This window comes from Duganella sp. OV510, assembly GCF_900100205.1.
In the GTDB taxonomy this organism is placed as follows: domain Bacteria; phylum Pseudomonadota; class Gammaproteobacteria; order Burkholderiales; family Burkholderiaceae_D; genus Rugamonas.
The window spans coordinates 568,318-620,045 of record NZ_FNEQ01000002.1 but is presented as its reverse complement, the minus strand read 5'-3'; the positions used below and the strand labels follow the sequence as shown (position 1 = coordinate 620,045).

Here is a 51,728-nt window from a genome sequence, read left to right as displayed (position 1 = left end):
TGCGCATACGGTGTCTTGCGTGAATCACCTGTCGGTGTGCCTGAATACGCCTGATTAGAGTATGTTCGCCATGGGGTTGGCTGTAACTGCTCCCTATCCAATGTCCGCTGCTGGCCGAGTGCTGTCAACCGGCCGGTTTGTCACCAATGTGCCATGACAACCCCGCAATCAGTCCGAGCCCCAAGAGCAGTAATGATGCCATGCCCTTGCTTAGGGCGAAGGCGATTATTTGAAATCCGACGCTGTTTGCATAGAGGTCTGAAGAGGGATTCACTCGTAGCGCTTCCATCGTGCGGTAGATATCCACGCATCCATAAATCAATACGCCGAGAAGCCAAGTACAGAACACTGTAAGTAATGTGTATTTTCGCTGCATTTCAAATCTTCTCGTGAATGCTAGTCCGGCTCTGGCCGTGAGCAGCGCAGTCTTACGATTATCAGTAGGGCTCACCTTCGTCTCCCAGAACATGGGCACCCAGCCTCGACGCTAGCTCCTTCATCTTCTCGATCGCACTCTCGCTGGGATTCTTGACCGAAATTTTGCCGCGCCAGTAATAGAAATAGTGTTTTTCGTTCGTCTTTGGATCAACCCACGACGCCATCAATGGATTACTGATTTGGATGATTTCGTGTGTTTGAGGATTTATAGCGATAGCAGTTGTATCCATTTGCAGCCGTCCATCAGCAGCAACTGCAGCCTTCCATTCAATCTCCGAAATTGGATTTGCAGAACTCTGTGACCACTCAGCCGCTTTTGAAATGTGTAGATCGTAACCCATAGCCATAATTGGAAAGGTAAAGGACAAGAGGCCTGTGAGCCGAACACAAAATCTCTTCATAATTTTAGTAAAAAAGCATTTTCCGGATTCCGACTGCTAATGGCCGGTCTCGTCATCATCTTCATCATGTCGTTAGCCATAACGGCGACCAAAGCATCGTGCCGTGACGTTAGATGATGATCATCTACTTCAGCAGGCCGGCCAGTTCGACGGCGGTTTTGACTTGCATCTTGTCGAAGATGTGGGCGCGGTGGACTTCGACGGTGCGCATGCTGATGCCCAGCTGGTCGGCCACTACCTTGTTCATTTTTCCGGCCAGGATCAGGTCCAGCACTTCGCGTTCGCGCGTTGACAGCGTCGCCAGGCGGGCGTGCACCGCTGCGGTTTCGCCGGCGCGGCGCGAGTTGGCCAGCGCTTCCTGCACGCGGTCCATCAGCTGGTTGTCGTTGAACGGTTTCTCGCAGAAGTCGAAAGCGCCGCGTTTCAGGGTGTCCACCGCCATTGGCACGTCGCCGTGGCCGGTCAGGAAGATTACCGGCATGCGCTGCGCCACGCCGCGCACCAGCAACTGGTCGAATACGGCGACGCCGTTCATGTCCGGCATGCGCACGTCCAGCAGCACGCAGTCGCCATCGGTGTCGAATTCGCCCTTGCCGACTTGTTGCAGGAAGGCGGTGCCTGATTCGTAGGCGCGTGCGGGGATGGCGCGGGATGTGGCCAGCCAGCTTAGTGCGTCGCGCACGACCGCTTCATCGTCGACGATATGCAGCATGTTATGAAGTCTCCTGTTCCGTGGCTGCCGGCAGCACGAAGGTAAATATGGTCCCGCCTTGCGGGTTGGCGCGGAATGTCAGCGCGCCACCATGGAATTCTATCGCAGTCCGGCAGATGTTGAGGCCCATGCCCATGCCTTCGGCCTTGGTCGAGAAAAATGGCGAGAACAAACGCGCCGCCACTTCCTCCGGTATGCCATGTCCCTGATCGATCACCGCCACACTGACCTGCGCCGTGACGGCGTCGTAGTCGGCCACCACTTTGAGGATGCGCCGCTGCGGCTGCACATGCTGCATCGCTTCGATGCCGTTGCGGGTCAGGTTCAGCAGCACCTGTTCGATCATCACCCGGTCGGCGCGCACCGGCGGCAGGTCGGGCGGGATCTCGGTGCGGTACGAAACGTAGCTCTGGCGTGCCTGCAATTCGATCAGCGCGCGGATGCCGTCCAGCAGCGAAGCGATCGCCACCGCCTGCCGCAGCGGCTCGCGCTTCTTGACGAATTCGTGCACGCTGCGGATGATCTGGCCGGCGCGCTGCGCCTGCGTGCTGGCCTGTTCCAGCGCCGGCTTCAGTATCGAGCGGTCGAGCGGGCCGTCGCGATCCAGCACATTCAGCGCGCCGGTGGTGTAGCTGGAAATCGCCGCCAGCGGCTGATTCAGTTCGTGCGCCAGCATCGACGCAATCTCGCCCATGGTGGCCAGGCGCGCCGAGGCTTGCAGCTTTTCCTGCTGCTGGCGATTGACTTCCTCGATGCGCTTGCGGTCGGAGATGTCGAGGATGGAGCCCATCCAGCCGGTCTGCTTGCCGTTGTTGTCGACCAGCGGCGCTTCGAACACCAGCACCGGCACCCGGTCGCCATTCGGCCGCTGGAAGAAGGTTTCGAACTGCGGTGTCACCTTGCCGGCCAATACCGAGGCAAAACGCGCCTCGTATTCCGACATCGCCTCGGTGGCCCAGTAGGGCATCGGCGGCAGCTTGCCGACGATTTCCTCGGCCGGATAGCCGACGATCTGGCAGAACGCCGGATTGACGTAGGTGATGCGGCCTTCAAGGTCGCGCGCGCGCAGGCCGGTCACCAGCGAGTTCTCCATCGCGGTGCGGAACAGCATCTGCTGGCGCAGCGCGCCTTCTGCTGCCAGGCGCTTGGAGATGTGGCCCCACAGCGCCAACAGGCTCCATAGCAGGCCGAGCGACAGCACGATCACCGAGCCGACCAGCAGGTTGGGCAGCAGCTTCGGTTCGCTCTTGACGCTGTCGGTCACCAGCATGACCGAGGCGCCGGGCAGGTCGAGCGCGCGCTTGTGGGTGTAGACGCCGTGGCCTGGACCGGCGGCGGCGCGGCGCGCCAGCACCTTGTCGTCGCGGTCGACCAGCGAGACCTGGTTGTCTTGCGCGAACCACCATGGCACCATTTCATCCAGCAGGGCGCTGGTCTGGAAGGTGGCCATCAGGTCGCCCAGGTATTCGTCGCCGCGGAACAGCGGCACGTGGTAATCCATCAGCACCGCTGACGGCGCGGCGTTGGCCACCTGCGTCTGCGCCTCCGGCTGGGTGTACATCGGGCGGTGCGTCTTGCGCGTGATGTCGGCGGTTTCGCGCGAGGCCGGCGACAGTTCGACCGGATTGGCCAGCGGATCGCTGGTGGCGGCCAGCTCGCCATTCGGCTTGAGCCACACCACGCGTACCAGCTCCTGGCCGTTCTTCAGCAGCCGCGCCATGCGTTCGTGCAGCTGCCGGGTATTCAGATTGCCGGCCGAGATTTCCACGCCCAGCGAACGCAGGCTCTCCTCGTCGCGCGCCATCTGGAAGCGGATGGTCTGTTCCACCCACAGCGTATCGGCAATCAGCTGTTCCTGACGCTCATTGCTCTCCATCTGGCGTGCCTGCCACGGCAGCCAGATCAAAATCGCGAGGAAAAACAACACCAGCATGATGGGCAGCAGCCAGCGCAGCGAGGTGTTCGACAGGGGGCGGCGGCGCGGCGCCGGGGCTTGGGTGGGTTCGGTCGTCATGGGCGCACAGGGTAGCCGGGCCGGGCGGGGACGGCATTGTGGTTATCCACAGTTGCCAGTGTTGCACCTCGGCCCAAGAATCGTTCAGAATAGAACAATAACCTAATTTACCCACCAGGAGACTCCATGAAACTGAAAGCCGCTTTGCTCGTCCTCAGCGCCGCCCTGAGCTTCAATGCCTTTGCCCAGGCGCCGATCGTCATCAAATTCAGCCACGTGGTGGCCACCGACACGCCGAAAGGCCAGGCGGCGGAGCGTTTCAAGCAGTTGGCCGAGAAGGCCACCAATGGCCGCGTCAAGGTCGAGGTCTATCCGAACAGCCAGCTGTACAAGGACAAGGAAGAGCTGGAAGCGCTGCAACTGGGCGCGGTGCAGATGCTGGCGCCATCGCTGGCCAAATTCGGCCCGCTGGGCGTCAAGGAGTTCGAGGTATTCGACCTGCCATACATTTTCCCGTCCAAGACTGCGCTGTATAACGTCACCGAAGGCGAAATCGGCAAATCGCTGCTGAAGAAGCTGGAGCCGAAGGGCATCACCGGCCTGGCTTACTGGGACAACGGCTTCAAGGTCATGTCGGCCAACAAGCCGCTGCGCAATCCGGCCGACTTCCGCGGCCTGAAGATGCGTATCCAGTCGTCCAAGGTGCTGGATGCGCAGATGCGTGCGCTGGGCGCCAATCCGCAGGTGCTGGCCTTCTCCGAGGTGTACCAGGCGCTGCAGACCGGCGTGGTCGACGGCACCGAGAATCCGCCATCGAATATGTACACGCAGAAGATGCATGAGGTGCAGAAGTATGTGAGCGTGTCCAACCACGGCTACCTGGGCTACGCCGTCATCGTCAACAAGAAGTTCTGGGATGGCCTGCCGGCCGACATCCGCACCGCGCTGGACAAGGCGATGAAAGAGGCCACCACCTTCGAGAAAGCCATCGCCCAGCGTGACAACGACCTGGCGCTGGAAGCGATCAGGAAAGCCGGCAAGACTGAAATCTACACGCTCAGCGTGCAGGAACAGGCGGCGTGGCGCAAGGCCATGCTGCCGGTGCAGCAGCAGATGGAAAGCCGTATCGGCGCCGGGCTGATCTCGGCCATCAATAAAGAAGCAGCAAAATAAGCTGACTGTGTAAGCTGGACACGGGGCGGCGCTAGATCGCCCCGTTACTTACAATCTGGAGACACACCATGAAATTCCTCGATCATCTCGAAGAATGGATCATTGCGTCCTTGATGGCCGCAGCGACCCTTCTTATCTTTGTCGCGGTGATCCACCGCTATCTGTCTGGATTGCCCATCCCCGGCCTGCAGGACTACCTGCTGCAAATGAACCTGAGCTGGGCGCAGGAAGCCTGCATTTATATGTTTGTGTGGATGGCCAAGTTTGGCGCGGCATATGGCGTGCGCACCGGCATCCACGTCGGCGTCGATGTGCTGATCAACCGCATGAATCCTTCGACACGCAACAAGTTTATCGTATTCGGCCTGCTGGCTGGCGCACTGTTCACCGGCATTGTCGGCACGCTGGGCGCCAGTTTCGTGTGGGAGATCGGTCATACCGAACAGACGTCGGCCGACCTGGAAATGCCGATGTGGATTGTCTACCTGGCGGTGCCGGCCGGCTCCTACCTGATGTGCTTCCGCTTCCTGCAGGTGATGGTGGGCTTCCTGCGCACCGGCCACCTGCCCAAGCATGACCATGCCCACGTTGAAGGCCTGGACGAGGAAGTCAATCAAGGAGTCAAAGCATGAACGCGCTGATTATCTTCGTGCTGCTGCTGGCATTGATGCTGACCGGGATGCCGATCTCGATCTCGCTTGGCCTGACGGTGCTGACCTTTTTGTTCACCATGACCACGGTGCCGATCGAATCGGTGGCGCTGAAGCTGTTCACCGGCATCGAGAAGTTCGAGATCATGGCGATTCCGTTCTTTATCCTGGCCGGTAACTTCCTCACCCACGGCGGCGTGGCGCGGCGCATGATCAACTTTGCCAGCTCGATGGTCGGCCACTGGCACGGCGGCCTGGCGCTGGCTGGCGTGATGGCGTGCGCGCTGTTTGCCGCAGTGTCAGGTTCGTCGCCGGCCACGGTGGTGGCGATTGGCTCCATCATCCTGCCGGCCATGGTGCGCCAGGGCTATCCGAAGCGTTTCGGCGCCGGCGTCATCACCACCTCCGGCGCGCTTGGCATCCTGATCCCGCCGTCGATTGTGATGGTGATGTATTCCGTGACCACCAACACCTCGGTCGGCAAGCTGTTCATGGCAGGCGTGGTGCCGGGCCTGATGCTGGCCTTCCTGCTCGGCCTGACCACCTGGTATCTGGCGCGCAAGCATGGCTATCCGCGCATGGCCAAGGCCAGCTGGGGCGAGCGCTGGAGCACCTTCCGCAAGAGCGCCTGGGGCCTGATCCTGATCGTCATCGTCATGGGCGGCATCTACACCGGTATGTTTACGCCGACCGAGGCGGCGGCGGTGTCGGCGGTGTATGCCTTCATCATCGCGGTGTTCGTCTACAAGGACCTGAAACTGAAACAGGTGGGCAAGGTGCTGCTGGATTCGGCGGCGATGTCGGCCATGCTGCTGTACATCATCACCAACGCCGTGCTGTTCTCGTTCCTGATGACCAGCGAGAATATCCCGCAGACGATGGCGGAGTGGATCACCGGCCAGGGCCTGGGCGTGATCAGCTTCCTGCTGGTGGTGAACATCCTGCTGCTGTTGGCGGGGAATGTGATGGAGCCGTCGTCGATCGTGCTGATCATGGCGCCGATCCTGTTCCCGGTGGCGATGAAACTGGGCATCGACCCCATCCACTTCGGCATCCTGATCGTGGTGAATATGGAAGTCGGCATGTGCCATCCGCCGGTCGGCCTGAACCTGTATGTCGCCTCCGGCATTACCAAGATGGGCATCACCGAACTGACCATCGCGGTGTGGCCGTGGCTGCTCACGATGCTGGCGTTTTTGGTGGCGGTGACCTACATACCACAAATTTCCTTGTGGTTGCCGAATTTGATTTACTCTTAAAGTAGTTGGGCGCGACGCCTGAAAAAAGTTGAGAAAAAGCTTAACGAATACGTTATGATGGCGTCGCTCTCAGGGAAACATGCATATCGATATGCGTCCCGGTTAGAAGCCAGAATTGTAGGTGGGGAGTGTGTATAGAAACGGTAATCAATACCGGCAATAGATCGAGGAGACACACGTTTTACAGAATGTCGCTGTTATAGGGTCTGCAGGCCGCCACAAGCGTGCTACGGAACCAGGCAAGTGACCGGGAACGTGAAGCAAGTTTGAAAACGCACCGTAGGGTGCGTTTTTTTTTGCCGAGGGCATTTACAATGCACTCGGCGTGGTTTTTTTGCTGTAGCAGCGACGCAACAAAATGGTGCGCATGGACAATGGAAACCCGGAAAAGGACCTTTTTTGGTGCAAGTAACTGTGATGAAAATACAACAAGGCAGCGAGCTGTTTTCCGCTGTGGGGGCTTTCCCGTTTGGTAATCTGGGCGTGCGCACGGCCCATGGCGTGATTACCGAGCTGTGCTATTTGCCGCCCCAATTTGAGGCGAAAGCGCCGCAGGACGCGGCGGCCGAACTGGCGATGTATCAGGTCGGCAAATACTGCGAGGATGCGGATTTCCAGTTCACGCTGCCGTTGAAGCGCGCCGGCACCGACTTCCAGCAGAAGGTCTGGGACGAACTGTGCGCGATTCCGCGCGGCAGCACGCGCACCTATGGCGAGCTGGCCAGGCATCTCGGCTCGGCGGCGCGCGCGGTCGGCCAGGCTTGCGGCGCCAACTGGTTCCCGGTGGTGGTGCCGTGTCACCGCGTCACCGCCGCCAGCGGCCTGGGCGGCTTCTCCAACAGTGACGATCCGAACGGCTATCTGCTGGGCATCAAGCGCTGGCTGCTGGCGCATGAAGGATCGAGCGAATACGCATGGCAGCAGACAACCTTGCTCTGATCGACGAGTTCTGCGACAGCCTGTGGCTGGAGGACGGACTGTCGAAGAACACGCTGGAAGCCTACCGGCGCGACATGCGCCTGTTCGCCACCTGGCTGGAGAAGATGCGCCCGGATGTGGCCGGCTTGCTGGCGGTGGCGGCGCATGACATCCACGGCTATATCGCCGCGCGCCACCAGGACAGCGGCAAAGCCACCTCGTCCAACCGGCGGCTGTCGGTCATCAAGCGCTTCTATCAGATGCTGTTGCGGCAGCGGCGCATCAGCGAAGATCCGAGCCTGAAGCTGGTGTCGGCCAAGCAGCCGCAGCGCTTCGTGCATACGCTGAGCGAAACGCAGGTGGAAGCCTTGCTGGCGGCGGCCGATGTCAATACCCCGTTAGGGTTGCGCGACCGCACCATGCTGGAACTGATGTACGCCAGCGGCCTGCGCGTGTCGGAACTGGTCGACCTGAAGATGCTGGAGCTGAGCCTGAACGATGGCGTGCTGCGCGTCACAGGCAAAGGTTCGAAGACGCGGCTGGTGCCGTTCGGCCAGCAGGCACGGCTGTGGATCGAGCGCTACGTCAAGGACGCGCGTGGCATCATACTGAATGGACAGCAGGACGACGCGCTGTTCGTCACCGGGCGCGGCTCCGCCATGACGCGCCAGATGTTCTGGGTCTTGATTAAAAAGCATGCATTAAAAGCTGGCATTACGGCGCCGCTGTCGCCGCACACCTTGCGGCATGCGTTTGCCACGCATTTGCTGAACCATGGCGCCGACTTGCGTGTTGTCCAATTACTATTGGGGCACTCGGATATTTCGACGACGCAAATCTACACCCATGTGGCGCGGGAGCGCCTGAAGCATTTGCATGCGCAACATCATCCTCGTGGTTGATGAACTTGGTACATAATGAAGCCTGCGCAGCGCAGCCCTTTAACTTGAAGAGGTAGCAAATGGCCAAGACGAACTTTGCGTACGAAAAACGGCAGCGTGAGTTGGAAAAGAAGAAAAAGCAGGAAGAGAAAGCCCGGCGCAAGGCCGAGCTGAAGAGTAACCCCGACCTGGGCGAGGAAAGCGAGGCCGACATCGCCGACGGCGAACCCTCCGGCCTCGCCCCCGACGACGAATAAAACCGGTGTCAGGTCTGACTTTGGTACATGAGCCCGTGTGCGATTGTCAGACCTGACACCGGAGTTTTTCAGGCGACTTCGCGCAGCGGGTGGGGTTCTTCGGCGTGCTTGCGTTTGAACCAGCGGGCGGCGCGCTTGCCCCAGCTGTCGAGGTAGGTGTAGGCGACTGGCACCACCACCAGCGTCAGCAGCGTGGAGGTGATGACGCCGCCGATCACCGCGCGGCCCATCGGCGCCTGCGTCTCGCCGCCTTCGCCCATGCCGATTGCCATCGGCAACATGCCGAACACCATCGCCAGCGTGGTCATCAGGATCGGGCGCAATCGCACCTGGCCGGCGTTCATAATGGCTTCCAGCTGGCCCTGGCCTTCCTTCTGCGCATGGTTGGTGAAGTCCACCAGCAGAATGGCGTTCTTGGTCACCAGGCCCATCAGCATGATGAAGCCGATCACCGAGAAGATGTTCAGCGTGCTGCCTGTGACCAGCAGCGCCACCAGCACGCCGATCAGCGACAGCGGCAAGGACATCATGATCGCCACCGGTTGCAGGAAGCTGCCGAACTGCGATGCCAGCACCAGGTAGATGAAAATCACCGCGATGCCCAGCGCGATCAGGGCCGAAGTCATCGACTCTTCCATCTCCTGCGCGTTGCCGCCGACGTCGAAGCGCACGCCGGCCGGCAGTTCGATTTCCTTCATGGCTTTCTTCACGTCGCTGTCGACGTCGCCGCCCGGACGGCCTTCGGTACTGGCGTACACCGCCACGCGGCGTTGCAGCGCCTGGCGCTTCAGTACCTGCGGGCTGAAGGCCGGCACGAATTCCACTACCTGGCGCAGCGGCACCATGATCGGGCGACCGTCAGGACCAAGCTTGCTGGACGCCAGCGACAGGTCGGCCAGATCGGTCACTTTCTGCCGGCCGGACTTCGGCAACTGCACGTTGACTTCGTAGTTCTGGCCATCGGCAGCCAGGAAGTGCGAGGTGGTGTCGCCGGCCACGAACGGCCGCAGCGCGCTGCCGATCTGCTGCGTGGTCAGGCCAAGGTCGCTGGCCAGCTCGTTGTTGATCTTGATGTTGGTCGACGGGTTGGCGCCTTCCTGGCTGTATTCCAGGTCGGCGATGCCCTTGATCTTGCGCATCTTGTCCATCAGCCGGTGCGCCACGTCATCCAGCTTGGCTTCGTCGGTGCCGAGGATGGCGATGAAGATCGGCTTCATGCCCATGGTCAGCGTGATGCCGGCGATCTTGTTCAGGCGCGCGCGGATCGCCGCTTCCATCTCTTGCTGCGTGCGGCGCTTGTGCAGCTTGCGGTCGATCAGCTTCATGTCCAGCTGCGCGGTGTTGCGGCCATCCCAGGTGCCGACCACGGTGATGACGCTGGCGATCTCCGGGAACTCCTTCAGCGCCGCTTCCACCTGGTGGATCTTGTTGTCGGTGTATTCGAGGCTGGAGCCGACTGGCGTCTTGATCAGGAAGTTGACCCAGCCGTTGTCCTGCTCCGGCATCATTTCGCCGCCGATTTTCGGCACCAGCAGGATGCTGCCGGCGAACAGCGCGAAGGCCAGCAGCAGCGTCATTTTCTTCCAGCGCAGCGCCAGTCCCAGCACCTTGCCATACACCACGTGCAGCCATTCGACGCCGCCTTCCAGCCAGTGCATCAATCGGCCCAGCCATGGCAGGTATTTGAAGCGGTCCTGTACCGGATCGGGCCATACCGACGACAGCATCGGGTCCAGCGTGAACGAGACGAACAGCGATACCAGCACCGCCACCGCCACGGTAATCCCGAACTGCAGGAAGAAGCGGCCGATGATGCCATCCATGAAGGCGACCGGGATGAACACTGCGACAATCGCGAAGGTGGTGGCCATCACCGCCAGGCCAATTTCGTTGGTGCCGTCTTCCGCCGCCTTGTGGTGGTTCTTGCCCATGCCGAGGTGGCGCACGATGTTCTCGCGCACCACGATCGCATCGTCAATCAGCAGGCCGATACATAGCGACAGCGCCATCAGGGTCAGGAAGTTCAGCGTGAAACCGAAAGCCTTCATGGCGATGAAGCTGGCCAGCACCGAAATCGGCAGCGTCAGGCCGGTGATGATGGTCGAGCGCCACGAGTGCAGGAACAGGAACACGATCACCATGGTCAGCACCGCGCCTTCGATGATGGTCTTCTTGACGTTGTCCAGCTGCGCCTGCACCTTGGTCGATTCGTCGTTCAGCACTTCGACCTTGATGTCGGCCGGCAGCGTTTTCTTCAGATCGGCGGCCACCTGCTGGATGCGGCGGCCCACTTCGACCACGTTGGCGTCCTGGATCTTGGTGATGTCCAGCGTGACCGAACGCACGCCGTCTATCCGCGAGATCGACAGTTCTTCCTGCGCGCCATCTTCCACCGTCGCCACCTGCTCCAGGTAGACCGGGCCATTGGCGCGGCGCGCGACGATGATCTTGTTGAAGTCGCGCGGGTCTTTCATCTTGCCTTCAACGCGCACCAGCCGTTCGCTGGCGCCGTAGCTGATGAAGCCGGCCGGCAGGTTGGTGTTGGTGTTCTGGATCGCGGCCAGCACTTCATCGACGCCAACCGCCTGCGCGGTCAGGTCGTTGGGACGCAGCTGGATCAGGATCTGGCGCGCCGCCATGCCGTTGATGCGCACCTGGCCGACGCCGGCCACGCCCTGGAAGCGCTTGGCGATGATCTGGTCGGCCATGGTCGACAGGTCGCGCAGCGAGTGCTCGCTGGCGGTCAGGCCGATGGTGGCGATCGGGCGCGCGTTCTCGCCCTCGAAGCGGATGATGAACGGGTCTTTGGCCTCGCGCGGGAAGCGCGGCCGCACCTGCGCCACCTTGTCGCGCAAGTCCTGCATGGCGCGGTCCATATCGGTCGACAGTTCGAAGTCGACGTAGACGCCGGCGCGGCCTTCCCACGAGTTGGCGCGCAGCGTCTTGATGCCGCTGACGGTGTTGACCGCTTCCTCGATCGGGCGGGTGATGTCGTTCTCCACCGCCTCGGGCGAAGCGCCCGGATATTGCACCTCGATGGCGGCGCCGGGAATGTCGACGTTGGGCATGGCTTCCAGGCCCAGGCCGCGATACGAGAACAGGCCCAGCACCATCAGCGCCACCATCACCATGGTGGCGAAGACCGGATTCTGGATGCTGACTTTAGTGATCCACATGGTCAGCCTTTCGCCGGTTCAGCTGCCTTGGCCTGCGCCGACGGCGGCAGCTTGACCAGCGCGCCGGGCTTCAGGCTGTCCAGCCGCGAGACGATGACGTGCGCGCCTTGCACCAGGCCTTCGTGGACTTCGGCATAGCCTTCCTCTTCATTGCGCAAGCCGATCTTGACCGGTTGCGACACCAGCTTGCCCTGGTCCACCTTGTAGACGATCTGCTTGCCTTCCTTGTCGGTGCGGATGGCTGCCAACGGCACGATGGGCGCCACTGCCGAACGGTCGGTGACGATGGTGCCCTTGGCGAACATGCCGGCGCGCAGTGCGCTGTCCTCGTTCTTCACCGTGATGTAGACCAGCATGGCGCGCGAGCCTGCTTCGGTCGATGGATTGATGCGCGCCACCTGGCCGTGGAAAGCGCGCTGGGCGAAACCGTCAACGCGGAACTTGACGTCCTGGCCGACTTTCACGCGCGGGATTTCCGAAGCCGGCACCTGCGCTTCCAGGATCAGCTCCGACAGGTTGACGATGCTGTACACCGGCATGTCCAGCGCCAGCTTTTCGCCGGCCTGTACGTGGCGCTTGCTGATGACGCCGTCAATCGGCGCCTTGATCACGCCGTCGTTGAGCGCGATCCGTGCCAGTTCCACCATGGCCGACGCTGACTTGACATTGGCGCGCGCCAGGTCGACCGTGTTCTGGGTCGCGTCGTAGGCATTCTGCGAGATGTATTTCTGTTGCAGCAGCGCCTGGCTATTGGTTTCGTTCTTGCTTGCCATGGCCAGCCTGGCCTGGGCTTCATCCAGCTGCGCCTGCTGTTGTTGCAAGCGTGCGCGCAGGTCGGCCTGGTCGATGCGCGCCAGCACCTGGCCGGCGTGTACCGCCATGCCTTCCTGCAAGGTGGTAGCCTCCACCACGCCCGAGACCTTGGACTTGATGGTGGCGGAACTCAGGGGCGCCAGCGAGCCCGACAGGGGCAAGCTGACCGCCAATGAACGGGCGTCGACAGCGGCGATGTCGCCGCTCGACAATTCGAAGATGTCTTTTTTCTCGGCCGCAGCAGCGGCGGGGGCGGCGGCAGGGGCAGGGGCGGGCTTGCTGCGCAGGACAGTCCAGCCGCCGCCAGCGATGGCGACCACCACCAGCGCGATAGCCGGCAAGCGCCAGTTGCGCGGACGCACGGTGGGTTGTGACATAGGGGGCAAAGTTTCCAGTTTCATATCGTTTTTCTAGCCTGAAGGGAGGTGCGCATGGTGACACTTTAGGTAGTTCCAAGCGTCACGGCCAGAAAAATGCGATAAGCGGTGCAAAACTGCACCTGAAATGCAGAAAACTTAGTACAAGCGCAGCGTCGCCAGCACCTGGCCGTGGTCGGAGGCGGCAGGTGTGGCGTCGATCAGGTGTTGGTTCAGGTATGTAACATCGACCACCTCGCCGATGGCGTGGTGTGAAGCGGGGTTGAATTCCTCCGACACCAGCACATGGTCGATGGTGGCGTGGCGGCCTTCGTGGGCGATGGTATAGCCGGCGTCGCGGCGGCGTTCGCGGCCGGACTGGATCTGGCGGCAGTCGAACAGCTGGCCGTGCAGTTCCTCGCCCGGCTCGCAGGCGGCGCCGGCGCCCATGACGATGTGGGTGGTGACTGCATCCACGGTATCGTTGAAATCGCCCAGCACGATGCGCGGGCGGCGGATTGCCTTGTCCATTGCGCTTAACAGCGCGCGCAGCGCCACCGCCTCGGTGCCACGGCGGATCAGCGAGCGCAGGTTGGCCTGGGCGTGCAGCATCGGCGCGTCGCCGCTGTCGCCTTGCTGATAGTCGGGACGCTTGGATTTCAGGTGCACCACGATGACATCGACAATGCGCTCGTCCGGCAGCACGATCTGCGCGTGCAGCGGCGCTCGGGCGAAGCGGTCGGCGTCGCGGCTGCCGTCGGGCAGCGCCACGCCATCGGGAAACATAATGTAGGCCTGGGCCGGCGCCGCCAGCGGCAGGCGCGAGATCAGCGCCAGCTCCGGCGTCACGCGCGGCAGGCCGGTGGCCGGATCGGCCGGCGGCTCGAAGCCGGCCAGCGTGGCGTGACGGTAGCGTTCGCTATGCGCCAGCACATCGCGCAGCGCGTCCAGCGAGAAGATTTCCTGCAGGCCGATGACGTCGGCGTTCAGCTGGTCCAGCTGTTGCGCCGTCCAGGCGACTTTCGCTGCATACTCGGCCTCGGTCAGCGGGGCCAGATTGTCGTACAATTTCGCCCCAGGCTGGGAAAGATTGCAAACATTGAAAGTGGCAAAGCGAATTTCCTGCTGCATAATGGACAACTCCGATCTCACCATGGCTAAAAAAGAGCATATCTCCGAAACCCCTGCCACCCAGATGCTGCGCAAGCACAAGGTGGCGTTCACCGAGCACCCGTATGACTACGAGGAGCACGGCGGCACCGGCGTGTCCTCGCGCGAGCTGGCCGTCGACGAGCATCACGTGGTCAAAACCCTGGTGATGCAGGACGAAGCCGCCAAACCTTTAATTGTGCTGATGCACGGCGATTGCAAGGTGTCGACCAAGAATCTGGCGCGCAACATCGGCTGCAAGTCCGTCGAACCGTGCAAGCCGGAAGTGGCGTCACGCCACAGCGGCTACATGATCGGCGGCACCTCGCCATTCGGCACCAGGAAGACCATGCCGGTGTATGTAGAGGATAGCATTCTTGCGCTGGAAACGATTTATATCAATGGCGGACGGCGCGGCTACCTGGTCGGCATCGCACCGCAGGTGCTGACCGAGCTGCTGAACGCCAGGGCCGTGCATTGCGCACTGGCCGAGTAAGGCTGTATATTCAGCGGCTGCCCTGATGGGCTTATGACAATAATTTGAGGAAAAGATGAATACAGTTTGGATGACCGTGGCCGCCTACCTGATCGGCTCGATCTCGTTTGCCGTTGTCAGCAGCAAGTTGTTCGGCCTGGCCGACCCGCGCACCTATGGCTCGAAAAACCCGGGTGCCACCAATGTGTTGCGCAGCGGCAACAAGGCTGCCGCCATCGTCACGCTGATCGGCGACGCTTTCAAAGGCTGGCTGGCAGTCTGGCTGGCGATCCACTTCCAGGACCGCTTGCAGGTTGGCGACGCCACCATCGCGCTGGTGGCGATCGCGGTCTTCCTCGGCCACCTGTGGCCGGTGTTTTTCCGTTTTGTCGGCGGCAAGGGTGTGGCCACTGCAGCGGGTGTGCTGCTGGGCTTGAATGTTTGGCTGGGCGTCGCCACCTTGGTGACCTGGGTGGTGGTGGCGTTCGCCTTCCGCTATTCGTCGCTGGCGGCGCTGGTGGCAGCGGTGTTCGCGCCGTTTTATTATGGTTTATTGTTTGGCGTGGAGCCGCAGCTGGCGGCGGTCTTCCTGATGAGCGTGCTGTTGGTATTCCGTCACAGCGGCAACATCGCCAAACTGATTGCGGGCAAGGAAAGCCGCATCGGCAGCAAATCGAAAGGCAAAAATGGCAACTCCTCTCAAAATTGATTTCGTTTCCGACGTCTCGTGCCCATGGTGCGCGATCGGCCTGAAGTCGCTGGACCAGGCGCTGGCCGCCATCGGCGACGAAGCCGACGTTGACATCCACTTCCAGCCGTTCGAGCTGAACGCGGCCATGCCGCCGGAAGGCCAGGACATCGGCGAGCATTTGACCGAGAAATACGGCTCGACCGCCGAGCAGCAGCAACAGGCGCGCGAGATGATACGCGCGCGCGGCGCCGCCGTCGGCTTCGATTTCGCGATGGACAAGCGCGGCCGCATCTACAACACCTTCGACGCCCACCGCCTGCTGCATTGGGCCGGGCTGGAAGGCAAGCAGAAAGTGCTGAAGGAAGCGCTGTTCAAGGCCTACTTCACGCAGGGGCTGGACCCAAGCGCGCACGAAGTGCTGATCTACGTCGCCGGTGAAGTCGGTCTGGACAAGGAGCGTGCGCGCCAGGTGCTGCACAGCGGTGAATACGCCGGCGACGTGCGCCAGGCGGAGGAATTCTTCCACCGTCACGGCATCAACTCGGTGCCGGCCGTCATCATCAACGAGCGTCACCTGGTGTCCGGCGGCCAACCGGCCGAGGTGTTTGAAAAAGTGCTGCGCGAGATTCTGGCCAAATCGGCATAAAAATTGCTGGCCCCGGCGGGAGGGATGCTCCCGCCGCTCTTGTTTTGCTATAAACTCTCCGGGTAAAAGTTGTCATTACTCAGGGAGGCCCATGCTGGCCGAAGAAAAAGTACACACGCTGATTACCGCCAATTCGCAGGCCGATAACTTCCGTCTGGCTGCGCTGCACCGCTATCACATCCTCGATACTCCCGCCTGCGAAGATTTCAGCTTCCTCACCGAGCTGGCGAGCAGAATCTGCGAGGTGCCTTACGCTTTCATATCGCTGGTGGACGCCGAGCGCGTCTGGATAAAGTCCTGCGCCGGCATGCACATGGGCGAGCTGCCGCGCGGCGAGAGCTACTGTTCGCTGGCCGTGCTGGGCGACGCGGCCACGGAAATTCCCGACCTGACGCAAGACCCGCGCACCGCCAACATGCGGCTGACCGTCAACGCGCCGCACATGCGCATGTACAGCAGCGTGGCGCTGACCTCGTCGGACGGCTTTGCCATCGGTACGCTGTGCGTGCTGGACACCAGGCCGGGCCGCCTGAGCGACGACAAGCGCGCCATGTTGGTCAAGCTGGCACGCCAGGTGATGGCGCTGATCGAGCTGCGCGCCAACGAGAAAACGCTGGAAGCGACGGTGCGCGAGCTGGAAATGCTGGCCACCACCGACGAGCTGACCGGTCTGCACAACCGCCGTTCGCTGCTGCACCGGCTGAAGTTCGAAGTGGCGCGTGCGCGGCGTTTCCGCTCGCCGCTGTCGGCGGTGATGATCGACCTCGATCACTTCAAAAAAATCAACGACGAACATGGCCATGCGGTCGGCGACCAGGTGCTGACCACGCTGGGCAAGCTGTTGCGCGAGAACGTGCGGGTGATCGATATTCCGGGCCGCTACGGCGGCGAGGAATTGTGCGTGATCCTGCCGAACACGCCGCTGGAAGGCGCCTGCAAATTTGCCGAAACGCTGCGCGCCAAGGTTGAAGCGCAGATTCATTACGCTGGCCAGCGGCCGTTGCACGTTACGGCCAGCATGGGCGTCGGCACTTTTAATCACATGGAAATCGACGATATCGAAAGCCTGCTGCGCCAGGCCGACGCCGCGCTGTACCGCGCCAAGCACGGCGGCCGTAACCGTGTCGAGTGCGGAACCTGACAGGAGACAGATCATGCCGAGCGCCAGCTGGAATGGCGTCGTCATCGCCGAGGCGAACGACGACGAAGTGCAAATTGTCGAAAACAACGTCTACTTCCCGCCATCGAGCGTGAAGCGGGAATACCTGCAACACAGCGATCACACCTCGCGCTGCCCATGGAAAGGCCTGGCCAGCTACTACACGCTGAACGTCAACGGCAAGACCAACGAAAACGCCGCCTGGTACTACCCGGAGCCGTCCGAGAAGGCGGCGCAGATCAAGGACCATGTGGCTTTCTGGCGCGGCGTCGAGGTGCAGCGCTAGTGCGCTTGCAGGCCAAGCCCTACCTGCAACGCATCACGGCGCTGTTCGGCGAGGACGTCGACTGGGACAGCCATCCCTACCGCGTACCGGCGGTGCGTGATTTGTCGACGCTGGATTTTCATCCGGACGTCACCTTCTTCATCGGCGAGAACGGCGCCGGCAAGTCCACCTTGCTGGAAGCGATCGCACTGGCGCTGGGCTTCAGCATGGATGGCGGCAGCCGCAATGTCAGCCAGCTGAATACGGCGCAGGAGAGCGCGCCGCTGTACCAGTCGCTGCGCCTGTCGAAAAGCTTCAAGACGCCGCGCGACCGCTACTTCTTCCGCGCCGAAAGCTTCCACAACGTCGCCACGCGCATGGACGAATATTACGACCGGACCGCGTCGCGTTCCGACTCGCTGCACGCGCGCTCGCACGGCGAAGCCTTCATGTCGGTGCTGCTGGAGACGTTTCGCGGCAACGGCCTGTATTTGCTGGACGAACCGGAGGCGGCGCTGTCGCCCAACCGCCAGTTGGCGGCGCTGAGCGTCATGCATCAGCTGGTGCAGCAGGATTCGCAATTCATCATCGCCACCCATTCGCCGATTTTGCTGGCCTACCCGAACGCCAAGATCCTGCTGTTCGACGGCAGCGGCATCACCGAAGTCGCGTATGAAGACACCGAACACTACGCCGTCACGCGCGATTTTCTCAACCACTACCCGAAGCGGCTGGCGCAGCTGCTAGACCCGGATGGATAACATCACGCACAGCATCATCGGCTTTGGCGTTGGCGAAGTCGTGCACCGCAGCTTGCCGGCCGAGGCAGAGCCGCAATCTCAGCGCGTGCGTCACCGGCTGCTGCTGGTGGCGTGCGCCTTGGCCAGCAATTTTCCTGACCTGGATCTATTCCTGACCAAGCTGCTGCCGGCGCCGCTGGGCTATCTGCTGCACCATCGCGGACACACGCATACAGCGCTGTGGGCGATACCGCAAGCCTTGCTGCTAGCCGGCCTGCTATGGCTGCTGTGGCCATCGGCGCGTGCGCTGTTAAAAGCCAGCCGCCCGGCGCGGTTAGGCCTGGCGCTGAGCATCGCGCTGGGCTTTGCGCTGCACCTGGCGATGGACTTTACCAATTCGTATGGCGTGCATCCCTGGTATCCGTTCGACGGACGCTGGTTCTATGGCGACATGATCTTCATCATCGAACCGCTGTTCTGGGTAGCGATCGGCGTGCCGATGGCGCTGATTATGCGCTGGCGTATCTTGCGCCTCGCCGGCCTCGTGGCGCTGTTTGCCGCGCTGGTCTTCTTTGCCGCGCGTGGCTACCTGGGCTGGCCATCGTTTGCCGCGCTGCTGCTGATCGCCCTGATCTGCGGCGCGGCGCAATGGCGCGCTGGCCCGCAAGGACGCGCCGGCCTGCTGCTGGCGCTGGGCATCAGCCTGGCGTTTATCGGCGTGCAGCATATGACGTCGCAAGCCGGCAGGGCGCAGATCACCGCGACGCTGGAAGCCGCGTCGCCCGGCACGCGCGTGCTGGACGTGGCAATGACCGCCTTCCCCTCGCAGCCGCTATGCTGGAGCTACGTCAGCATCGAAACCGATGGCGGGCAATACCGCCTGCAACGCGGCATCACCCGTCTGGCCGAAGTGACATGCCCGGCCGGCCTGACGGTAGAGCCGCAAACGCTGACCGGCAGCCTGCAAGAACTGCGCGCACTGAAAGCCAGCGACTGCAACGTCGACGCCTGGCTGCGTTTCGGCCGCATGCCGCTACTGCAAGACGGCGCACTGTCCGACTACCGTTTCGCCACCACACCACGCGGCAACTTCACCACCTTACACATCGCTCCCGCGCCATGTCCCGCCAACGTCCCCACTTGGACCTACCCCCGCGCCGACCTCTTCTAAAATCCGGGGTCAGTTCTGCCAAACGTACACGAGCTCATGTACATTTGGCAGAACTGACCCCGGAATATTAATCGTGGTCGGTGGAGAGGGCGAGGTCCAGCCATTCAGTCAGTTCTTTTTCGACGAACTGGTTTTTGGCGCGCACGCGCTGGACGGTGTCGGAGCCAAGTTGCAGGCGGATTGGCGGCTCGGCGCTGTCCGCCAGCTTCAGCAGGGCGTCGGCCAGCTTCAGCGGGTCACCGGGCTGGGCGTGGTTGGCGTCGGCGGCGAAGTCGCGCATCTTGCCGACCGTGGCGGCGTAGGCGTCTAGACGGTCGCGTGTGGTCACCAGCGAGTTGGTGTCGAGGAAGTCGGTGCGGAAGAAGCCTGGTTCCACCACCGTCACCCGGATGTTCAGCGGCTCCAGTTCCATCGCCAGCGCTTCGCTCAGGCCTTCGACCGCGAACTTGGTCGAGCCGTACACGCCCCAGCCGGCATAGCCGGAGTAGCCGCCGATCGAGGAGATGTTGATGACGTGGCCGCTGCCCTGGCGGCGCATCAGCGGCAGCACGGCGCGGGTGACGTTGAGCAGGCCGAAGACGTTGGTGTCGTACACGGCGCGCACTTCGTCGCCGCTGGATTCTTCCACCGCGCCCAGCAGGCCGTAGCCGGCGTTGTTGACCAGCACGTCGATGCGGCCGAAACGCGCCACCGCTTGCTGCGCGGCGGTGATCGCTTGCGCTTCCAGCTTGACGTCCAGCCGCAGCGCCAGCAAGTTGGGATGCTCGCCCAGCGCGGCAATCACCGTTTGCGGATCACGCGCGGTGGCCGCCACCAGGTCGCCGCGCGCCAGCGCTTTTTGTGCCGTCAGCAGGCCGAAACCACGCGATGCGCCAGTGATGAACCATACTTTTTGTGCAGTGCCAGTCATGATGTGTTTCCTTTCAAAGTTGAGTTGATGGAGACCAGTTTAGGCTGTCGCGATCTGCTACACTAGCCATAGGAAAGCTGTTTGATTTTCATCTACTGGTTGATAATATGGATAAAGCCCGAGTCATCAGTCTGTTCATCGGCGTGGTGCGCGCCAAGAGCTTCAGCCAGGCGGCAGTGGATGCCGGCCTGACGCCGCAGGCAGTCAGCAAGGCAGTGCGGCAGCTGGAGGATCATCTGGGTGTGCGTCTGTTCCATCGCACCACCCGCAGCCTCAGCCTGACCGACGAGGGCACGCGCTTGTTCGAGCTGGCCAATCCCGGCCTGCGCCTGCTGGATGAGGCGCTGGACCAGATCCAGAGCAGCCGGCTGGAAGTCGATGGCCTGATCCGCATCGCCGCGCCCACGTCGATCGGCAATGCGATCATCGTGCCGCTGCTGCAGGCATTCCAGCAGCGCTATCCCGGCGCCCACTTCGATATGCAGCTGGATGACCATTTCACCGATCTGGTGGAAAGCCGCATCGACGTCGGCTTCCGCGCCGGCAGCCCGCCCGAGCGCAACCTGATTTCCCGCAAGCTGGGCGAGATTACGCTGCTGACCTGCGCCGCGCCGTCCTACCTGGACCGTTACGGCACGCCGAAGAAGCTGGCCGACCTGGCCGCGCATCGCTGCACCGGTTTCCGCCAGCCGAATACCGGCCGCCTGCTGCCGTGGGAATTCCATGTCGACGGCGCCACCGTCTACCAGGACGTGCCGACCGTGGCCAGCTTCAATACGGTGGAGGGGGAGTTGATGGCGGTGCTGAATGGCATGGGCATCGGCCAGATGCCGGTGTTCATGATCGAGAAGGAACTGGCCAGCGGTGAGCTGGTGCCGCTGCTGACCACCACCATCACCGCCAACAATGGCGTATTCATGTCCTACCAGCAGCGCACGCAGATGCCGTTGCGGGTGCGCCATTTCATCGATTTTGTCTCCGAGCAGGCGCCGCCGCGTTTGCAGGCCCAGCGCCGGGCTGTCAATGCGGCGAAAGCAAGATAAGTTGATTGAGCGTGCGTGTGTGCACGGTTTCAGTGCCTGGCGCGTTGTATTGTGTGGCAACTTCACCACAAACGCGCCTAGAATCAAGCTGTATAGGCCAATTACTGCTTATTTGGTTGGCACAACAATTGCATTGCCCTCAAGAAAGGACGATGATCGATTTACATGGAGGCTGTTATGAATACCGTCACTGAAAAAGACAAGCAAACCGCTGTACACGAGTCGCCTGCCGATGAGCATCGCCTGCGCAGCGAGCGCATTGCCGCCCGTGGCGTGAGCCTGGGCCAGGGCAAGGCCAAGTTCTGGATTCCGCTGGTCGGCCTGGCTGTGCTGGCCGGCATGGCGTTCGCCTCGAATTAAATTACTTTCAACTCGTCAAGCGGCCAGCGTGGCCGCACGTTGAACGCGTAATCCTTTTTTGCCGCGTCCGGGTTGATCATCAAGCGCATCGCCCCGGCGAAGGCGATCATCGCGCCGTTATCGGTGCAAAACTCCAACTCCGGGTAGTAGACCTTGAAGCGCTTCTTGGCGGCTGCCGCGTTAAGCGATTCGCGCAGCTGCTGGTTGGCGCCCACGCCGCCGGCGATCACCAGCCGCTTCAGGCCGGTGTGCTTGATGGCGGATACGCACTTGGACGTCAGCACGTCGACAATCGCGTCGACAAAGCCGCGCGCGATGTTGGCCTTGTCCTGCTCGCAGATGTTGGCGATCACTTTCTCTTCGTGGTTCTTCACCACCGTCAGCACCGCCGTTTTCAGGCCGGAGAAGCTGAAGTTGAAATCCTTGGTGTGCTTCATCGGGCGCGGAAGCTGGTAGGCGTCCGGATCGCCGAATTCGGCCAGGCGCGAAATCGCCGGGCCGCCGGGATAGCCGAGGCCAAGCAGCTTGGCCGACTTGTCGAAGGCTTCGCCGGCCGCGTCGTCCAGCGTTTCGCCCAGCAGCGTATATTGGCCGACGCCGTCGACGCGCATCAGCTGCGTGTGGCCGCCCGATACCAGCAGCGCGATGAACGGGAACTCCGGCGGCTCGGACGCCAGCAACGGCGACAGCAGGTGGCCTTCCAGGTGGTGCACGCCCAGCACCGGCTTGTCCAGCGACAGGCCGAGGCTGCACGCCACCGACGAGCCGACCAGCAGCGCACCGGCCAGGCCGGGGCCTTGGGTGTAGGCGATGGCGTCGATATCGTCCGGCGTCTTGCCGGCTTTTGCCAGCGTCTGCTCCAGCAGCGGGATGGCGCGGCGGATGTGGTCGCGCGAGGCCAGCTCGGGCACGACACCGCCATATTCCTCATGCATGGCGACCTGCGAATGCAGGGCATGGGACAGCAGGCCGTGTTGCGTGTCGTACAAGGCCAGGCCGGTTTCGTCACAGGAGGATTCAACGCCAAGAACGATCATGGAAGCAGCATATTTCTAAAGGGGAATCCGCCATTGTAATGTAAACCGGGTGCAAGCATGCACTGGCCTGGGTCCGGACCGCACTGGCCGGGTGCGATTTTTTGCCAAATGGCCAGATTTTCGGTGGCATCGCTTTTGCTTATTAAAGAGGCAAAGCGAGGAGGGAGCGATGTCTGCAAACTGGAAAGTGATCTGCAAACTGAAGGATGTGCCGGTGGAAAGCGGGGCGCGTCTGGTGCCGCGCGGGCTGGCGTGGCAGGAGCTGCCGGGCGTGGCCTTGTTCCGCAGCGGCGAGGAAAGCGTGCACGCGGTGCTCGATTGTCGCGGCGTGGACCCACGCTGCAGTAGCGCGCGCCGTTATTCGGTGAAGGTGGAAGGATTCAAGGTCTACCTGGACCTGGATGAACTGAGCGCCCCGGCCAGCAAGGCCGAGGCGGCGCTGGCGGGGCAGTTCGGCGTCGCCACCAGCCTGGTGGCGTACTGCTATTAAGGACGGTTGAGCAGTTGCTGGTGCGCTTCGCGCAGCATCTTCTCGGTGGTGTCCCAGTCGATGCAGCCGTCGGTCACCGAGCAGCCATACACCAGCTGGCTCAGGTCGGCCGGGATCTTCTGGTTGCCGCCAACGATGTTGGACTCGATCATCACGCCGACCAGCGACTTGTTGCCCTGCACGATCTGGTGGATGACATCGGCCATCACCAGCGGTTGCAGCTCAGGCTTCTTGTAGCTGTTGGCGTGCGAGCAGTCAACCACCAGGTTGGCCGGCAGCTTGGCCTTGGCCAGCGACTGTTCGGCAATCGCGATCGACACCGAGTCGTAGTTCGGCCGGCCATCGCCACCGCGCAGCACCACGTGGCCGTAGCCATTGCCACGGGTACGCACGATCGCCACATTGCCCTGCGCGTTGATGCCGAGGAAGGAGTGCGGGTGCGCCGACGACAGAATCGCGTTGATGGCGATGCTGATGTCGCCATCGGTGCCGTTCTTGAAGCCCACCGGCGTCGACAGGCCGGACGACATTTCGCGGTGGGTCTGCGATTCGGTGGTGCGGGCGCCGATGGCGGTCCAGGCGATCAAATCGCCCAGGTATTGCGGCGAGATCGGGTCCAGCGCTTCGGTGGCGGTCGGCAGGCCCAGTTCGCACACGTCCAGCAGGAACTGGCGCGCCTTTTCCATGCCGACGTTGACGCGGAACGAGTCGTCCATGTCCGGATCATTGATATAGCCCTTCCAGCCGGTGGTGGTGCGCGGCTTTTCGAAATACACGCGCATCACCAGCAGCATGGTGTCGGCCACTTCGGCCTGCAGCGCCTTCAGGCGGCGCGCATAGTCCAGGCCGGCCACCGGGTCGTGGATCGAGCAGGGGCCGACCACCACGAACAGGCGCTTGTCCTGGCGGTCGATGATGTTGCGCAGGGCTTCGCGGCCCTTCATCACGGTCTCGGAAGCCAGATCGGTCAGCGGCAGCTTGCTATGCAAGGCTTCCGGCGACGGCATCGGAGCAAACGAGGTGACGTTGACGTTTTCAATGTCTGGGGAAATCATGATCTCTGTTATGTTTTCATTTTGGGAACCAGATAGTGTAGCCGAAATGCGGGCGGGTGGTTTAAGCTGGCGTCATGACCACATATGAACCTTTCCCAGCCGCGCGTTTCATTAAAGAAATCGGCCGCGGCAAAGACGGCGCCCGCAGCATGACCCAGGACGACGCCCACGATCTGTACCAGGCGATGCTGGATGGCCGCGTTTCCGACCTGGAACTGGGCGGGATTCTGCTGTCGATGCGCATCAAGGGCGAGTCGGTGGAGGAGATTGCCGGCTTTCTTGATGCGGCCGAGGCGTCCTTCGAACCGTTCAACGCGCCGCCGGGCCAGTTTGCGCCGGTGGTGATTCCTTCGTATAACGGCGCCCGCAAGATGGCCAACCTGACGCCGCTGCTGGCGCTGCTGCTGGCGCGCGAGGGTGTGCCGGTGCTGGTGCACGGCGTGGCCGACGATCCGGGCCGGGTCACCACGGCCGAGGTACTGGCTGCGCTGGGTGTGGCGCAGGCGCGGCATCGCTCGGAAGCGGAGGAGGCCATGTCGCAGGGCAAGCCGGCGTTCATCACCATCGATGCGATGGCGCCGAAGCTGGCGCATCTGCTGTCGCTGCGCCGTATTCTCGGTGTGCGCAACTCGACGCACACGCTGGTCAAGATCATGCAGCCGTTTGCCGGGCCGGCGCTGCGGCTGGTGTCGTACACGCATCCGGAGTATCTGGAGATGCTGGGCGAATACTTCACCACGGCGGCGCTGCACGAGCGCGGCGATGCTTTCCTGATGCGCGGCACCGAGGGCGAAACGGTGGCCAACGCCAACAAGGCGCAGCAGATCGACTGGTTCCACGGCGGCCTGCGGACGACGCTGGTGCCGAAGCAGACGCTGGTGGGCGAACTGCCGCTGCTGCCGGAAAACAAGGATGCGGCGACCACTGCTGCGTGGATCAAGTCGGTGTTGGACGGCGACGTGGCGGTGCCGCCACCGATCGCCGAGCAGGTGGCGCAATGCCTGCTGGTTTCGCGCACCGTGGCCTCGCGCCAGCATGTGAGCGAGCCGATCGAGTAAAATCTCGCCCCTTCACGGATCTGATCGGAACAACATGGCAAAGTTTGATGTAGCGGTAATCGGCGCCGGCGCGGCCGGAATGATGTGCGCGGCGACGGCAGCCCAGCGCGGCCTGCGCGTGGTGCTGATCGACCACGCCGCCAAGCTGGCCGAGAAAATCCGTATTTCCGGCGGCGGCCGCTGCAACTTCACCAATGTGAACGCCGGCCCGGCCAACTTCCTGTCGGAGAATCCGCACTTCTGCAAGAGTGCCTTGTCGCGCTACACGCCGGCGGATTTCGTCGCGCTGGTGAAGAAACACCGCATCGGCTACCACGAGAAGCATCGCGGCCAGCTGTTCTGCGACGACTCGGCCGAGCAGATCATCGAGATGCTGAAAGACGAGTGTGCCGGCGGCGACGTCCACTGGCGCATGCCGTGCAAGGTTGAATCGCTGCAGCAGGGGACAGAAGGCTTTGTGTTGGAAACCGATAGCGGCACGATCGAAGCGCCCAGCGTGGTGATCGCCACCGGTGGCCTGTCGATCCCGAAAATCGGCGCCACCGATTTCGGCTACCGCATCGCCCAGCAATTCGAGCTGCGCATGGTCGAACCGCGCCCGGCGCTGGTGCCGCTGACCTTTGACGCCCAGCAGTGGGCGCCATTTGTCGAAATGGCCGGCATTGCGCTGGAAGTCGATGTCGAGACCGGTTCGCTGAAAGGCCGCAACCCGACCGGCGCGCGCTTCCGCGAAGACTTGCTGTTCACCCATCGCGGCCTGTCCGGTCCGGCAATCTTGCAAATTTCATCATACTGGCAGCCGGGCACGCCGATCGTCATCAACCTGCTGCCGGAACTGGACCTGGCGGCCACGCTGATCGAAGGCAAAGGGACGATCAAAAAGCAGTTGGGCAATGTGCTGTCGCAATGGCTGCCGGCCCGCCTGGCCGAAGGCTTGCTGTTGGCCCACGGTTTCGCGCTGGACGCCCGCCTGGCCGACTTGCCGGATACGCAACTGCGCAAGCTGGGCGCCGCCATCAACCAGTGGACGCTGACGCCGAACGGTTCCGAAGGCTACAAAAAGGCCGAAGTCACCCGTGGCGGCATCGACACCCGTGAGCTGTCGCAGCAGACCATGATGGCCAGCAAGGTGCCGGGCCTGTACTTCATCGGCGAAACGGTGGATGTGACCGGCTGGCTGGGCGGCTACAATTTCCAATGGGCGTGGGCCTCGGGTGTGGCGGCAGGGCAGGCAGTCTGATATACTGGCAGTCTGCACGTTGTTGTTTTTCCTACGCAAGCCGCATGCCTGGCTGTTTCCAACAGCCCATGGCTTCCATTTTCCGGAAAAAGCTGCTATAGTCTCTGTCTCCCTATAACCTCCAACGGTTTGAATTTTTACATGACCACTATTCGCCTTAAAGAAAACGAGCCGTTCGAAGTCGCAATGCGTCGCTTCAAACGCACCATCGAAAAAACCGGTCTGCTGACCGAACTGCGCGCACGCGAGTTCTACGAAAAGCCAACGGCTGAGCGTAAGCGCAAGCTGGCTGCTGCTGTTAAGCGTCACTACAAACGCATCCGCAGCCAACAGCTGCCGAAAAAACTCTTCTAAGATTGCTTACGCAGGCCAACCTGGCATATGCCGGTTGCGTTTAGCGGCATCTAAGAGAACACCCGCTCCGGCTTGGCCCGCAGCGGGTTTTCGCATTTTTACTCCACAATTCTCTGAAAGAAACGCTATGGCCTTGAAAGACCAAATCACCGAAGACATGAAAAACGCGATGCGCGCCAAGGAAGCCGGCCGCCTGGCAACCATTCGTCTGATCCTGGCTGACATCAAGCGCAAGGAAGTGGACGAACAGATTACCGTGAGCGACGAGCAAACCATCGCCATCATCGAAAAAATGATCAAGCAGCGCAAGGATTCGATCACCCAGTTCGAAGCCGGCGGCCGCGCCGACCTGGCCGACATCGAAAAAGCTGAACTGGCAGTGCTGAGCACCTATATGCCGGCCGGCCTGTCGGACGAGGAAATCGCCGCTGAAGTAGCTGCCGCCGTGGCTGCCTCGGGCGCCGCCGGCCCGCAGGACATGGGCAAGGTCATGGGCATCGTCAAGCCGAAGCTGGCTGGCCGCGCCGATATGACGGTGGTGTCCGCGCTGGTCAAAAAAGCGCTGACCCCAGCCTGAGTAACACCGCTGCCGCAGTTTGATGCGCATCAAGGCGCATCGGCTGCTGCGGTATAGTCTGATTAACACCAAGGCCGCTTAACGCTGTGATCCCACAAACTTTTATCGCCGATTTGCTGAACCGTGTCGATATCGTCGACGTGGTTGGCCGTTACGTGCAGCTCAAGAAGGGCGGCGCGAACTACATGGGTTTGTGCCCGTTTCACAATGAAAAATCGCCCAGCTTCACGGTCAGCCCGACCAAGCAGTTTTACCATTGCTTCGGCTGCGGCGCGCATGGCACCTCGATCGGTTTCATGATCGAGTATTCCGGCATGGGCTTTGTCGATGCCGTCAAGGACCTGGCGCAAAGCGTTGGCATGGTAGTGCCCGAACAGGATGACAAGATTCCGCCGGCGCAACGCGCGCAGATGCAGGCGCAAAGCCTGGCGCTGACGGAAGCCATGACGCGCGCCAGCGATTTCTACAAGCTGCAACTGCGCAGCGCGCCGAACGCCATCGCCTATCTGAAGAACCGTGGTCTGACCGGCGAAATCGCCGCCCGCTTCGGCCTCGGCTACGCGCCGCCCGGCTGGGACAACCTGCGCTCGCAGTTCCCGGATTACGAGGCGGTGGTGCTGGCCGAGTCCGGCCTGGTGATTGACAAGGTGGACGAGGACGGCAATAACCGCAAGCGCTACGACCGTTTCCGCGAGCGCGTGATGTTCCCGATCCGCAATACCAAGGGCCAAGTGATCGCCTTTGGCGGCCGGGTGCTCGACCAAGGCGAGCCCAAGTACTTGAATTCCCCGGAAACGCCGTTATTTTCTAAGGGTTTCGAGCTGTATGGCTTGTTCGAGGCGCGCCAGGCGATCCGCGATGCGGGCTATGTGCTGGTGACCGAAGGCTATATGGATGTGGTGGCGCTGGCGCAGATGGGCTTCCCGCAAGCGGTAGCCACCCTGGGCACGGCTTGCACCACCAATCACGTGCAGAAGCTGTTGCGCCAGACCGACACAGTGATCTTCAGTTTTGACGGCGACAAGGCCGGCCGCCGCGCTGCACGGCGCGCGCTGGAAGCCTGTCTGCCGCACGTAACGGATAACAAGACCATCAAGTTCCTGTTCCTGCCTACCGAGCACGACCCGGACAGCTATGTGCGCGAATACGGCAAGGAAGCGTTCGAGCAGGAAATTCACGAGGCCATGCCGCTGTCGCAGTTCCTCGTCAAGGAAGCGTGTGGCGAGCATGACCTGAACAGTCCGGAAGGCCGGGCGCGGGCGCAGTTTGACGCCAAGCCGATGCTGCAGGCGATGACGCCGACCGCGCTGCGCTTGCAGATCGTCCGTGGCCTGGCGCAGCTGACGCAGACCTCGCCGTCGGAGATCGAGGTGCTGTTCGAGCTGGCCAAGCCGGTGGCGGTGCACAAGATTGCGCCGCCGCGTGGCGGCCGGCCGCAGCCGAAAGGGCTGGAGTTGCAGATCATGCGCGTGCTGGTGGCGCATCCGTCGCTGGCGCTGGAGGTCGATGCGCAGGCGCAGGCGGCGTTCCAGTTCTTCGGCCAGGAGTCGGCCGAGCGGCTGGCGCAGTTGCTGACCGAGGCCCTGGCCTTGGGTGAAAGCGGCACGTTTGCCTCGTTCGCCCAGCACCTGAAGTCGCTCAGCGACGAGTACGATGGCATCATTGGCGAAATCGTCAAGGAGCCGGAAACCGAGCGCGACACCGAGCGTGTTGTATTGCGGGCGGCGATCCGCCAGGTCAAGCACGACGCGCTGAAGCAGGAGCTGAGCCAGCTGTTTGCGGCCGGCCTGTCGTCGGACGAGATCGGCGTGCGCTACCGCGAGCTGACTGCGCAGCAGGACCAGTTGTTGCGCGAGGCGCAGGCGGAGTTGTCGATACGCTAAGGTTGATCACAGTTTTGCATCGTAATGTTTCTGTCATTATTCCAGGGGAAGCACCCATCGGTCTTCCCTCTGGAAATTGAAAAGTGACGTGCTATAATAAAACGCTAAGTGTTGTATGTTTTGGCATCGTTTTTCTGTTCAGAGTGTGTTTGTTTTCAGTGAGTTAGGCTCTTGATCGACGCGGAAGGACGGGTGTCGGCGGCCAGGGCCAGCTACGGTTCAGCAAATAGTCTGTTTGCTATCTAACCGAGTCATGGTTTCTTGCCCCCACGCACGTGTCTGATGCAGTAGAATTCTTGGGAGTTCTAGAGAGAGACTCGGTCGGCCTGACCCAGGTGTAAGTAAGTCGTAGTATTGTCGGACTTGTGTAGTCGGCAAGTTCGAAGACGTAGTGATCCCAGAAGGATCGAAACTTTATCCGTAATCGAAAGCGCCTGTGCCAATCAAGAAACCTGAATCCAAAGCGGCTGTAAAGCCGACTAAAGTGAGCGCAAAATCCGCTAAAACGGCGGACAAACCGGAGACGCGCGTCGCCAGCAACCCGCCGGCGGTCAGCCAGACCACGGATGCGGCTGCATTAGCGGCGATCGACACGTCCGGTTACGTGCTGCCTTCGGTCAAAGTGCCGGGCCGGCGCGGGCGCAAACCGAAAGAATTCCAGCCTGAGAACGACGAAGTCGCCGCGCTCAACGCGGTCGAGCGCGCCGAAATGAAGGCGGTCGACAAGGCCAAGGCCAAGGACCGCAAGGCCAAGGAAAAAGCGCTGCTGAAAGACGCGTTCTCGTCGGACACCGAAGCGACCGAAGAAGAACTCGAACGCCGCCGCCAGAAGCTCAAGACCCTGATCAAGTTCGGCAAGGAACGTGGTTTCCTCACGTATGCCGAGATCAACGACCATCTGCCTGACAATATCGTCGATCCGGAAGCGATCGAAGGCATTATCGGCACCTTCAACGACATGGGCATTGCCGTCTACGAGCACGCGCCCGACGCCGAGACGCTGCTGCTGTCCGACAATGTCGCCACCGTCACCAGCGATGACGAAGCCGAGGCGGCTGCCGAAGCGGCGCTGTCCACCGTCGATTCCGATTTCGGCCGCACCACCGACCCGGTCCGCATGTATATGCGCGAAATGGGCTCGGTCGAGCTGCTGACCCGTGAAGGCGAGATCGAAATCGCCAAACGCATCGAAGACGGCCTCAAAGACATGATCCAGGCGATCTCCGCCTGCCCGGTGACGATTGCGGAAATCATCGCTGCTTCCGATCGTATCCGCGCCGATGAAATCAAGATCGACGAAATTGTTGACGGTCTGGTAGACGATAACGAAGATGCCTCCGCGCAAGCGCCAGCCGGCGGGTCCGACGATGAAGAGGACGAAGAGGAAGAGGAAGAAGAGGAAGAAGAGGAAGAGGAAGAAGCCAGCCCTTCGGGTGCTGCGGCGGGCTACTCGGCCGAACAGCTGGAAGCGATGAAAAACGCTGCGCTGGGAAAATTCGACACCATCTCGCTACAATTCGACAAGATGCGCCGTGCCTTCGAGAAAGAAGGCTACAACTCGAAAGCCTACGTCAAGGCGCAGGAAGCCATCTCGGCAGAGCTGCTGGGCATCCGCTTCACCGCCAAAGTGGTCGAGAAGCTGTGCGACACGCTGCGCGGCCAGGTGGACGAAGTGCGCCACATCGAGAAACAGATCCTGGACGTGGCGGTGAACAAGTGCGGCATGCCGCGCGCCCACTTCATCAAAGTGTTCCCAGGCAATGAAACCAACCTGGAATGGGTTGATGGCGAAGTCGCTGCCGGCCACGCCTACAGCGCCATCCTGGGCCGTAACATCCCGACTATCAAGGAGCTGCAACAGCGCCTGATCGATTTGCAAGCCCGCGTGGTGCTGCCGCTGCCGGACCTGCGCAACATCAACCGCCAGATGGCGGCTGGCGAAATGAAGGCGCGCAAGGCCAAGCGCGAAATGACCGAGGCCAACTTGCGCCTGGTGATTTCGATCGCCAAGAAATACACCAACCGCGGCCTGCAGTTCCTCGACCTGATCCAGGAAGGCAATATCGGCCTGATGAAGGCGGTGGACAAGTTTGAATACCGTCGCGGCTACAAGTTCTCGACCTATGCAACGTGGTGGATCCGTCAGGCCATCACCCGCTCGATCGCCGACCAGGCGCGCACCATCCGTATTCCGGTGCACATGATCGAAACCATCAACAAGATGAACCGCATCTCTCGCCAGATTTTGCAAGAGACGGGCGCCGAGCCGGACCCGGCAACGCTGGCCATCAAGATGGAGATGCCCGAGGATAAGATCCGCAAGATCATGAAGATCGCCAAGGAACCGATATCGATGGAGACGCCAATCGGCGACGACGACGATTCGCATCTGGGCGACTTCATCGAGGACAACAACACGCTGGCGCCATCCGACGCCGCGCTGCACGCCTCGATGCGCGGTGTGGTCAAGGACGTGCTGGACTCGCTGACGCCGCGCGAAGCCAAGGTGCTGCGCATGCGTTTCGGCATCGAAATGTCGACCGACCACACGCTGGAAGAAGTCGGCAAACAGTTCGACGTGACGCGCGAGCGCATCCGCCAGATCGAAGCCAAGGCCTTGCGCAAGCTGCGTCATCCAAGCCGATCGGACAAGTTGAAGAGCTTCCTGGAAGCCAACTAAGACTTGACTGGTGTAGGGCTAGCCTTTATGCTCGCGTGTTCGTTTTCTTAACGGATGCGTATCAGAGAGGCTAGACAGACTCCAGCGCAGTAACACCCTCAGGGCCCTTAGCTCATGCTTGGTTAGAGCAGAGGACTCATAATCCTTTGGTGCGCGGTTCGACTCCGCGAGGGCCTACCAATAAAATCAAGGACTTAGGTGAAAGCCTAAGTCCTTTTTTCTTGACGGTGTGCAATCCGTTGTGCAATTCTATTGCACATGACCAATAACTGGATTGCCGGATGTCCATTCTTATACTTCCCAACGGAAAATTCCGTGTTCAAATCCGCCGCAAAGGCTATCCGAAGTACGACAAGGTTTTCCCTACCAGAGAGGCTGCGGAGGCTGCTGAAGCCGGTGTGAAAGGCGAGCAAAAGGCGGTTGAGCAGCCTCAGGACTTGACCCTGTCCGATGTTTGGGAGCGTTACAAAAACTCGCAGTCCTTTCTTCAGAAAGCAGAGAATACACGCGATACAGAGGCAGGTTGTTCGTTTGCTCGATGAATTGACCCACTCAGTTTGACCCGCCTTCCACTGCCTGGCAAACGCTGCTACGCGGTCGTACGATCCTTCATATCCCAGCTCTTTCAGATCCGCGTGGATCTGTTTCAAACTACGGCGCTGCTTACGCGGCTTGCTCGTCTCGGCCTTGAGCCATCCTGACAATTGCACAGAATATTTATCCAGCCCGCTCGCTATACGGCGTTCCGCATAGGTAGGCTCTGTGGTCTCCGAGCGCAAATAGCGCCGGACGGTGTTACGTGAGATGCCCAGCCGTCTGGAAATCTCCCGTAGGGGAATCTGGTCACGAATGTGCCAGCGTCGAATTATGCCTAGTAATGCCACGTTGATCACTCCGTTCTCCTGCCGATGAGACAGGTCGAATTGTGCTCTTCACGTGGGTCAGATTCAGTTGCAAATTACTGGGGAAAGTGGGTCAATTTTCGGCGCAAATCAACATTACGAAAGGACTGACAGCAGCCCGAAGGGTAACGGGGAAGGTAGTTTTGCTTTCCTTGACCGGTCGGCTCGGCCAGAGTTTGAAGTGGTCCGCAACTTCGTGGAAGAGCTGCTTGCTCAGTACCCAGCAAAGGGCATTGATGAAGTGGTGGCTCGGCTCACTCGTGGCAATGAAGTAGATTTTCGGTCTGCGAGTTTTGAGGTTTTGATCTTCAATTTCCTCAGTCGTCTTGGTTACACTCTTGAGCCTCATCCTGAACTGAAGAACGGCTCAAAGAAGCAACCGGACTTCCATGTAGTTGCGTCTGATGGAAGCGAGTTCTTACTTGAAGCTGTGCTTTCAAAAGAGGACAAGGGAGAGAACCTAGCAGTGAAGGCCATGATGGGTACCGTCATGGATAAGCTCAACACTCGGCCGCATGATAATTTTCGTGTGACGTTCTCAACTAGGGGAGTTCCGACTACTCAACCTTCAGGCAAAAAAATTCTTCATGAGGTTCACACCTGGTTGAACACTCTCGATCCTGACCAGATCCAGGCGGAACACCACGCCAGCTTTTTTGCCACTGCTCCGAAGCGTGAAATCCCTCATGAAGATTGGACGGTTTCATTCCAGCCGATCCCGATCCCTCGTGAAAAAAGAGGAACAGCAAAGCAGCTCATTGGACTCATTGATGGTGGGGGCGGCGTAGTGGATTCATGGACTCCATTGAAAGAGTCATTGAAGGAGAAGGGACAGCGATATGGTGAGCTGGAGCTTCCCCTTCTGGTCGCTGTGAACTTCTCTGCGTTCAACCTATCGGACATTGATGAAATGCAGGCACTGTTCGGTCAAGAACAGTTTCACTTTCCGGTTGAGGGCGAAGGAGAACCGGACTTCAGCAGAGCCAATAATGGTTTGTGGATTGGTCCGAAAGGTCCGCAAGCGACAAGGGTAAGTGGTGCTTGGTTCTTCAATGATCTGAGCTTTCATACCGCCGCGCGCCGCAAGGGAACTTTGTATTTCAACCCTTGGTCGTTGTATGCCTTACCTACGAACTTGGATCAGTTCCCTCATGCTAGGGTCTGCGGCGATATGAAGATAGAGCGAGGTGGTGACGTTACTATTGCTGATGTCTTCAAGCTCTCCAGTGACTGGCCTAACTAACTGCGTTTGTTGATAAGCCAGCGAATGAGGCCAGCATTTATAACGAGGTCTGCAATGCGGACATCGTCAATGACGTTGATTCGCCTGTCGGTACTGGTGTAGTTGCGAATGCTGGCGTCGGGTAAGCGTAAAGCCAGCACCGTCTGGACTCCACATCGCCATGTATCCATGATCTAATTTTGGCACAGCAGTTGTGCCCACAAATTAAATTATGGACACAAATTTTCAATCAGCGGCCAAACGCGGACCACGCGGAAAATATCGTCAGCATTCGCAGGAGTTCAAACGCAAGGTTGTCGAGCTGGCGATGCAGCCTGGTACCTCGGTGACGCGCGTAGCGCGCGACCATGGCATCAATGCCAACCAGGTGTTCACCTGGCGCAGGCAACACGCAGCGGGACAGCTGGCCGGCGGATGTGCGGTGGAGTCCCGCGAGTTTCTGTCGGTCGTGGTGAGGCCATCCCCAACGCCGTCGTTAGCGGGGCCGGAGCAGTTGGGCACCATCACATTGGAACATGGCAAAGTGCGGCTGTGCATCGAAGGTCCAGCCGATCCCGCCACGTTGGCACTGGTATTGGACCGGGTACTGCGATGATTGGCCTTCCCGCAGGCACCAAGGTCTGGTTGGCAGCCGGTACCACCGACATGCGGTCAGGCTTTAATGGGCTGGCTGCAAAAGTGCAGACAGCACTGGAGGAAGATCCGTTCAGCGGTCACGTGTTCGTCTTCCGGGGCCGACGTGGCGACCTCATTAAATTGTTGTGGTGGACCGGCGATGGCTTGTGTCTGTTGGCCAAGCGGCTGGAGCGGGGACGCTTCGTCTGGCCGCAGGCGACCAGCGGTTCGGTAGCGCTGACGCAGGCGCAACTGTCGATGCTGCTCGAAGGCATAGACTGGCGTCGGCCAGAACGCACCTGGAAGCCAACGTCGGCCTTGTAAACGTGGCAAGCCTGACGTAAACTTGGCGCATGCTCATCTCCGCCGACCTGCCCAACGACATTGCCGCTTTGAAGGCGCTGCTGCTCGCGCAAGACGCAGTTGTTGAAGGTCTGCGCGATCAACTGAACACACGCGCCGTCGAGATCGAACACCTCAAGCTGCAGATTGCCAAGTTGCGGCGCATGCAGTTCGGCCGTAAGTCGGAAAAGCTGGACCACCAGATTGAACAACTGGAGCTGCAGCTGGAAGACCTACAGGCCGATGAGGCCGAGGCCGATCGCGAGATGCCAGCGGCCGACCAGGCACCGCGCAAGAAGTCGGTACGCCGGCCTTTGCCTGACCATCTGCCACGCGACGAGATAGTGTATGCCCCCACGTGCGATGCCTGCCCGGCCTGTGGTGGCGGCCTGCGGCCGCTGGGCGACGATGTAGCTGAGCAACTTGAATTCGTACCGGCCAGCTTCCGCGTGATTCGCCATGTGCGCCCTAAGTTGGCTTGTTCCTGCTGCGACGCCATCGTTCAGGCACCGGCACCAAGCCGGCCGATAGAGCGCGGCATCGCTGGCCCTGGGCTGCTGGCGCACATTCTGGTGGCGAAATTCGCCGATCATTTGCCGCTGTACCGCCAGTCTGCCATCTACGCTCGCGAGGGCGTTGACCTGGACCGCGCGCTGCTGGCGAGCTGGGTGGGTGCGGCCAGCTCGCTGTTGCGTCCTTTAGTCGACGCCATTCGGCGTCACGTGCTGGCGGCATCGAAACTGCATGCCGACGACACTCCGATCCCGGTCCTGGCGCCCGGCAACGGCAAAACCAAAACCGCACGCCTGTGGACCTACGTGCGTGACGACCGGCCCGCTGGCGATGCCACACCGCCAGCCGTCTGGTTTGCTTACACGCCTGACCGCAAGGGCATCCATCCACAAACGCACCTGGCCAAGTTCGAGGGCGTGCTGCAAGCCGATGCCTACGCCGGCTTCAACGCCTTGTTCGAAGGCGGCACGATTCAGGAAGCTGCCTGCTGGGCGCACGCGCGGCGAAAATTCCACGATCTGCACGCGGCGCGGGCAACGCCGCTGACCACCGAGGCGTTGCGCCGGATCGCTGAGCTCTATGTGATCGAGGCCGATATCCGAGGCAAACCGCCAGACGAACGAAGGCAAATTCGGCAAACGCGTTCGCGTCCGCTGCTCGATGACCTGGAGCGCTGGCTGCGCACCACACTCGATACCTTGTCACGCAAGTCCGACACGGCGGCCGCGATCCTGTACGCGCTTAAGTTGTGGCCGGCGCTGCTGCGCTACTGCGACGACGGCACCATCGAGATTGATAACTCGGCGGCCGAACGCGCCTTGCGTGGCGTCGCCATTGGGCGCCGCAACTACCTATTTGCTGGTGCCGACAGCGGCGGCGAACGCGCTGCCGCGATCTACTCGCTGATCGGCACGGCCAAGCTGAACGGTGTCGACCCCGAAGCCTGGTTGCGTCACGTGCTGACGCATATCGCCGATCATCCCGTCAACCGGGTTGATGATTTCTTGCCTTGGAACTGCAACCTACCGGCAGCCCTTTGAGATGACGCCGCTTCCCAGCGGTGTGATGCCATCATCGATTAAACGAACGCCCATGGAGCAGGTTGCCAATGACTGACCAGCTCGTCAATAAAGAAACGGATTTTTGGAGATATATGCCGTTTGCTAGGATAAACGACACGGATGGGTTCTGGCTCCTCGGAAAATTCGGCCAACACCGTTTGCAGCGATCCGTTGCGCAGCTCTTCTGCCACGATGTAGCTGGGTAGTTTCGCGATGCCAAGGCCAGCCATGACTGCAACTTTGATCGCTTCCGCGTTATCCAGATGCAGTGCTCCCTCATTGACGAGGGAAACTTTCGTGTCAGCGTAGCGGAAGTTCCATGGTAAAACTCGTCCCTCTGCAACAAAATGCAGGCATCGGAATGCTTGCAGATCCTTCGGCGATAACGGTTGTCCATGGCGAAGCAGGTACTCCGGTGCGGCGCAGGTGATCATCTGCTGGTGCGCAACGGTGCGCGTCAACAGTCGAGAATCATCCTTGGGGATGCCGATCCTGACTGCCAGATCGAACCGCTCATCAATTAAATCCACTACGCGATCGGACAGACTCGCGTCGATCGTAACCGTTTCCCATTTTTTCAGGAACGTGGCAATCACTGGCATGACATGCAAGCGGCCCAGGGCGACCGGCAGACTGATACGCAGCTGACCTTGGGGCGTGCCGCTACGTTGTGCCAGCGCGCTCTCCACCGCTTCTAACTCCTCCAAAATGGTGACACACGTCTCGTATAGCATCCTGCCGTCATCGGTCAAACTCAGACTCCTGGTGGTCCGGTTGAGCAGCCGGACCTGCAGGCGCTGCTCCAGACGCACCACCGATTTTCCGATGGCCGAGCGGGTCAGACCTAATTGCTTAGCCGCCATCGTATAGCTGCCATGCTTCACCACGCTGGCGAAGGCGGCAATGTCATTCAGGTTAGTCACTTCCATGGATAGGCCTTTCCAGCCACGGTGTATGGGCGATGCGGCAAGGCCGCTGTGTGGGGAAGCACATTCCCCAATCCTTTGGATAATATCTCAATTCGTTTCGATTGGAAGCAAATAACCGAGGATAATGATGAATCAACCATTAACACAAGCAATGAGCGGCTGGGCAGACAGCCTGGTCAACCTGGTGCCGGTCCTGAGCGGCAGCGACGAAACTGCATCAATGGGCCAGGTGCGCGCTTCGTACACCGCATTTCAGGCGCAGCAGAAGCCGCCGCAAGGCGTGCGGTTTGAAGAGGTCGACATGGGGGGCGTGCCGGCTACGCTGGTGCTGCCCGAGGTACAAGATTCCGACCTTGTCCTGGTCTATATTCATGGCGGCGCCTATATAGTCGGTGAGCCGGCCGGATATCGCGGCATCGGCGGCAACTACGCCAAGCTGCTCGGCGCCCGCGTCTACATCCCCGATTACCGCCTCGCCCCAGAGCATCCCTTCCCTGCGGCAATTGACGATGGTCTGCGCGCCTACGAATGGTTGCTGGAACAAGGTATCCCGGCACGGAAAATTGCCTTCGCGGGTGAGTCTGCTGGTGGCGCCATGGTGGTCAGCGTGATGGTCGCTGCCAAGCAAAAGGGACTGCCGCTACCGGCCGCTGGCGTCGCCATTTCGCCTTGGGCCAACCTGGAGCACACTGGTGCGTCAATGACGAATCGTGAAGGTCTCGATCCGCTCAACACCAAGCCGTTGCTGGACCTGCTGGCCCGGACCTTCCTCGCAGGGGCGTTGCCGAACCACCCATTGGCCTCGCCGGTATTCGCCGACGTCACCGGACTGCCACCGATCCTGGTACAGATCGGCGAGAACGAACTGATGCTTAGCGATGCCATGCGCCTGGCCAGTCACTTGGCCGAGAACCGTGTGCGGGTCAATCTGGAAGTGTGGCCACATATGCCCCATGCCTGGCATTTTTTCCAGAGCTTCTTGCCGGAAGCAGAGCAAGCACTGCGCGAGTCTGCACGGTTTATTTCTGAAACCGTAAGCCCCAACCAATAACCGGGGACACCTGCTTTTTCAACGCCGGGCAAGACCGACCTGCGCAATCGCACCGACACCGACCGAGATCATCATGCCATCCAATCCGCTGTTTTCGACATTCCGCAACAAGACACTCTCATTGGAAAACCGCATCGTCATGGCGCCCATGACCCGTGCCCGGTCGCCGAACGGTGTGCCGACGGATGAGGTAGCTGCATACTACCGCCGCCGTGTAGAAGGTGGTGTCGGGCTCATCATCACAGAAGGTACGACCATCAACCGGCCAAGCGCGTCGAACGACACGGCTATCCCTAACTTTCACACACGCGAAAGCCTGGACGCCTGGGCGCGCGTGGTTGGGGAAGTTCATGCAGCCGGTGGCAAAATTGCGCCGCAACTGTGGCATATGGGCATGGCGCGAGAGCCTGGTTCCGGCCCCAATCCCGGCAGTCCATCCGAAGGACCTTCTGGTTTGTCAGCCTCCGGCGATGAGGTGTCGGCGCCAATGACCGACGCTGACATCGCCGACACGATCAGTGCCTTTGCCAGTGCCGCAGCGAAGGCCAAGGAAATTGGTTTCGACGCAATCGAATTACATGGCGCCCATGGTTATCTGCTCGACCAGTTCTTCTGGGCGCAATCCAATCGACGCACTGATCGATATGGCGGCGACATCGTTGACCGCACCAGATTCGCAAGGGAAGTTGTCCATGCGGTGCGCCAACGCGTTGGATCGGACTTCAACATCATATTTCGCGTTTCGCAGTGGAAACAGCAGGACTACCACGCCAGACTGGCGACGAATCCCTTGGAACTGTCCGCGTTACTGGAGCCGCTGGCGTTGGCCGGCGTGGACATCTTTCACTGCTCTACGCGCCGCTTCTGGGAGCCGGAGTTCAATCGCTCCCACCTCAATCTGGCAGGTTGGGCCAAGAAGATCACAGGCAAGCCCACCATCACGGTTGGCTCTGTGGGACTACAGGGTAAGGACTTTACCCATGCGTTCAAGGGGGAAAGTGCAGCGGTCAGCGACCTTGGTGACCTGGAAAGACGACTGCAACGTCGTGAATTCGATTTGGTCGCTGTCGGCCGGGCGCTAATTGCCGATGCTGATTGGCCGACAAAGATCCGGCGCGATAAGTTCTCTGAGATTATGCCGTTTAACCCGGCTTCGTTGGCTTGTCTTTAGCCTGCAGGGGTAGCGTTTCAGTGGAAAGCGGCTATTTCGCAGACAGAAGTTGCGGTAGCTTCTGCATCCTGAATGCCTCGACCACAAAATCAACAAAGACACGCGTCTTCGCTGGCAGCAGTTTCTGACTGGTGAAATACAGCGAGATCGGTCCGACGTCGCCATACCAGCCTGGCAGCAAACGCACCAGCGCACCGCTTTCCAGATGGGGCGCTGCGTGTGGCACCGGTATCAGCCCGACCCCGAGACCCAGCACTACGGCGCGGCTGAGTGCATCCGGATCGTTGACCAGCATGACAGCGCGCTGTTTCGCTGTGACTTCGACGCCGGCGTGGTTGCGCATGACTTGCGTCCGCATGCGGCCGGTCGATGGTGAGCGCATCACGACGCCGGGCAACTCAGCAAGTCCGGCGGGGTCTTTCGGACGACGCTGGCCTTGTAACAGCGCTGGCGCTGCCACGGCAATCAGATGGATGCGCGCCAGTTCACGCGCCACCATCCCCGGAGGCAGCTCGAATCCCGCGCCGATGGCTGCATCAAAACCACCCGCGATCAGGTCCATCGGCCGGCTGTCGAAAACCCAGTCGGGCGTGACGCCTGGATAGCGTTCGAGAAACGCCGGCATCAGCGGTAACAAAAAATCCATCCCAAATCCTGGCGCTGCGCTCAGCTTCAACACCCCGGCCGGTTGTCCAGCATTGACCTTGATGTCGGCGATGGCTTCCTCAATGCTGTCGAGTCCTCTCTGTACGGAGAGTCGAAAACGCTCACCCGCTTCACTCAACGTCAGACCGCGCGTGCTGCGCGCGAAGAGGCGCACGCCAAGGTTGCGCTCCAACAGCGCAACATTGCGACTGACCGCTGCCGGCGTCAGGCCCAGTCGGCGGGCTGCAGCAGAAAAGCTGCCACTCTCGGCACTGCGTACAAATGATTCCAGATTGGCGAGGGTTTCCATAGCATGGCTTCAAGAAAAATTTGAAACTGATTATAGTCGATTGCTACTAACGCCATCAGCAATGGAGCCCTAGAATGGAACTCAGCAAACGGTTCATTCACTTAACTTTAAAGGAAACATCATGACGATCGGCATCATTGGCTCAGGCGCTCTCGGCTCCAACTTCGCCCGCATTCTCGCCAAAAAGGGGCTCTCGGCCACCATCTCCAACAGCCGTGGTCCGGCTTCGCTGGCGGAGCTGGTCAAGGAGCTCGGTCCATCAATCAAAGCTGGCACCGTGGAAGAGGCAGCAAGTGCCGACATGGTGCTGATTGCGGTGCGTTGGATCGATACGGAAAAAGTCTTGGGCAAGCTGCCCGCCTGGAACGGTCGGATTGTGATTGACGGCACCAACCCGGTGGAGTTCTTCGATCCTGCAACCTCGCCGGACGCGAACGACCCGAGCAATCCGCTGGCAGCGTACGGGATCAAAGCGGTTGATCTCGGCGGCAAGCACTCGAGCCAGATCATCCAACAATTCGTTCCAGGCGCACGCGTGGTCAAAGCATTTAACCACAACGACGTCAACGTGCTAACGGAACCGGAAGCCGCTGGTGGCCAGCGCGTATTGTTCTACTCGGGTGACGATACGGCGGCAAAGGCCGAGGTACGCGCCGTCATGGAAGCTGCCGGTTTCTTCCCGGTTGACCTCGGCTCCCTCGATGTCGGCGGCCCGCTAGCGTCGTTGCCGTTCGGCGCGCTGTCAACGCACAACTTCATCCGTGCCTGAGGAATACAAGTTGTTGCAAGCGCCGGCTAGCATTCAACCACCTTGGCGGTCCTCTTCCCAGGCTGCCAGCAGGTCAACGAAGGCGCGGACCTTGGCCGGCCGGTAGCGTGCTGCAGGAAATACCGCATGGATGCCACCGGACGGCAGCAGCCATTGCGGCAGCACCTGGATCAGACGGCCTGCTGAAAGATCGTCTGCAATCGCAAAATCGGGCAACACTGACAGTCCCATTCCGCAGCAAACGGCTTCACGTACCGCGAGGGTGGCGTCCAGATAAACTTCTGCCTCGACAGTGACATCTTGAGGTTCACTTCCTTGGCGCGAGAAGCGCCATTTCCGATGTTCATGGAGCGCAGTATTGGCAATAAACGGCAGCGTGACAATCTCCTGCGGCTGCTGGAGCTGCGCGACGCGCGGCGCCATGCTGGCAGACGCCACCAGCAACTGCCTGAACGTGCCCACCTGTCGCGCCTGAAGGCTGGTATCGGCCAGCCAGCCGACGCGGATCGCCAGTTCGATATTGCTGTTCATAACATTCAGCGTCTGGTCGCTGAGGATGGCGTCGACTTTGCATGCGGGGTAGCGTTGCCGGAAGGCCGCGATGACAGGCACCACCACGCCCACGCCGTAGTCAAAGGGCGCAGTCAGTCGCAGTGTGCCGGACGGCTCCGCCGCGCCTTCGGCCAGCTCGTCAAAGGCCTCCTCGGCCTGGCGCAAGATGAGCGCGCAACGCAAGTAGAAGGCCTGTCCCGCTTCAGTCGGCTGCACCCTGCGCGTGGTCCGCACCAGCAGTGAAGTGCGGAACTCACTTTCTAACCGGGCAACCTGTTGGCTGACCACTGCTTTGGTAATCCCGAGGCGCTCTGCAGCCGCCGTGAACGAGCCGGTCTCCACTACGGCGACAAAGTAGGTGAGGCGCCGAAGATTGCCTAACCCACCTTGGGCGGCAGCAGAGTCATTGTATGTTTTAGGCATACATTATGTTAGGCGTAGATGTATTTTCCAGTCAATACATACTGCGTAGAATGGGTTCATCAACTATGGAGGTCAGATGGACAAAACCGTGCACTACTTGTTCGACCCGCTGTGCGGATGGTGCTACGGCGCTGCGCCCCTCGTGTCGCCGTTGCTGAAGGTCCCCGGCCTGAACGTCAGGCTACAGCCGACCGGTCTCTTTTCCGGCGCTGGCGCCAGACCGATGGACGCGGCCTTCGCCGCCTTTGCCTGGTCCAACGATCAGCGCATTCTGAGCATGACCGGGCAGCCTTTTTCAGCGCAATATCGTGAGCATGTCCTGTCTGGACGGTCTCAGATGTTTGATAGCGGACCAGCGACGCTGGCGCTCACCGCCGTGTCCCAGAGCGCCCCGGCGCAAGTGTTCCACGCACTGAAGGCGATCCAGCATGCACGTTACGTCGATGGCAGCGACGTTACTTCGCTGGCGGTTCTAGCGGATTTGCTACGGGCGTTGGGACTTGAAGATGCCGCCGCGCAGCTATCGCAGCCTGATGCTGCTCTGCTCAATGCATATCGATCCAGCGTAGCGCAGGGGCAGCGACTGATGCAGGAGTTGGGTGCCCGTGGCGTACCTACCCTGGTGCTTGAATCCGGTGGCAGGCGCCAGCTGCTCAATCTTGATCCGGGAAATTCAGATCCACAGGCGCTACTGCGCCAAATCGAAGCAGCCTAACCGCAACCATCAACCAGGAGGATATCTCATGACTGCAACTACCGAACTGACCTGGAAGCATTTTCCCGCTGGCGAGCACGGCTTTTTCCGCGCGCCTGTACTGATTTCCGGCACACGCGAGGCGGTGCTGATCGATGGCGGCTTCACGCTGTCTGACGGTCTGGCCGTGGCCGATGCCATCAAGGCCAGCGGCAAGCAACTCACCACCATCTACATCAGCCAAAGCGATCCCGACTACTACTTCAGCCTGCAGCCTATCCTGGCGGCCTTTCCTGAAGCGAGGGTCATCGCAGCGTCGCCGACCATCGCTGCTATCCAGGCCAACGTCGAAAAGAAACTGGCGACCTGGGGGCCGCAGCTGAAACAAAACGGCCCTCAGAGCCTCAAGGATATTGTGATGCCGGAAGCCTTTGACGGCGCGACGCTGACGCTGGAAGGGCAGACGATGGAGATCGTCGATGCCGACGGTATGGCAAATCGCCGCTACCTCTGGGTGCCTTCGCTGAATGCCATCTTTGGCGGCGTGCTGGTGTTTTCCGGCGTTCATGTGTGGACTGCGGATACCCAAGGCACTGCGGCCCGTGCTGCGTGGCGGCAGAATCTCGATACCATGGCAGTGCGCCTGCCTGCCGTCGTCGTGCCAGGCCACATGGCCCAGGGTGGGGCGGCGGACGCCAGCGCGATCAGCTATACCCGCGACTATCTGGTGGCATTCGAGGAGGAGTTGCGCAAAGCCGCCGATAGCAGCGCGCTGATTGCCGCCATGACCCAACGCTACCCGAACGCTGGCATGGCCGTTGCGCTGCAGATCGGCGCCAAGGTCGCCACCGGCGAAATGCAGTGGGGATGATCCAATGAAAACCAATATTGACATTGTTCGTTCGCATTACGAAGCATCGGCACGAGGGGATATCGACGCCATGATGGCCGATGTGTCGCCGCAGGTGCGCTGGACCGAGATGGCAGGCTTTCCGTGCGCCGGTACCTGGGTCGGTCCGCAAGCGGTGGTAGAGAACGTGTTCGCCGTGCTGGGCAAGGAATGGATCGGCTATCGCTTCGCACTGCAAAGCCTGATCGACGGCGGCGACCACGTTATCGGGGTAGGAACTTACCACGGTATCTACCGAGCCACGGCCAAAGCAATGCAAGCGCGCGTGGTCCACCTGTGGACACTGAAGGAGGGGCAAGTGATGCTCTTTGAGCAGTTCACGGATACCTTGCTAGTCAACCAGGCGATGCTGGCGGAGCAGGACTAATACCGTCCAGTTACCGTCGCGCTGTATGGAGGGGAAGTTCGGTTAAAATCCTGCTTCCATAAATTCAATGAGCGCGCGAACGCGCGGATGGATGTGCTTGCGTTCCTGAAAAAGTAGATACAGAGGTTCCTTGGCAGGCGGGCGGAAGTTTTCCAGCACCGCTACAAGACGTCCTGTGTGGAGGTCATCGCGAATAATATGGGAGCGTGCTGTGGCTGCCTGGGCCAGAAACAAAAACAGCACTCGAAAAGAGTGCTTCTCTGTATGGGGGAGGGCCGAGGCGGAAATGGAACCAGCACGCCTTACGGCGGGGGATTTTCGTACCTACCACGCCTTTTGCCCCCTGCACACGCAGTTTGGGTCTGGAGCACGCCTTCACCACGCGTAGGTGCCCGCCGTATCCTCTCTATACCTTCCGGCTTGGCCCGGTCATCGTCCGAGGGCCGTCGTCCTGCCGCCTGCGGATGCCGTTCTTGGGCTTCTGAGTGTTGCAATGGAGCGACGCTGTCGTGGCCCTGAAACCGTGTGCAGAGCGCGTGCACATAAGCTCTGTGTGCGAAGCCTATGTGCAAATTTGTATTGGCTAAGTATTTGAAAAATAAGGATAAAATAATTAAATATCAGGCGGCAAATAACTCATAATCCTTTGGTGCGCGGTTCGACTCCGCGAGGGCCTACCATCTTTCAATAGCTGCTCTTGAGCAGCTATTATTTTTTGCGCTACGAACAGCATCGTTAGTGGAGGCGCAGATAGCGACCTAGCTTTGCCAATACCAAGTCTTTATCCAATCCTTGACGGGCTTTGTCATTGAAATAAATGACAGGAATACGGGTCTCGCCCAGCGACTGGCTCCAGTCGCGCTTGTATTGGTAGTCACCCGTGCCAAAGCAGAACACACTTTTTTCGTCGAACGATTGCTTCAGCATGTGCGCCAGCAGCACTTTGGACGGCGAGTGACGGGCAAATTTCTGATCGTAAGCGGCCAGGTACAGTGAGCGCCGGCCTGGTTGGAGGAAGCACAGCGCCGATGCAATCACCCGACCGTTGAAGCGCAAGGTCGATACTTCCGCCAAACCCTGCGGCACGAGCTGGCACGCCAGCATAGCCAGGTAGTCTTTCCATTCGGGATGCTGGCGATAGTAGTTAATTTCAGAGAACTGCTCCTCATTTCTACCGCATAGCTCCAGCACAATGGCTGCCAGTTCATCGCTGTGATCGCCCACCCGGATGTCCACCTCGCCCATCCTGCGCAGACGCCGCTCCTCGTAGCGCGCCGCTGGCAAGGTCAGCGATTTTTTGCGACGGAAATAGGCATCAAAGGATTGCCCTCGGGTTTCGATTTCACTTAGCGAGTCTGGGTTGCCGATAATTTTCAACTGATCCCGGGACATATCCTGTAGCAGCACTGTGAACAGTGGCGAGGATTCGTGCAAGGGACCGAGCAGTGCTACGTCACACTTCAAATGTTCGGTGAGCACCAGGTTGAGCATGGCCAGGACCTGCCGCCGCTGATGACTCACCACGGCGAAGTCGAAGTAAGCCGCGTAAGTCGTGGACAACGGTTTGCAGGCGCGATAGAGCGTACCCTCGGACTTGATATTGAAAAACGATAACGGGAAAATACCCAGTAATTCCGATTGGTCGCCGTTGTAAATCGCCGCCACGATCCAGTGTGATGGCTGATGGAATTCCAGATAGAGACGCAGGTAGGAATAAGTGGAGAAAAATCCGGTATTTTCAGGTAACTGCGCACATAACTCTTGCCATCTACTCTTAAGGTTATCCAGGCCTTCTAACGTGCTGATCACTTCTACGTGGTAAGACATGGTTGCTAAATCCGCAGTGCCCTGACAAAAACGTCAGGAAGGGCATATTCTCCCTAGATTTTTATTATTTTGCAATGATCATAAGATAACAGCGGGGTGCATTTGAATATTTTCCGTTACCATGATTTTCTGCCTTGCTCTTAGACTAAAATTGTCGCTACATCCACAAAAAAAGAGGAGCAGGAGATGATTGATATCAATCGACGCGGGCTGGTGATTGCTGCTGGTAGCGCTATCACGGCGACGGCGGTGGGACTGCCGGCGATGGCGGCGCCAGCCGGGCGCAAGCTGGGCTACGCGATTGTCGGGCTGGGCGGTTATGGACTGGGGATTATCATTCCGCAGTTTAAGAACTGCGAGCACAGCAAGCTGGTGGCGCTGGTCAGCGGCGACCCGGCCAAGGCCAGGCGCGTGGCGGCCGAGTATGGCGTGCCGGAGACCGGCATCTACGATTACAAGAATTTCGATAGCATCAAGGACAATCCAGAGATCGATATCGTCTACGTCTGCCTGCCGGTGTCGATGCATGCCGAGTACACCATCCGCGCCGCCCAGGCCGGCAAGCACGTGATGTGCGAGAAGCCGATGGCGGTGTCGTCGAAAGAGTGCGAGGCGATGATCGCCGCCTGCAAGAAGGCCGGCAAGAAGCTGATGATCGGTTACCGCTGCCACTTCGAGGCGCATAATCTGGAAGCAGTTCGTCTGGCGCGTTCAGGGGCGATCGGCAAGCTGCGCTATTTCCGCTCCGAGCACGGCTTCACCGCCGGCAATCCGAACGCCTGGCGCTTGAAGAAGGCCATGTCTGGCGGCGGTTCGATGATGGATATCGGCATTTACGCGCTGAACGCGGCACGTTATATGACGGGAGAGGAACCGATCTCGGTCTACGCCAAGGAAACCACGGACCGCAACGATCCACGCTTCAAGGAAGTGGAGGACATGATCGAATTCCAGCTGGAATTCCCGTCCGGGGTTATCGGTTCCTGCATGTCGATGTACAGCGCCAACCAGAACCATATCCTGCTGATGGGCGACAAGGGCCGCATCGACCTGGAGCCTGGTACGCGCTACGACGGCAACAAGCTGTGGGTAGGCCAGGACCGCAGCAAGCAGGTCGATCCGCCGCCGGGACCAGGCAAGACCCAGTGGGCTGGACAGCTGGATCACCTGTCACAGTGCATCATCAATAACAAGGAGCCGATCGTCGCCGGCGAAGAGGGCTTGCGCGATATCCGTATCATCGAGGCGGTGTACCGCTCGGCGCGCGAGCAGAAACGGATCGTGCTGGCGTAAGCAATCCTCGACAGCGCGGGCGGCTAGTCCGCCCCGCGTTGCTCTGCTGAGCGCACGTCCAGCATCGCCACCACCAGGTCGGCCACGTCCAGGGTTTCTTTCAGCGGGAAGCCGTCTTCCATCGCGACCACGGCGCCTTCGCTGATGGCGGGTTGGTCGCCGGCAGGTGGATTCGGTGTGTGCGGCATATAGGCGAATTGCGGGAAGCGCGTCTGGCCGCGCTGGGCGATGTCGTTCAGCGTGCGCGGCGCGGCGCGCAGCAGGCCGTTGCGCACGCGGCGCTGGCGTTCTTCGGCGCGCTGCTTCAGCTGCGCGCTCAGATAGGCGATTTCTTCGGTGAGGCGGTCGGCTTCCGCTTGCTGGCTTTGCAGCTCGTCATCGCTCAGCGCTTCTTCCCATTGCGTCAGTTTCAGCAGGCCGCGCTTGTGCATGGCCTGGCGCTGCAAGTCGATTTCCAGCGTGCCCAGCCGGGTCTTGTGTTGCTCCAGTGTTTGCAGCACGCTGGCGTCGCCATTGGCGCGGTGCCATTTGTCGTTGAAGTCGAACACCAGGCCGTCGAAGTAGAAATACATCGGCAGCGCGTGGGGCGATTCCAGCACCTGCTGCGGGCTAAGGTTCCAGCGTCCGGCCAGTTCGGCCAGCGTGAGGGTCAGAGGTTCAATAGTAGGCATGCCGCCATTTTCTCATAGCGCGCAGCGCTTGCGCATGAAGATGGTGGCTTGAGGGTTGTCGTTATAGCGTGCGCAGCGCTCGTAGCCGAGCCGGTCGTACAGCTTGATGGCGCCGATCAGGTCGTCCTTGGTGTCAAGGTAGACGGTCTCATGGCCATCCTGCGCCGCATGGCTTTCCAGCGCAGCCATCAGTAATTCGGCCAGGCCGAGGCGGCGGAAGGCGGGTTGCACATACAGCCGCTTGCATTCGGTGGCGCCGGCGATGCCGGCCAGCGGCCGCATGGCCACGCAGGCTGCAGGTACGTGGTCGACGTAGGCGATCCACATGGCAGAGCTGGCATCGTTGAGAAAAGCCCGGATGGCGTCGTCATCGTCGCGCAACACGACGTTAACGGCGTCGAAATACTCGTGCAGCAGCTGGCGGGCGTGGTCCAGGTCGGCGCCGGTGGCGCGGTGTATGCGGTTCATATAGGCCAATATAAGCGCCAGCCAGTAAAATGACAATCTTGCTGTCGCGGAGTGATTTCAAATGATGTTTTTAAAAGTGCCGTTCGCGGAAAAAGATGAAGCCAAGGCGCTCGGCGCGCGCTGGAACAATGAGCGCAAGTCCTGGTACGTGCCGGAAGGGAAGGACGCCGGCGCCTTCGCCCGCTGGCTGCCACCCGGCGGCGCCGATTTCGTGCCGGCCATCGCCAAGCCGTCGCTGAAGGCGCGCCCGGTGATGACCGACTCGTATGCCGGCAAGCCGGTCATTGGCCGCTACTACACCGAGTTGCAGCATGACTGCGACCCCTTCGCCGTCTGTCCGGTGTGCGCGCCCAAATTGGCCGACTCCGGCTGGCAGGCCCACTATGATGATGTTGTAAAGATGCTAAAACCGTTGCGCCCGGCGTGATGTTCTATTTACAAAAAAGTCGGGAGATGCAATCCTCGTTCCGATGAATAGCACGACCTTCCGTACAGTAAACCTTCCTGCCACACCGGTGCAGCGCGTCCGCCAGCCGGCCGATATTTTCGAAGCGCTGCTGCAAAGCATACAGGGTGGCGAGTCGCATGCCCGTCCGACGCTGGAACTGACGCCGGATTCGCCTTTCATGCCTTTCCTGGAAATTGGCTATGCGTTGCGCGCCTGCATGGAAAGGCCGGCGCGTCACGATTATCTGTTGCAGCGCCTGCGCCCGCATCTGAGCGTGATGGTCGGCACGCTGCCGGCCAGCATCCAGCCGATGGGCATGTTGCCCAAGCTGGCGCCGCTGCCGTCCTTCCGCCAGCTGGAAGAGATTTCCGACGATGAAATCCATCACTGGCTGATCCAGGAGGGTGGGCTGATCTACGGCGAAATGCAACGCTTCGAGCTGGAAAACTATTTCGACGCGGTCAAGGCTTATCTGGCGCCGGGCGGCATCATGGTCGATCTCGGCAGTGGGCTGGGCAAGGTGGTGATGACCGCCGCGCTGAGCTTCCCGTTCACCCGCTGCATCGGCGTGGAGTTGATGAATTACCGGCACCGGCTGGCGCAGGAGCGCCTGGTGCGCGTGCTGACGCTGACCCGCCAGGGGCTGGAAGCCTTGTCCGAACCGCTGAAACCGGAGACGCCGCTGCGGCTGCCAACCGGTATCACGGTGAATGGCCGCCATCTGCTGGAATTGGGCGCGCGCATCGTCTTCATCGAAAACGATATGTTCAAGGTGGACCTGCGCGGTGCCAGCCTGGTTTTCCTGTATAGCACCTGCTTCGGACCGCTGATGGATGCGCTCAGCAACAAGCTGGCGCGCGAACTTCCGGAAGGGGCGGTGGTAACCACTACCACCTATTCCATCCGTCATCCTGCTTTCCAATTGCTGGAATCACATCCGCCAGGCACCTTGTCGTGGACCAGCGTCATGATTTACCGGCGTGTTGGCCCGCCGATGAGCGAGCCGGCGGCCGAGACGCGCTACCTGCACCAGCCTGACGTGGAGGCGTGGGAAACGCGGGCGCGCGAGGAATTAGGTAGCTAAAGCAGCCATTTGCGCGCAGTAGCGATCAGATTATCCGACAATGCGCGCGTGAACGGTGTCTGGATATCCCACATATGCCATACCAGCGGCACATCCAGCCAGGCGCCTGGCGCCAGGTCGATCAGTGTGCCGTCCCGTAGCTGGCGTTCGCATTGCTGCGTCGGCAGCATGCCATAGCCCAGGCCTGCTTCGATAAAACGCACATATCCTTCCGAACTGGACAGCGCATGATGGGGATAGCGGCCGGTGTAGCCGGTGCGCTGGGCGATGAAGCGGGTTTGCAGCATGTCCTTGCGGTCGAAATTCAGCGCCGGTGCGCGCTGGACAGCCTGCGCTGTCATGCCGTCCGGGAACCAGCGCGTGGCAAAGGCCGGGCTGGCCACACATACATACCGCATCGTGCCCAGCGAGGTGACGGTGGTGCCGGGCACCTGCGCGGTTTCGCTGGTGACGCAGCCGACTACCCGGCCTTCGCGCAGCATGGTCAGTGTGTGATCCTGATCATCCAGGCGGATGTGCAGCATGCAGTTGCCGTCGCTCATCAGGGGCGTGACGGCTTCCTGTAGCCAAGTGGCGGCGCTGTCGGCATTCACCGCGATGGCGATTTCGGCCGGTGCGCCGCTGTCGCCGGGGCGCTTGTCCAGCGCCGATTCCAGCAGCCGCACCTGGCGGTAATGGGCGATCAGGCGTTGGCCGGCTTCGGTCGGCGAGGGCGGCTGGCTGCGCACGATCAGCAATTCGCCGGCGCTGTTTTCCAGCATGCGGATGCGTTGCGACACCGCCGACTGGGTGATCGACAAGGCGGCTGCGGCCTTGTCAAAGCTGCCATAATCGATCACCGCGTCCAGTGCGGCCAGTCCCCGGTAGTCCACGCGGCTCATTAGCTCACCTAATATTTGGCAAATAATATTAATTATACTTATCTTTGCGCGGGCCGTAATCTGGCGTTTTTCGTTCGGAGAAAGCCATGGAAGGCACTGCTTTTTTGAAAGGTATCGGACTCGGCGGCAGCCTGATAGTTGCCATCGGTTCACAAAACGCTTATTTGCTGAGACAGGCGTTAAAACGTGAATTTGTTTTTACCTGCATCGCCATTTGTATTATTTGCGATGTCGCATTGATTGGCGCAGGCGTGGCAGGCATGGGAAAACTGATTACTGAAGCACCTGTGCTTTTATTCTGGATAAAGATTGGCGGTGCTGGATTTTTATTCTGGTATGGATTGCGTGCCGCGCGTTCGGCGATGCATCCATCAGCCCTGGTGACCAAAGATAATAATACTGAGCCAGACCGCAAGAAAGTCGTCGCAGCGATGCTGGCATTCAGCCTTTTAAATCCCCATGTTTATCTGGACACCGTGGTGCTATTAGGTTCGATTGGCGGCCAGCAGCCAGGCAATGGTCGGCTGTATTTTGCCCTGGGCGCCATGCTGGCATCGGCGGTATGGTTTAGCAGCCTGGGTTTGGGCG

54 protein-coding genes and 1 tRNA gene (1 of these 55 running past the window's edge) are annotated in these 51,728 nt (G+C 60.4%); 38 read left to right on the top strand and 17 right to left on the bottom strand.

What is annotated here, in order from left to right:
- Positions 1–124: 124 nt before the first annotated feature.
- The 4 genes from BLS51_RS29295 to BLS51_RS09845 all read right to left on the bottom strand — a co-directional run bounded on the left by BLS51_RS29295 (position 125) and on the right by BLS51_RS09845 (position 3,565).
- A complete protein-coding gene (locus BLS51_RS29295) occupies positions 125–451 on the bottom strand; it encodes a hypothetical protein (protein WP_139168683.1) in 327 nt (108 codons plus the stop codon).
- Complete coding sequence (locus BLS51_RS09855; protein ID WP_139168682.1) at positions 438–779, bottom strand: hypothetical protein; 342 nt, start codon at positions 777–779, stop codon at positions 438–440. The genes BLS51_RS29295 and BLS51_RS09855 overlap by 14 nt, the downstream gene beginning before the upstream one ends.
- A gap of 184 nt (positions 780–963) precedes the next feature.
- Positions 964–1,551 carry a response regulator transcription factor gene (locus tag BLS51_RS09850; RefSeq protein WP_090180919.1) on the bottom strand — a complete coding sequence of 196 codons (588 nt, stop codon included), beginning with the start codon at positions 1,549–1,551 and terminating at the stop codon, positions 964–966.
- A 1-nt stretch (position 1,552) separates the two neighbouring features.
- Positions 1,553–3,565 carry a two-component system sensor histidine kinase NtrB gene (locus tag BLS51_RS09845; RefSeq protein ID WP_090180924.1) on the bottom strand — a complete coding sequence of 671 codons (2,013 nt, stop codon included), beginning with the start codon at positions 3,563–3,565 and terminating at the stop codon, positions 1,553–1,555.
- A gap of 126 nt (positions 3,566–3,691) precedes the next feature.
- Here BLS51_RS09845 and BLS51_RS09840 point away from each other — a divergent pair, with 126 nt between their 5' ends.
- The 6 genes from BLS51_RS09840 (at position 3,692) to BLS51_RS29685 (ending at position 8,643) form a co-directional block, all read left to right on the top strand.
- Positions 3,692–4,678: a TRAP transporter substrate-binding protein gene (locus tag BLS51_RS09840; protein WP_090180927.1), complete on the top strand. Its 987-nt coding sequence runs from the start codon at positions 3,692–3,694 to the stop codon at positions 4,676–4,678.
- 68 nt (positions 4,679–4,746) lie between these two features.
- On the top strand, positions 4,747–5,310 hold the full coding sequence (locus BLS51_RS09835) for a TRAP transporter small permease (protein WP_090180931.1): 564 nt from the start codon (positions 4,747–4,749) through the stop codon (positions 5,308–5,310).
- Positions 5,307–6,587, top strand: coding sequence for a TRAP transporter large permease (locus tag BLS51_RS09830; protein WP_090180935.1), 1,281 nt, complete (start codon positions 5,307–5,309; stop codon positions 6,585–6,587). The genes BLS51_RS09835 and BLS51_RS09830 overlap by 4 nt, the downstream gene beginning before the upstream one ends.
- A 417-nt stretch (positions 6,588–7,004) precedes the next feature.
- On the top strand, positions 7,005–7,526 hold the full coding sequence (locus BLS51_RS09825; protein ID WP_090180940.1) for a methylated-DNA--[protein]-cysteine S-methyltransferase: 522 nt from the start codon (positions 7,005–7,007) through the stop codon (positions 7,524–7,526).
- Positions 7,502–8,407, top strand: a complete 906-nt coding sequence (gene xerD / locus BLS51_RS09820) for a site-specific tyrosine recombinase XerD (protein WP_090180943.1) — start codon at positions 7,502–7,504, stop codon at positions 8,405–8,407. Before BLS51_RS09825 ends, xerD begins: the two co-directional genes overlap by 25 nt.
- A gap of 59 nt (positions 8,408–8,466) precedes the next feature.
- Positions 8,467–8,643, top strand: coding sequence for a hypothetical protein (locus tag BLS51_RS29685; RefSeq protein ID WP_175472543.1), 177 nt, complete (start codon positions 8,467–8,469; stop codon positions 8,641–8,643).
- Positions 8,644–8,711: 68 nt separating this feature from the next.
- On the opposite strand, the gene BLS51_RS09815 is transcribed toward BLS51_RS29685, so the two are convergent.
- The 3 genes from BLS51_RS09815 to BLS51_RS09805 form a co-directional block, all read right to left on the bottom strand.
- Entirely contained in the window at positions 8,712–11,819 is a 3,108-nt protein-coding gene (locus tag BLS51_RS09815; RefSeq protein ID WP_090180946.1) for an efflux RND transporter permease subunit, read from the bottom strand.
- A 2-nt stretch (positions 11,820–11,821) separates the two neighbouring features.
- Positions 11,822–13,009 (bottom strand): efflux RND transporter periplasmic adaptor subunit, encoded by a 1,188-nt coding sequence (locus tag BLS51_RS09810; protein WP_307188144.1) that lies wholly within the window; start codon positions 13,007–13,009, stop codon positions 11,822–11,824.
- A gap of 138 nt (positions 13,010–13,147) precedes the next feature.
- Positions 13,148–14,119 carry an endonuclease/exonuclease/phosphatase family protein gene (locus tag BLS51_RS09805; RefSeq protein WP_090180953.1) on the bottom strand — a complete coding sequence of 324 codons (972 nt, stop codon included), beginning with the start codon at positions 14,117–14,119 and terminating at the stop codon, positions 13,148–13,150.
- Between the two features lie 22 nt (positions 14,120–14,141).
- Between BLS51_RS09805 and ybaK the strand changes: the two genes are divergently transcribed.
- The 7 genes from ybaK (at position 14,142) to BLS51_RS09770 (ending at position 19,284) form a co-directional block, all read left to right on the top strand.
- The gene (gene ybaK, locus BLS51_RS09800) at positions 14,142–14,633 is read left to right on the top strand and encodes a Cys-tRNA(Pro) deacylase (RefSeq protein WP_175472542.1); all 492 of its coding nucleotides are present in this window, start codon (positions 14,142–14,144) and stop codon (positions 14,631–14,633) included.
- A gap of 55 nt (positions 14,634–14,688) precedes the next feature.
- Positions 14,689–15,321 (top strand): glycerol-3-phosphate 1-O-acyltransferase PlsY, encoded by a 633-nt coding sequence (gene plsY, locus BLS51_RS09795; RefSeq protein WP_090180956.1) that lies wholly within the window; start codon positions 14,689–14,691, stop codon positions 15,319–15,321.
- Positions 15,299–15,949, top strand: coding sequence for a DsbA family oxidoreductase (locus BLS51_RS09790; RefSeq protein WP_090180959.1), 651 nt, complete (start codon positions 15,299–15,301; stop codon positions 15,947–15,949). The genes plsY and BLS51_RS09790 overlap by 23 nt, the downstream gene beginning before the upstream one ends.
- Positions 15,950–16,040: 91 nt before the next feature.
- Positions 16,041–17,090 carry a sensor domain-containing diguanylate cyclase gene (locus BLS51_RS09785; RefSeq protein ID WP_090180964.1) on the top strand — a complete coding sequence of 350 codons (1,050 nt, stop codon included), beginning with the start codon at positions 16,041–16,043 and terminating at the stop codon, positions 17,088–17,090.
- Positions 17,091–17,103: 13 nt separating this feature from the next.
- Positions 17,104–17,394: a DUF427 domain-containing protein gene (locus BLS51_RS09780; RefSeq protein WP_090180968.1), complete on the top strand. Its 291-nt coding sequence runs from the start codon at positions 17,104–17,106 to the stop codon at positions 17,392–17,394.
- Positions 17,394–18,134, top strand: coding sequence for an AAA family ATPase (locus tag BLS51_RS09775; protein ID WP_090180973.1), 741 nt, complete (start codon positions 17,394–17,396; stop codon positions 18,132–18,134). Before BLS51_RS09780 ends, BLS51_RS09775 begins: the two co-directional genes overlap by 1 nt.
- Positions 18,127–19,284 carry a metal-dependent hydrolase gene (locus BLS51_RS09770; protein ID WP_090180976.1) on the top strand — a complete coding sequence of 386 codons (1,158 nt, stop codon included), beginning with the start codon at positions 18,127–18,129 and terminating at the stop codon, positions 19,282–19,284. The genes BLS51_RS09775 and BLS51_RS09770 overlap by 8 nt, the downstream gene beginning before the upstream one ends.
- Positions 19,285–19,351: 67 nt before the next feature.
- Here the strand turns inward: BLS51_RS09770 and BLS51_RS09765 are convergent, their stop codons facing one another.
- A complete protein-coding gene (locus BLS51_RS09765) occupies positions 19,352–20,194 on the bottom strand; it encodes an oxidoreductase (protein WP_090180979.1) in 843 nt (280 codons plus the stop codon).
- 107 nt (positions 20,195–20,301) lie between these two features.
- On the opposite strand from BLS51_RS09765, the gene BLS51_RS09760 reads away from it, so the two are divergent.
- The gene (locus tag BLS51_RS09760) at positions 20,302–21,237 is read left to right on the top strand and encodes a LysR family transcriptional regulator (RefSeq protein ID WP_090180982.1); all 936 of its coding nucleotides are present in this window, start codon (positions 20,302–20,304) and stop codon (positions 21,235–21,237) included.
- Positions 21,238–21,414: 177 nt separating this feature from the next.
- A complete protein-coding gene (locus tag BLS51_RS09755; RefSeq protein WP_090180986.1) occupies positions 21,415–21,597 on the top strand; it encodes a hypothetical protein in 183 nt (60 codons plus the stop codon).
- On the opposite strand, the gene tsaD is transcribed toward BLS51_RS09755, so the two are convergent.
- Positions 21,594–22,634, bottom strand: a complete 1,041-nt coding sequence (tsaD, locus tag BLS51_RS09750; protein WP_090180989.1) for a tRNA (adenosine(37)-N6)-threonylcarbamoyltransferase complex transferase subunit TsaD — start codon at positions 22,632–22,634, stop codon at positions 21,594–21,596. The two genes, BLS51_RS09755 and tsaD, sit on opposite strands and share 4 nt — an antisense overlap.
- Positions 22,635–22,803: 169 nt before the next feature.
- Here tsaD and BLS51_RS09745 point away from each other — a divergent pair, with 169 nt between their 5' ends.
- A complete protein-coding gene (locus BLS51_RS09745) occupies positions 22,804–23,124 on the top strand; it encodes a Rieske (2Fe-2S) protein (protein WP_090180992.1) in 321 nt (106 codons plus the stop codon).
- Here the strand turns inward: BLS51_RS09745 and BLS51_RS09740 are convergent.
- The gene (locus BLS51_RS09740) at positions 23,121–24,179 is read right to left on the bottom strand and encodes a 3-deoxy-7-phosphoheptulonate synthase (protein ID WP_090180996.1); all 1,059 of its coding nucleotides are present in this window, start codon (positions 24,177–24,179) and stop codon (positions 23,121–23,123) included. The two genes, BLS51_RS09745 and BLS51_RS09740, sit on opposite strands and share 4 nt — an antisense overlap.
- 74 nt (positions 24,180–24,253) lie before the next feature.
- Here BLS51_RS09740 and ybiB point away from each other — a divergent pair, with 74 nt between their 5' ends.
- From ybiB to BLS51_RS09680, 12 genes are all read left to right on the top strand, one after another.
- A complete protein-coding gene (ybiB, locus tag BLS51_RS09735) occupies positions 24,254–25,237 on the top strand; it encodes a DNA-binding protein YbiB (RefSeq protein ID WP_090181000.1) in 984 nt (327 codons plus the stop codon).
- A gap of 34 nt (positions 25,238–25,271) precedes the next feature.
- Positions 25,272–26,477, top strand: a complete 1,206-nt coding sequence (locus BLS51_RS09730) for a BaiN/RdsA family NAD(P)/FAD-dependent oxidoreductase (RefSeq protein ID WP_090181004.1) — start codon at positions 25,272–25,274, stop codon at positions 26,475–26,477.
- A gap of 141 nt (positions 26,478–26,618) precedes the next feature.
- Positions 26,619–26,831, top strand: coding sequence for a 30S ribosomal protein S21 (gene rpsU, locus BLS51_RS09725; RefSeq protein WP_008451879.1), 213 nt, complete (start codon positions 26,619–26,621; stop codon positions 26,829–26,831).
- A 127-nt stretch (positions 26,832–26,958) separates the two neighbouring features.
- Positions 26,959–27,408 carry a GatB/YqeY domain-containing protein gene (locus BLS51_RS09720; RefSeq protein ID WP_090181009.1) on the top strand — a complete coding sequence of 150 codons (450 nt, stop codon included), beginning with the start codon at positions 26,959–26,961 and terminating at the stop codon, positions 27,406–27,408.
- An 86-nt stretch (positions 27,409–27,494) separates the two neighbouring features.
- The gene (gene dnaG / locus BLS51_RS09715; RefSeq protein ID WP_090181012.1) at positions 27,495–29,291 is read left to right on the top strand and encodes a DNA primase; all 1,797 of its coding nucleotides are present in this window, start codon (positions 27,495–27,497) and stop codon (positions 29,289–29,291) included.
- A 436-nt stretch (positions 29,292–29,727) separates the two neighbouring features.
- Positions 29,728–31,971, top strand: a complete 2,244-nt coding sequence (gene rpoD / locus BLS51_RS09710) for an RNA polymerase sigma factor RpoD (protein ID WP_090181015.1) — start codon at positions 29,728–29,730, stop codon at positions 31,969–31,971.
- Between the two features lie 101 nt (positions 31,972–32,072).
- Positions 32,073–32,151 (top strand) — tRNA-Ile (locus BLS51_RS09705).
- 101 nt (positions 32,152–32,252) lie between these two features.
- Positions 32,253–32,513, top strand: coding sequence for a hypothetical protein (locus BLS51_RS29680; RefSeq protein WP_175472530.1), 261 nt, complete (start codon positions 32,253–32,255; stop codon positions 32,511–32,513).
- A 394-nt stretch (positions 32,514–32,907) separates the two neighbouring features.
- Positions 32,908–34,116, top strand: a complete 1,209-nt coding sequence (locus BLS51_RS09695) for a hypothetical protein (protein ID WP_090181018.1) — start codon at positions 32,908–32,910, stop codon at positions 34,114–34,116.
- 211 nt (positions 34,117–34,327) lie between these two features.
- Positions 34,328–34,711 (top strand): IS66-like element accessory protein TnpA, encoded by a 384-nt coding sequence (locus tag BLS51_RS09690; RefSeq protein ID WP_090181021.1) that lies wholly within the window; start codon positions 34,328–34,330, stop codon positions 34,709–34,711.
- The gene (tnpB, locus tag BLS51_RS09685) at positions 34,708–35,055 is read left to right on the top strand and encodes an IS66 family insertion sequence element accessory protein TnpB (RefSeq protein ID WP_090181027.1); all 348 of its coding nucleotides are present in this window, start codon (positions 34,708–34,710) and stop codon (positions 35,053–35,055) included. Before BLS51_RS09690 ends, tnpB begins: the two co-directional genes overlap by 4 nt.
- A 29-nt stretch (positions 35,056–35,084) precedes the next feature.
- Positions 35,085–36,626: an IS66 family transposase gene (locus BLS51_RS09680; RefSeq protein WP_090181030.1), complete on the top strand. Its 1,542-nt coding sequence runs from the start codon at positions 35,085–35,087 to the stop codon at positions 36,624–36,626.
- Positions 36,627–36,664: 38 nt separating this feature from the next.
- On the opposite strand, the gene BLS51_RS09675 is transcribed toward BLS51_RS09680, so the two are convergent.
- A complete protein-coding gene (locus BLS51_RS09675; RefSeq protein WP_090181033.1) occupies positions 36,665–37,576 on the bottom strand; it encodes a LysR family transcriptional regulator in 912 nt (303 codons plus the stop codon).
- Positions 37,577–37,703: 127 nt separating this feature from the next.
- On the opposite strand from BLS51_RS09675, the gene BLS51_RS09670 reads away from it, so the two are divergent.
- Positions 37,704–38,627 (top strand): alpha/beta hydrolase, encoded by a 924-nt coding sequence (locus BLS51_RS09670; RefSeq protein WP_090181035.1) that lies wholly within the window; start codon positions 37,704–37,706, stop codon positions 38,625–38,627.
- Between the two features lie 73 nt (positions 38,628–38,700).
- On the top strand, positions 38,701–39,798 hold the full coding sequence (locus tag BLS51_RS09665; RefSeq protein ID WP_090181036.1) for an NADH:flavin oxidoreductase: 1,098 nt from the start codon (positions 38,701–38,703) through the stop codon (positions 39,796–39,798).
- Between the two features lie 31 nt (positions 39,799–39,829).
- On the opposite strand, the gene BLS51_RS09660 is transcribed toward BLS51_RS09665, so the two are convergent.
- The gene (locus tag BLS51_RS09660) at positions 39,830–40,753 is read right to left on the bottom strand and encodes a LysR family transcriptional regulator (RefSeq protein WP_090181037.1); all 924 of its coding nucleotides are present in this window, start codon (positions 40,751–40,753) and stop codon (positions 39,830–39,832) included.
- A 121-nt stretch (positions 40,754–40,874) separates the two neighbouring features.
- Here BLS51_RS09660 and BLS51_RS09655 point away from each other — a divergent pair, with 121 nt between their 5' ends.
- Entirely contained in the window at positions 40,875–41,522 is a 648-nt protein-coding gene (locus BLS51_RS09655; RefSeq protein WP_090181040.1) for an NADPH-dependent F420 reductase, read from the top strand.
- 33 nt (positions 41,523–41,555) lie between these two features.
- Here BLS51_RS09655 and BLS51_RS09650 read toward each other — a convergent pair whose 3' ends face one another.
- A complete protein-coding gene (locus tag BLS51_RS09650; protein WP_090181043.1) occupies positions 41,556–42,497 on the bottom strand; it encodes a LysR family transcriptional regulator in 942 nt (313 codons plus the stop codon).
- 76 nt (positions 42,498–42,573) lie between these two features.
- Between BLS51_RS09650 and BLS51_RS09645 the strand changes: the two genes are divergently transcribed.
- Genes BLS51_RS09645 through BLS51_RS09635 form a run of 3 tightly spaced genes read left to right on the top strand, consistent with a single transcriptional unit; the run spans position 42,574 to position 44,468 of the window.
- Positions 42,574–43,212: a DsbA family protein gene (locus BLS51_RS09645; protein WP_090181045.1), complete on the top strand. Its 639-nt coding sequence runs from the start codon at positions 42,574–42,576 to the stop codon at positions 43,210–43,212.
- A gap of 28 nt (positions 43,213–43,240) precedes the next feature.
- Positions 43,241–44,062, top strand: a complete 822-nt coding sequence (locus BLS51_RS09640) for an MBL fold metallo-hydrolase (RefSeq protein WP_229207480.1) — start codon at positions 43,241–43,243, stop codon at positions 44,060–44,062.
- Between the two features lie 4 nt (positions 44,063–44,066).
- Entirely contained in the window at positions 44,067–44,468 is a 402-nt protein-coding gene (locus BLS51_RS09635; protein ID WP_090181048.1) for a nuclear transport factor 2 family protein, read from the top strand.
- A 735-nt stretch (positions 44,469–45,203) separates the two neighbouring features.
- On the opposite strand, the gene BLS51_RS09630 is transcribed toward BLS51_RS09635, so the two are convergent.
- On the bottom strand, positions 45,204–46,295 hold the full coding sequence (locus BLS51_RS09630) for a GNAT family N-acetyltransferase (protein WP_090181050.1): 1,092 nt from the start codon (positions 46,293–46,295) through the stop codon (positions 45,204–45,206).
- 186 nt (positions 46,296–46,481) lie between these two features.
- On the opposite strand from BLS51_RS09630, the gene BLS51_RS09625 reads away from it, so the two are divergent.
- Entirely contained in the window at positions 46,482–47,588 is a 1,107-nt protein-coding gene (locus BLS51_RS09625; RefSeq protein WP_090181053.1) for a Gfo/Idh/MocA family protein, read from the top strand.
- A gap of 23 nt (positions 47,589–47,611) precedes the next feature.
- On the opposite strand, the gene BLS51_RS09620 is transcribed toward BLS51_RS09625, so the two are convergent.
- On the bottom strand, positions 47,612–48,259 hold the full coding sequence (locus BLS51_RS09620) for a hypothetical protein (protein ID WP_090181054.1): 648 nt from the start codon (positions 48,257–48,259) through the stop codon (positions 47,612–47,614).
- Positions 48,260–48,271: 12 nt separating this feature from the next.
- On the bottom strand, positions 48,272–48,727 hold the full coding sequence (locus BLS51_RS09615) for a GNAT family N-acetyltransferase (RefSeq protein ID WP_090182196.1): 456 nt from the start codon (positions 48,725–48,727) through the stop codon (positions 48,272–48,274).
- Between the two features lie 61 nt (positions 48,728–48,788).
- Between BLS51_RS09615 and BLS51_RS09610 the strand changes: the two genes are divergently transcribed.
- Together BLS51_RS09610 and BLS51_RS09605 are read left to right on the top strand one after the other, a co-directional pair.
- Positions 48,789–49,154 (top strand): DUF5710 domain-containing protein, encoded by a 366-nt coding sequence (locus tag BLS51_RS09610; protein ID WP_090181055.1) that lies wholly within the window; start codon positions 48,789–48,791, stop codon positions 49,152–49,154.
- 43 nt (positions 49,155–49,197) lie between these two features.
- Complete coding sequence (locus tag BLS51_RS09605) at positions 49,198–50,259, top strand: class I SAM-dependent methyltransferase (RefSeq protein WP_090181057.1); 1,062 nt, start codon at positions 49,198–49,200, stop codon at positions 50,257–50,259.
- On the opposite strand, the gene BLS51_RS09600 is transcribed toward BLS51_RS09605, so the two are convergent.
- The gene (locus BLS51_RS09600; protein ID WP_090181058.1) at positions 50,256–51,140 is read right to left on the bottom strand and encodes a LysR family transcriptional regulator ArgP; all 885 of its coding nucleotides are present in this window, start codon (positions 51,138–51,140) and stop codon (positions 50,256–50,258) included. The genes BLS51_RS09605 and BLS51_RS09600 overlap by 4 nt on opposite strands.
- An 86-nt stretch (positions 51,141–51,226) precedes the next feature.
- Between BLS51_RS09600 and BLS51_RS09595 the strand changes: the two genes are divergently transcribed.
- Positions 51,227–51,728, top strand: the 5' portion of a protein-coding gene (locus BLS51_RS09595) for a LysE/ArgO family amino acid transporter (protein WP_090181059.1). Its footprint extends 104 nt past the window's final position; only the first 502 of its 606 coding nucleotides appear in the window; its start codon is at positions 51,227–51,229; the stop codon falls past the right edge of the window.

Bases quoted from the DNA above. Each gene is read 5' to 3' on its own strand.
- BLS51_RS09625 (WP_090181053.1), top strand. From the start codon at position 46,482: ATGATTGATATCAATCGACGCGGGCTGGTGATTGCTGCTGGTAGCGCT.
- BLS51_RS09730 (WP_090181004.1), top strand. From the start codon at position 25,272: ATGGCAAAGTTTGATGTAGCGGTAATCGGCGCCGGCGCGGCCGGAATG.
- BLS51_RS09640 (WP_229207480.1), top strand. From the start codon at position 43,241: ATGACTGCAACTACCGAACTGACCTGGAAGCATTTTCCCGCTGGCGAG.
- BLS51_RS09790 (WP_090180959.1), top strand. From the start codon at position 15,299: ATGGCAACTCCTCTCAAAATTGATTTCGTTTCCGACGTCTCGTGCCCA.
- BLS51_RS09600 (WP_090181058.1), bottom strand. From the start codon at position 51,140: ATGAGCCGCGTGGACTACCGGGGACTGGCCGCACTGGACGCGGTGATC.
- BLS51_RS09825 (WP_090180940.1), top strand. From the start codon at position 7,005: ATGAAAATACAACAAGGCAGCGAGCTGTTTTCCGCTGTGGGGGCTTTC.
- BLS51_RS09740 (WP_090180996.1), bottom strand. From the start codon at position 24,179: ATGATTTCCCCAGACATTGAAAACGTCAACGTCACCTCGTTTGCTCCG.
- plsY (WP_090180956.1), top strand. From the start codon at position 14,689: ATGAATACAGTTTGGATGACCGTGGCCGCCTACCTGATCGGCTCGATC.
- BLS51_RS09655 (WP_090181040.1), top strand. From the start codon at position 40,875: ATGACGATCGGCATCATTGGCTCAGGCGCTCTCGGCTCCAACTTCGCC.
- BLS51_RS09620 (WP_090181054.1), bottom strand. From the start codon at position 48,259: ATGCCTACTATTGAACCTCTGACCCTCACGCTGGCCGAACTGGCCGGA.
- BLS51_RS09850 (WP_090180919.1), bottom strand. From the start codon at position 1,551: ATGCTGCATATCGTCGACGATGAAGCGGTCGTGCGCGACGCACTAAGC.
- BLS51_RS09770 (WP_090180976.1), top strand. From the start codon at position 18,127: ATGGATAACATCACGCACAGCATCATCGGCTTTGGCGTTGGCGAAGTC.
- ybaK (WP_175472542.1), top strand. From the start codon at position 14,142: ATGGCTAAAAAAGAGCATATCTCCGAAACCCCTGCCACCCAGATGCTG.
- BLS51_RS29685 (WP_175472543.1), top strand. From the start codon at position 8,467: ATGGCCAAGACGAACTTTGCGTACGAAAAACGGCAGCGTGAGTTGGAA.
- rpsU (WP_008451879.1), top strand. From the start codon at position 26,619: ATGACCACTATTCGCCTTAAAGAAAACGAGCCGTTCGAAGTCGCAATG.
- BLS51_RS09605 (WP_090181057.1), top strand. From the start codon at position 49,198: ATGAATAGCACGACCTTCCGTACAGTAAACCTTCCTGCCACACCGGTG.
- BLS51_RS29680 (WP_175472530.1), top strand. From the start codon at position 32,253: ATGTCCATTCTTATACTTCCCAACGGAAAATTCCGTGTTCAAATCCGC.
- BLS51_RS09665 (WP_090181036.1), top strand. From the start codon at position 38,701: ATGCCATCCAATCCGCTGTTTTCGACATTCCGCAACAAGACACTCTCA.
- BLS51_RS09855 (WP_139168682.1), bottom strand. From the start codon at position 779: ATGGGTTACGATCTACACATTTCAAAAGCGGCTGAGTGGTCACAGAGT.
- BLS51_RS09720 (WP_090181009.1), top strand. From the start codon at position 26,959: ATGGCCTTGAAAGACCAAATCACCGAAGACATGAAAAACGCGATGCGC.
- BLS51_RS09615 (WP_090182196.1), bottom strand. From the start codon at position 48,727: ATGAACCGCATACACCGCGCCACCGGCGCCGACCTGGACCACGCCCGC.
- BLS51_RS09610 (WP_090181055.1), top strand. From the start codon at position 48,789: ATGATGTTTTTAAAAGTGCCGTTCGCGGAAAAAGATGAAGCCAAGGCG.
- BLS51_RS09760 (WP_090180982.1), top strand. From the start codon at position 20,302: ATGGATAAAGCCCGAGTCATCAGTCTGTTCATCGGCGTGGTGCGCGCC.
- BLS51_RS09805 (WP_090180953.1), bottom strand. From the start codon at position 14,119: ATGCAGCAGGAAATTCGCTTTGCCACTTTCAATGTTTGCAATCTTTCC.
- tnpB (WP_090181027.1), top strand. From the start codon at position 34,708: ATGATTGGCCTTCCCGCAGGCACCAAGGTCTGGTTGGCAGCCGGTACC.
- BLS51_RS09675 (WP_090181033.1), bottom strand. From the start codon at position 37,576: ATGGAAGTGACTAACCTGAATGACATTGCCGCCTTCGCCAGCGTGGTG.
- BLS51_RS09755 (WP_090180986.1), top strand. From the start codon at position 21,415: ATGAATACCGTCACTGAAAAAGACAAGCAAACCGCTGTACACGAGTCG.
- BLS51_RS09670 (WP_090181035.1), top strand. From the start codon at position 37,704: ATGAATCAACCATTAACACAAGCAATGAGCGGCTGGGCAGACAGCCTG.
- BLS51_RS09745 (WP_090180992.1), top strand. From the start codon at position 22,804: ATGTCTGCAAACTGGAAAGTGATCTGCAAACTGAAGGATGTGCCGGTG.
- BLS51_RS09815 (WP_090180946.1), bottom strand. From the start codon at position 11,819: ATGTGGATCACTAAAGTCAGCATCCAGAATCCGGTCTTCGCCACCATG.
- xerD (WP_090180943.1), top strand. From the start codon at position 7,502: ATGGCAGCAGACAACCTTGCTCTGATCGACGAGTTCTGCGACAGCCTG.
- BLS51_RS09845 (WP_090180924.1), bottom strand. From the start codon at position 3,565: ATGACGACCGAACCCACCCAAGCCCCGGCGCCGCGCCGCCGCCCCCTG.
- BLS51_RS09650 (WP_090181043.1), bottom strand. From the start codon at position 42,497: ATGCCTAAAACATACAATGACTCTGCTGCCGCCCAAGGTGGGTTAGGC.
- BLS51_RS09690 (WP_090181021.1), top strand. From the start codon at position 34,328: ATGGACACAAATTTTCAATCAGCGGCCAAACGCGGACCACGCGGAAAA.
- BLS51_RS09660 (WP_090181037.1), bottom strand. From the start codon at position 40,753: ATGGAAACCCTCGCCAATCTGGAATCATTTGTACGCAGTGCCGAGAGT.
- ybiB (WP_090181000.1), top strand. From the start codon at position 24,254: ATGACCACATATGAACCTTTCCCAGCCGCGCGTTTCATTAAAGAAATC.
- BLS51_RS09645 (WP_090181045.1), top strand. From the start codon at position 42,574: ATGGACAAAACCGTGCACTACTTGTTCGACCCGCTGTGCGGATGGTGC.
- BLS51_RS09780 (WP_090180968.1), top strand. From the start codon at position 17,104: ATGCCGAGCGCCAGCTGGAATGGCGTCGTCATCGCCGAGGCGAACGAC.
- BLS51_RS09630 (WP_090181050.1), bottom strand. From the start codon at position 46,295: ATGTCTTACCACGTAGAAGTGATCAGCACGTTAGAAGGCCTGGATAAC.
- BLS51_RS09840 (WP_090180927.1), top strand. From the start codon at position 3,692: ATGAAACTGAAAGCCGCTTTGCTCGTCCTCAGCGCCGCCCTGAGCTTC.
- BLS51_RS09765 (WP_090180979.1), bottom strand. From the start codon at position 20,194: ATGACTGGCACTGCACAAAAAGTATGGTTCATCACTGGCGCATCGCGT.
- tsaD (WP_090180989.1), bottom strand. From the start codon at position 22,634: ATGATCGTTCTTGGCGTTGAATCCTCCTGTGACGAAACCGGCCTGGCC.
- BLS51_RS09635 (WP_090181048.1), top strand. From the start codon at position 44,067: ATGAAAACCAATATTGACATTGTTCGTTCGCATTACGAAGCATCGGCA.
- BLS51_RS09785 (WP_090180964.1), top strand. From the start codon at position 16,041: ATGCTGGCCGAAGAAAAAGTACACACGCTGATTACCGCCAATTCGCAG.
- BLS51_RS09835 (WP_090180931.1), top strand. From the start codon at position 4,747: ATGAAATTCCTCGATCATCTCGAAGAATGGATCATTGCGTCCTTGATG.
- BLS51_RS09830 (WP_090180935.1), top strand. From the start codon at position 5,307: ATGAACGCGCTGATTATCTTCGTGCTGCTGCTGGCATTGATGCTGACC.
- BLS51_RS09810 (WP_307188144.1), bottom strand. From the start codon at position 13,009: ATGTCACAACCCACCGTGCGTCCGCGCAACTGGCGCTTGCCGGCTATC.
- BLS51_RS09680 (WP_090181030.1), top strand. From the start codon at position 35,085: ATGCTCATCTCCGCCGACCTGCCCAACGACATTGCCGCTTTGAAGGCG.